A 55,846-nucleotide genomic window follows, 5' to 3' on the forward strand; every position below is an offset into this window, starting at 1 on the left:
AGAGATCCAAGACCTCCTCTTCGTCGCAGGAGGGGACGCGGCGACGGAGCTCGACTCCTCCAGGGCGGTCCCGAGGATCACCCATGCAGACACCGTGAGGTTGGAGGACCTGACAGACGGGCTCGCAAAGAAGCTCCCGAGGCTAGCCAGCTTCGTCCTTCCAGGAGGGACCCCTACGGGGGCCATGCTCCACCTCGCCCGCTCTGTCTGCAGGAGGGCCGAGAGGAGGATGGTCGCCGCCTCTGCCGTCGAGAAGATGAACCCAGAGCTGGTCCCGTTCTTCAACAGACTCTCGTCCTTCCTCTTCAACGCCTCCCGTTGGGAGAACAGGAAGTCGGGAAAGAAGGAAGAGACTTGGAAGCCTAGGCCAGGTTGACGGAGACGTTCTTGACCCTCACGTAGCTCTGGACCGAGTCCATCCCCTGCTCCGAGGAGTTCCCGCTGCTCTTGAACCCGCCGAAGGGGGTCTGCGGGAACGTGACCGGCTCTTCGTTGACAGTGACTATCCCTGACTCCAGCTTCCCCGCGACGCTGTGGGCTCTCCTCAGGTCGTCGGTCCAGACGCCGGCCCAGAGGCCGTACTTCGAGTCGTTCGCTTTCCGCACGGCGTCGTCCTCCCCCTTGAACGTGGTGACCGCCAGGACAGGGCCGAATATCTCCTCGCGGTGGACCTTCATGTCCCGTGTGACGCCGTCCAGGATGGTCGGCCTGTAGAAGTAACCTGACCTCAGCCCGTCGTCCTCCGGGGCGGCTCCGCCAGCAGCCACCTTGGCCCCCTCCTCGATCCCCGACTCGACGTACCCTGCCACCCGCTTCCTCTGGGAGTCCGCCACAAGCGGCCCCATGGCGGTCTCCGGCCTGAGCCCGTCACCAAGCTTCATCGAGTTCGCGCCTTCGACCAGCCTCTGGAGCAGCGCGTCCTTGACTTCTTCCTCGACCAGGAGCCGCGAACCAGCCCAGCACATCTGGCCGGCGTTGGTGAATATCCCGTTGAGCACAGCTGCCGCCGCCTTCCCGGCGTCCGCGTCGGCGAAGACTATGTTCGGGTTCTTCCCGCCGAGCTCAAGTATCACACGTGAGAGGTTCTCGGCCGCGAGCCCCATCACCTTCGTCCCCGTCTCGACCGACCCGGTGAGTGCCGTGAGCCTGACGTCGGGGTGACTTATCAGCGCCCCTCCGACTTCGTCCCCTCCCCCGGTGACCACGTTCACCACCCCGTCCGGGAGCCCCGCTTCCTTGCAGAGCTCGGCGAACTTCAGCAGCGTCAGTGGTGTGAACGACGCAGGCTTCCCCACGACGGTGTTCCCCGCTGCGAGCGCCGGGGCCATGCTCCTCGCGGCCATCACCAGCGGGTAGTTCCAGGGGACCACGTGGGCCGTGACCCCAAGGGGCTCCTTCACCGTGTAGTCGAGCCTCTTCCCCGGGACCGGGATGGTGCTCCCCTGGATCTTGTCTGCGAGGCCGGCGAAATATTCGAAGTGCCTCGCAGCCATGGCCACGTCCCCCTTGGCCTGGCCCAGGGGCTTGCCGTTGTTGAGCGTCTCCAGCTTTGCGAGGTCTGCCAGCCTTTCCCTCAGGGACTGCGCGACCTTGTACAGCAGCCTCCCCCTCTTGCTCGGGTCGATCTCCCTCCACGAAGGGTCCTCGAACGCACGCCTGGCGCTGTCCACGGCAGCCCTCGCGTCTTCGGGGTCCCCCTTCGGCACGTGCCCGAGGACCCTCCCGGTGGCCGGGTTGAAGACGGGATACCTCCTCCCCGAGTGAGAGGGGACCCACGCTCCGCCGACGAACATCTCGTAGTCCGGGACCGCCTCGGTTTGCATCTCTGGCTGCGCGCCGTTTGTGTGTGATAACCCTTTACTTCACGAGCTCGAAGGCGGTGGAGATCCCCTGGCCGACCCCGATGCACATCGTGGCGAGCCCATACCTCTCCCCTCTCCGCTTCATCTCGTGCAGGAGGGTGGTGGCTATCCGCGCGCCGCTGCAACCGAGCGGGTGCCCCAGCGCTATGGCCCCGCCGTTAGGGTTGACCTTGTTCAGTTCGAACCCGGGCATCTCGGCCGTGCATGCGAGGACCTGGGCCGCGAACGCCTCGTTGAGCTCCACGACCCCGAACTCTTCGAGGCTCATCCCAAGCCGGGAGAGGAGCTTGCGGGTCGAGTGGACAGGCCCGATCCCCATGAAGCTGGGGTGGACCCCCGCGGTCGCAGACCCCAGAACCCTGGCCATCGGCTTCGCTCCGAGCGAGCTGGCCTTCTCCTCGCTCATCAGCACGAGGGCCGCGGCCCCGTCGTTGATCCCGGACGAGTTCCCCGCCGTAACCGTCCCTCCCTCGCGGAAGGCGGGCTTCAGCCTCGAGAGCTTCTCCATGGAGGTGTCGGGCCTGGGTCCCTCGTCCTCGGACACCCCCTCAGGGTTCTCCTTCGTGCTCACCGGGACCAGTTCATCTTTGAATCGCCCCGACCTGGTCGCCTCGACGGCCTTCCTGTGGCTGGCCAGGGCGAACTCGTCCTGCGCCAAACGCCCGATCTTGTACTTCTCGGCGAGGTTCTCGGCCGTCTCCCCCATGGACAGCGGCGGGTAGTCTTCGGGGAACGCCGGGTTGACGAACCGCCACCCGATAGTCGAGTCCACCAGTCCCGCGCCTCCCCTCGCGTATCCGGATTCCGGCTTGAGAGTCACCAGGGGGGCCCGCGTCATGCTCTCGACCCCTCCCGCCAGGAGCACGTCTCCCTCTCCGGCCGCTATCACCCTGGCAGCAGAGTTGACCGCCTCCAACCCTGACCCGCAGAGCCTGTTCACCGTCGCCGCGGGGACCGAGTAGGGGATCCCTGCGAGGAGGGTGGCCATCCTTGCGACGTTCCTGTTGTCCTCCCCCGCCTGGTTGGAGCACCCGAAGTAGACGTCGTCGACGGACTTCCCGTCCACCCCCGACCTCTCCAGCGCCCTCCTGAGGACGAGAGCCCCGAGGTCGTCCGGCCTCACCGACTTCAGCGACCCGGCGTACTTGCCGATGGGGGTCCTGAGAGCTTCAACGACGACGACCCCTTTCATGGTCCACGCGGACCTTCTCGGGCTTATCTCCTTTGCTGACGCGGTGGTGTATTCCACGATTTGGCTTCGTAGTCTCCGCTCCAAGAGAGAAGGAACCTTCCGCGGCTGTGCCCGCTCCCCATTCGGCGGTGGCAGCCGTAGTCAGGTCCGCCACAGGGTCCCACCACTCGTGCCCGTTCACGTCGACGATCTTCATGGGGTTGTCCCTTGCGTACATGTAGCGGTTCAGGCTCATCGGGTTCTGAAGTCGAACCGACTACCGAGTCCTCCGTGATGAACCTCCCCGTCGTCGGGTCGTAGTACCTAGCCCATATGTAATACAAACCTGTCGCCGAGTCGTATGGCTTCCCAGTGTACATGAACTCTTCGTGCCCCACCATGTCGGACTTCTCCCCGACAGGGAGGAAGATAGCAGAGAAGCGCGCGAGGAAGAGGTTGCTCATGATGGGCCTCGTGCTCGCAACTTTTGGGTCAGCCACGAATACAGGTTGGTACCAAGCCTCCTGCTCTTTGCGTTCTTCTGAATCACAAGAACTGAACTGGCACCCTTAATTTTTATCAGCAGCTGCGGCCGCAGACCAAAGGTAATGCTGGGAGGGATGGTCCGAGCCAGGCTCACTTCTTCGACGTCTCCGTAGCCTAGGGATTTGTGGCCCCCGGGCATCCAGATTTCAAAAGAATCGTCTCGAAAGACCGACCTCTTTATGACGAATGCGTGATTCAACCTGTAGACTTCCACACTGAGCCAGACCGCAATGAATAGTGTTATGACTCCGGGGATGTGGTTAGGGGTAGGACTCGGAGGAAGGAACAGACCGAAGGCGAAGACGAAGAGAATGACTGCGGCGGCCAGCGTAATCAATGTATCCGCAAGCAAAGAAACCTCGAAGACCACTGAGGGTCCAAGTTGCCTTGATTTCGCGTTCATTCACCTTCTAAGACTCGGCAAGTAGACTCTCCAGCTGACTGTAGATGGCGTCGTCTAGGGCGGGGTCCTCTTGGAGACGAAGTTCAACGTAGGTGCCCACGCTGCCCGCTAAGAGAAAACCAGCCGCTGTGGACGCACCAAAGTCGAAGAAGCCAAACACAAACTGCACAGTAGCTGCTGCGAGGGTACCTGCAGCCAACGAGTCTGGGACGCGTTCATTCATCGCATTGTTTGAGACATCATACTCTATCACCAACGGCAGCAGCGCATATGCGATTGCCGTTTGAAGAGCGCCAACAGTTCCAAGTGAACCAGCAAGAATAGGCATAAGCCAGACCGGGATTTCAAGGCCTGGCGTATTGGTATAAATCAAGAAGGTCAATAAAGTGATTATGTCTTTCTCCGTGTGGTGACTGGTTTGTGAGGGCGAGGAAGCCGTTTGCGTCGTAGTGGTGGTGGTCGTGCATTGCGGGTTTGCCGGGTCCGAACCGCAATACGGCGTACCCCCACCATCCCCTGTTGAGACGGCCATCACGTGCCCAGTCGGGTCCACGTACCTCATCGGGTTGTCTTCGGCGTAGAGGTACCTGTTCTGGGAGAGAGGGTCCGTGAGGGTCCCGTTGTAGGAGTCCTCCGTGATGAACCTCCCCGTGGTCGGGTCGTAGTACCTCGCCCCTTCGTAGTAGAGCCCCGTCGACTCGTCGAGGAGCTTCCCTGTGTACTGGAACAGCTCCTCCCCCACCATCGCGTAGTCCATCCCGTAGGGGACGTAGTTCGAGCTGAAGGAAGAGACAATTGACGCGGGCATCACAAGTCTGGTGCTCCCAAGCGCGTCTTCGTGCAGGTACCTGATGCTGAAGTTCACCATCCCCGCCAGTTGGAGTCCACCTGCATAGAAGCGTTTCGTGGTGGTGGAGCCCCCGATGGAGTTCGTCTCCTAGCGGACGTTCACCCCGACAGATGCCCGGGGGGCCGGCCGCTGGGACCGAAAGGGGAAACGGGTTGGACTCGGCAAGGAGGCAAGCCAGTGATCAGGAGGCAGGGTGAATCCCAATTCCCGAGGTACACTCGGCCGTCCAAATGAAGTTGTTCAGCAAGACCTGCCGTGGAGGAAACGAGAGGCCACGCGAGTTACCTCCTGCCGACCGAACCTCTGACCTTTAAGGGACTCGCGCGGTGGAAGAGGACCCTCGAATGGGACCACACACCGCGGAATTCTGCTCAAATCAGAGCTCCGATGGGTCTCTACCGTGATATCTGCTTTGGGCCAATCTGAGCGGAACGAGCGTGGCAACAACTGTCATGAGAACCACACCGACTGACTGGATGGGCAGAACTGGGCCCAAAAGGCCTCCGGCGGCAATCGAACCTACAGTTGTAAGATTACCGATGAACAAGCCGACAGAAGCAACCCACCTCGGGACGGGTGTCATGAACGAAGGTTTCCAGATTCCATAGACACCTGGTGCGTCCAAGAAAAGTAAGAAACCCGCTTGAGAAGTCGCGAACGAAAACGCCTGAGAAGTGGGGATTTGAAAGAGGAAATAGTTGCTAGTTAACCATAGCGCTCCCCCAAAAACTGTTAACCCCAAGAGAAGAAGAGCAGACGCCTTCCGAACTATCGAAAATGCCGACTCATCGCGTTCAGGCGTCTCTGTCGGAGTCGCCTGGCTCTCCCTCGACGCGATGAGAGCCAAGAAGCCTTCTCGTTGGGGTGCCGCTATCTTGGCTTTGTGGACCTTCCCATGAATGGAGAAGCTAACAGTTTTTCCTCTGAGCCGGAACCTATCCACCTGCGAAAGAGGGATTCTGACGGCGCCATTGCGGGCAGCCAACGCCTCTAGTGGGAGCTTGGTCAGGCGTCCACGGGCTCGGGAAGAGACGAAAGCGAGCACGAGCCAACTGCCGATTCCCGCTGCAAGACCCTCGATGAACCCTCCTAGCGTTCCTGTTGCCAGATTGACTGTAACCAACATCGTTACGAAGAGCACGAAAAAGTAGACCGGCGAGACGACCTGAACGCTGATAATCGCGTTCTCTGTAAACCAATAGCTCCTGACAAAATAGTAGTGTGCCAACAAGTGGGTAGTCGAGTCACTCAAAGCAATCCAAAGATCCCGGTCATCACCGTGCCATAGCCTTCGTCCCAAGCGGTCTCCACTCCCAAAGGTGTTGCATTCGGTCCGGCGAGTTCCAGATACGCTAATGCTGACGCATCACCCGCAGCAATCGCAGCGTCAAAGGGGATCGCACCTTCCTCAGCAAAAGCGGTAACAAGAACTCCCGCGACGGCGGTTCCGTAGAGATATGAAAGATACTTCGAATCTGCTTGCTCGCAAGTGGCCGAACCCTGACACAAAGGCAACGAAGGCGTAGTCGATGAGGGCTGCACGCAGTCCCTCACTTCTCCCTGCTGGCAGGTCCGCTCGTCGCTCGTCGTCGTTGTCGTCACGGTGGTCATGGTGGCCGTCGACGTCGGCGTGGAGACTGTGCAGTACGACCTCTGAGCAGTGTCCGGCGCCGAGCCTGGAATCAGATGGTGCCCGAGGGGCCGACGTGCCTCGGGAGGTCGTCCACCTCGTAGACCGTTGTAGGTGTCCTGGGTGACGAACCTCCCGACGGAGAGCATTTGTTGGCCGCTGTTGGGTGTGACTGTTTCTTAAGGTATCGTCGTACCCATAAGACCCAGAACAAACCTCCCAGCAATGCCACGGCTATTTCGATAATGGGTGAAGCCTGTGGGAACATGTCGGAAGACTTGACTGACTCGGCAACTATCAAAAGGACAAAAACAAGTATGACCAGCCTAATCATGAGTGGCCGGATGTCAGCAGGTTTCATCGTGATAATATCGGGCCCTTTCGTTTCCGATTTGTATGGAGTCAATTTGGGATAGCTTCGTTCCAGCTTCATTCTCTCAACTTCAAGGCAAATTGCTTATGATGTCTCCAAGCCACTGTGAGAAGATATTTAGGGGTGTAGAAGCAAAAGCCCCCTCGGACGTCGCATTCGGACCTTCAGTGGCTGTGTATACGGCTGCATCCCACGTGGAGGCAGCAAGTCCACCTGTTGTTGAAGCGAAGGCAGCCGGAACAATCGCACCGACGCCAGTCAGCGCGAGAGGCGCTGTAACCACCGAAGCGAGAGCTGACGCAACAGTCAACACTCCAAGTAGAGCGACAGCGAGGCCAGCTTGGACTTCGCCCGGGCTCGGAAGAGATACTTCTGGCGAGCCATCGAAACCCGTCCCAAGGCAATGGACGTCTCCTTCAGGGCACTGAACTTCTGTCGTCACGGTGGTCGTGGTGGCCGTCGATGTCGACGAGCGGACCTGCCGGCAGGGAGAGGTGAGGGACTGCGTGCAGCCCTCATCGACTACGCCTTCGCTGGATAGCTTGTGTCAGGATTCACTCACATGCCAGCAGGCAATCCTCATGTATGAGGGGCCACTAGGCTCCACAGGCGGCGTTGGGGTGGCTACTGTCGAGCTAGGACCCCTAGCATGGCTCAACGATGGAGCTATGGTGGTGGGGGATGCCATGGCTCTGTACTACATTCAGAGTTACGGCCCACAAGCGACACCAACCGGTGTACTACAACGGTTTGAGAGCGGATACTCGAATTTCCTCGAACCGTTCCGAGAAGACATCATGTGAGTACGATGGCCAACCCGCTACAGGCGCACTATTCTTTCACAACGAGCTACTGGTTCACAGAAGACGAAATACTCTGGATTCGAGTCGTCCCTGTAGCCTATTTCTTTGTGATTGCCGGGGTCATCGCGGTCTTCTTCTTCGTTTTCACCGGCTCCTTTGGTGGGCTGGAGGCAGGCGCTGTCAGCTGGGCAATCCTCACGCTAGTGTCGAAGCGATCCCGCAGGGGGCTTGCCGGAGCCTCGGTGGATGCCTTAGCTGACGAGCGGGGGCTGCACAGAATCCTTCTCTCAGATGTCGGTCAGATGACGCTCAAAGGAAGGGAGGTGCGATTCTTGTTCGGCGGGAAGCGCTACAGAGCCAGCATGAGCGAAGCTGACCGGAGTCAATTCGAGGCTCTCCTCTCCATGCACGCTAAACAGTTAGCCCTGACCACTGTAGTAGCCCCGAAGCCCGAGGCCGTCGCACGACGCTCCAAGAACCTCACTTGGATTATAGCCGTGGCCCTCTATGGTATCTTAATGGGTTGGCTTGGGTTGGTCGCGTTTTCGTTTGGAGCGTTCACCGGGCCTGCAGGGCTTTGGTTCGGGGGCTCCGACCTGGCTGTTGCCTCGTTCTTCAACGCGGTCATCTTCATCGGCGCAGTTAAGCCAGTCTTGATGTCCCCGCTACCACGCTGGTTTGCGTTTGTGGCGCTTGCGTTCCTCAACCTGTCAACCGTGTTTGATCTGGTGGGGGGGTCATACTTCTTTGCCTTTGATTTGGCACTCAAGACGTTAGGAATCCTGCTTCCGGCTGCCATCCTTGGCCGGGTGGCGTATCATCGCCTAGCGGACGACCTTGGCGTGGAATAAGCAAGGCCAATCTATCGCCTGGCGGCGATGTTCCTAACTATATTCTCAGCCGTGTGGGACACGGACGCCTAAAGGGGCAGTTCTCCTTGCCTTCTCTGCACTAGTGAGCCGTCACTTGCACCAATATCGGCAGGGACTCGTACCCGGAAGTCGATAAACCCGGGGGCCACACCACCTCAGGTGTAGGCCTATCACGCGCTCCTCTATTGCTTCCCCTGACCTGACCTTCTTACGGCCGGCCTGGCCTCCTCAGTTTCAGTAGGCGCTGACCGGGCTGCTTGGCATCGACTGCCCTAGCCATCTAGGGCGCGTTCACCCAATATTCGCCGGTGGTCTCGAAGGGCGGCGTCGAAGGGTCAGAGGAATCGGAAGGCCGGGGGGCGGCGAAGGTCCTGAGGCTGACCGAGGTTCCGCTGATCAAGGAGCCCCTCAAGGAGAAGGAGGCTGAAAGGCTGTCCCTCATCTCCTCGCCGACGGTGAGAAGCCTCGGAGTAGCTTTTACGCCGGGGAAGACTGATTTCCTCATCTCATCGCACTCGATGCCCGACCTGAACAGGTACCTGGCCCTCCTGAAGTCGGTGTACGGCGAGTTGAGCGTGGTCGGCGACCAGTCGAAGCCAGCCTTCCTGAGGGAGATTCCGAGGATCGTAGGGTTACCCACTGCGATTCGCAACGACGCGCCATCTCCATCGTTAGGCTGACAATATCTCAGGAATTCCGTGTCTGGAACGTTCTGTTCGCGCGCGATTGAGGATAGTCAGCGCTTGGCCGCGCGAATTCTCGCCATCTTGGCGAGGCCGGTGTAGACCTGGCCAGCGGCTTTCAGGTACTCCCTCCGTTCTACGGGTTCCATCTCCTTCATCTCCTTGGAAAGCTCGGAGCGTACTTTCTCCAGGTCGCGCCGGGTCACGTCGTTTCGCTTAGCCAAGCCCCAGATACCTCTCGACTTCGGTCGGGTCCCAGACTATTAAGCTTGCAAGGCCAGCAGAGGAATTCACCTTGTTGATCTTCATTGCGACCTTTCCATTGAAGTGCCCTCTGTCCCACGAGGCAAGGCAGTCGCACCTCAGCAGCGTCGCAGAGGCATAGTGCATCAGGTCGATGAACCTTCCAACTCCCAGAATCCTGTGAGAAAGGTACTGGTCCACAAGATTCCAAAGCCAGTCATCCAGATTCTCTACCGCTTCGATCTCGTGCTCTTCGACGGTCCTTGCGAGCCGCGAAGCCGCCTCGCTGCCGCGCATCTCCGCTGCCTTCGCCGCTTCGAGGAAGAAGGGAGGGCCGATGGCCGTCGGGATGCTCCGGTTCCTGAGATGACGCAGGAACCGGACAGACTCGGAGTGGAACTCGTCCTGATCATCCGCCGTCGCGATTACCACCGAGGTGTCGACGTACACCTTCGTCAAACGTATCGACCAGAGGTCATCTCACAGCTTATCTCGGCAGCCGCACTTGAGCGCTCATGTCGTAGTAGAGAATCGGGGAGAGAGCAGGTCGTACCGATGCGGCGCCAAATCAGCGCTCAGCCCTGTTAAATCCCGACCTGCCTTCTCCGACTGATTCCGATTGGGCCAGACCCTCGACAGCGACGACACGAAGTTCCACATGCTCGTCACCGGCGGGACCGGGAGCGGCAAGACCAACGCCGTCCTGCACATGCTCAAGCTCCTCTTCAGCAAGAAGGAGGAAGGGAAGCCGCATTTCTTAGAATCTGGGGTCCGAGCAAGACGAGGAGACTTGTTGAAATTGGCGATGCTGTAGATTTGATGCAAAGCAATCATCAACTATTACCCGAATTCGCAAGCAAGCTGTATCTGGGCGGAGAAAACGCCATGGGCGGAACTTATTTTTGCCAAGCATGCGGGATGGCAACATGTTCTATTACAGCCTAGGAGGCATCTTGGATTTCATCACCTACCCTCCAGGCTACAGAAAAGAAGATGTTGTCGGGTGTGCGAAAAGGCATTCCTTCGGAGATACGCTCAAAAGTATCGGGTAAGATTCTGGGTCATCCTCCATATACGTGGTGCCCCTACGAGGAGAGTAGTGATATTCTTACCAAGCTAGAAGCCGAATCACCAAAGCTGCAAGTCGTTCTTGACTGCCCTCCAGTTGTTGCTTGGCGGATCAACGAGCTTCCAATGGTCAATTCCTCATCGAAAGGAATGCTGCGCTCACGACGTCCCCTACGGGATGGACTACGCGATGGTGGGGGAGGAGCTGTTCCAGTACACAGGGAAGCTCCTCGACGAGTCGACGGGGCTCTACTACGAAGGGGCGAGGTACTACGACCCGACGACGGGGAGGTTCATCACGGAGGACTCCTACAACGGGACCCTCACGGACCCTCTCTCCCAGAACAGGTACCTCTACGCCGAAGACAACCCGATGAGGTACGTGGACCCGACTGGGCACGTGATCGTGGCAGTCGGGAGCGGCGGCGGAGCAACCACTCAGCCAGAGGATTTCATGACCTGGTTGGCGAACAGTGGATTCTTCAATGACCCTGTGCACCAGACTCAGTTGGCGTTTGTGGTCGTTGACGCGGCGGCGCTCACTCTTCAGGCGTCCGATATTGAGTTATTCAGGGATGGTATCGCTAATGCGGCGATAAGAGTCCTGTTTTCGGGAGGTAAGCTTTCATACTCCGCCCAACAGCTAGTGGGTGATATCTACAACAACAACCTTCCTGGTGTTCTCGCCGCTGGATATGGGGTCGCAGGGAATGCCATCCACATTTTTGTTAACGGTCTCACCATCTGGGATAGGCTCGCTTTTGTCGCTGCCGTCGGATTGAACTGGGGCGGGGACGTAATTACTGAAGGAGATCTGGACTTCGCGGGCAACGCGCTCACGGGATCCGCTCTAGCCCTAGACGCGGGTATTTTGGCGTACGAGATGGCATCCGCTTATGATCAGTATCTCTCATCGTACAGCTCCTGAGTGATGTGGCTTGGACGGCTCCTTCACCGCGCTCGGGTATGAGGACATCTCTCCCACCAACCCCCTATATTTCGTCCCAGCCGCAGGGATCCTGCAACTCCTCATACTGCTCGTGATAAGTACTGAAGGCGGGCCCGATTTCCTGTTTACGAACATCCCGCTCATCGGCGACCCGTTTCCAATCTCCTTCTTGGCGTTCCTAATCTCCACTGTTTTTGAGGCAGTGGTAGTCAGGCATCGCAGGAAACCTCCATCCACGCTGAATATCTCTTATTACGACCGAAGGCGGACGGGAGGCCAACTTGCTCTCTCATATTCGATACCCGGTGGTAAGACCCGAACTTCCATCGCCGTACGGAAGGTGAAATGGTATCCGACCAAGCCACTAACTCGGGTGGCTCATACCGTCGAGGGAAGAGTAAATGGCACAACGTCATCCATGATGGTGCTTTTCAAGAAACCAAGAATCTTCCTCTTGTTGGGCTTCTCAAGCGCCGAAGAGATGAACGAGGTCTACGAGTTGCTCAGATGAGCTCCTTCGGACCTCTGACTTCGAAGGTGGTCAAATCCAAGGCACATTATCTCCGTCAGGACACTCCGGAGAGCAAGAAGCTCGTCGCGAGCGCCTCGCCCGTCACTCCTTTCAGCTTCGGATACCTCCCCTTCCGAGTGAAGTATCAGACGGCAGGGCACGAGGAGTCCAGGTACAAGGGGAAGCCGCGCGACAAGACGACAGGTTTGTGTTGCATGGGGCGAGGGACTACGACCCGACCACGGGGAGGTTCATCACTGAAGACTCGGTAGTCGGCTCCACAAGCGACCCGATGAGCCTGAACCGCTATATGTACGCCTGGGACAACCCCATGAAGATCGTCGATATGAACGGGCATGAGTGGTGGGACCCTGTGGCGGACCTGACGACCGCCGCATCCGATGTGGTTGGTGCAGCAACCGACGTGGCGAAGGCGGCGTCGAACGCGTGGAACAGCCTTCCGCCCGCTACATCGAATGCTGTTAGCTCGGTAATCAACACAGCTTCCACGGTTGGAAACACGGTTTCTATGGTCGTCCGGTCGACAGGGAGTTGCGTTCAGTCGACTATCTCCCAAGCGTCTCAGAGCATCTCTTCGAGCCTTGGCAGTCTGTCCGAAGCCGTTGCGGGGACACTGACCACTGTGCGGTCATCGCGCATCATCGGACAGATAGGGAAGGCCGTGTTATCGTGCTTAGCGGGCGCCTGCGGGGCCACCGCGGTCGCGGCAGCAGCAGGAATAGTTGCTGCTTCTACAGGTGCCCTAGTCGGGGGGCGGTCGCCGCTGGAACGGGGGCGGCCGCATTTACTGTAGGAGCTTTTGTCGCCGTTGGCTTGCTTTCAATTGGAGCAGGATTCGCACTCGGCTACACAATCAAGAATGGCGTCAGCTCAACTCCACAAGGTGCCTGGAAAGCATTTGGAGCTGGAGTTACAATTATCCAACACCCAGAGGATCCGATCGAGACGCCTTCATACTGGCCATCGTCTCTTCCACCGCTCCCGGGGCCACTTTCCTTCTGGTAATTTCAATGGACCAAGACAGACATGGTAGGCACGGCGGAGACTCGCTTTTCAAATATTCGCTCATTCCATTGCTAGTTGTCTGCCTCTTCTTACTGGCAGTCTTCTTTCCAATCTTGATAGGGACCGTCTTCTTCACCCCCAATCTTGTTGCGGGTTTGTTCTATTTTGTGTTGGACTTCTTGCTTGCCGGGTCGGCTTTGCGATTTTATTCCTATGACGTCCATCAAGCAAGTTTCTTCGACGACTACTTCATTGTTCGAGGCAGAGGCCCGAGGAGGAAGTTTCGGTACGAACAAGTTGCAAAGGTCGAGAAAGTTACCGTGGCTCCCATCTTGACAAACCGCACCCAAGTTCGCATCAATCTGCTAGACGAAGCTCCAATCTTGATTCCGGGGAATCTCCGTAACAGAAAATTGAAAGCTGATTTGTATTCTTGGCTGTCTGGCCGAGTCCAGAGACGCGCTCCATAGACGGCTAGCCCTACCAGGCTTGGACCCGGGTGGGCAATATGCACGCGAAGAGTACGACCATTTTTGCGAAATACTTCTATGCAGGAGGCATCCAGGTGGCGCAGATGGTGAACTACACCACATACTACCTCCACCAGGATGCTTTAGGAAGCACCAGACTTGTGATGCCCGCGTCAATTGTCTCTTCCTTCAGCTCGAACTACGTCCCCTACGGGATGGACTACGCGATGGTGGGGGAGGAGCTGTTCCAGTACACAGGGAAGCTCCTCGACGAGTCGACGGGGCTCTACTACGAAGGGGCGAGGTACTACGACCCGACCACGGGGAGGTTCATCACGGAGGACTCCTACAACGGGACCCTCACGGACCCTCTCTCCCAGAACAGGTACCTCTACGCCGAAGACAACCCGATGAGGTACGTGGACCCGACTGGGCACGTGATCGCGATACTCGGAGGAGGAGGGTCCGACCTGCTGTCGCCGTCCCAGATTTTGGACCTGCTCTCTTCCGCCGCGTCCAAGGCCATCCAAGCGATACAGCAGGTGATAGGTTCCCTGGCGAGCCCGTTCGGGTTCTCGTCGACGTCGATGGCCACCACGACCACCGTGACGACAGAAGTTCAGTGCCCTGAAGGAGACGTCCATTGCCTTGGGATTAATGGCTACCCTTCTACACCTCTTCCGAGCCTGGGCCAGGTTAATTGGAATTGGAACGCTGCGCTTTCCTTGTTGGTGCTTGTCGGAGGAGCTATGGTGACGACAGGGGCCATTTTGACGGGTAATGCGCCGGCGGCACTTGGTACTGCTGATGGCGATTACTAGGTACTAGATTACCTAACCGGGACCCCGAATCCAAACCCTGGGGTTGCTATGGAGAAATGGGAGTATGGTGCTCTAGGAGGACTTGTTGGAGGATACCTTCTTACGTTCATGTAGCGGTAGTCCACATGAGATTCGATGGCACAATCGTGATTAAGAACGAGGGCTCTTCGGGCGGGTTAATCGTTGGATCAATTCTCTGCCGGGTCATAGTGATTACCATCTTGGTTGACGTCATTGCACTTGTCGTGGTTTTCTTCGCGGCGGGCATGGCGCCGGAGCTGGCAAATGCGGCGGAAGGAGCTGCTATTGGAGCCACAATCTATACCATTACAGCTCGGAGAAGAGCTACAATCAAAGGAGTGGTAGGCTGTGCGGTCTTGAGTTCGGTAATATTGGGAAGCTATCCACTGTTGTTCTCGTCCAAGATTCCATAGGAAAGCGGGCGTGGTAGAAATGAAAGGGTCTTGTATTGCCAAGATGAAACCTTTCCAATTCCGGCCAATCACGGTAAGGTTGATTATGCTTGTTCTTGCCCTTTCGCTAGCCGCCGAATCAAGCATGATGACATATTCAAGCATGTTCAGCCATTGTCGAAATATCTGCAGCCTAGTTGGGAGGTTTTCTCTGGGTCCTATGGTAACGACAACATTAACTGTAGAGTATCACGATTGTTGTCCGCTTTTGTTAGCAGCATCCTTGTCCGCTAACGTCGCCTCCCTTTGTTGAAGAGTCTCTTGTCGTCGTAGACCTCTGCGGGCGTCCTCCACCCTAGGGCCTGGCTCTTCCTCCACTGGTTGTATCTCCTGTCGAACTTCCTCAGTTCTCTCTTGAAGTGGGTCAGGGAGGAGAACCTGACCTGCGATATCAGCTCGCCCCACAGGACCTTGTGGTGGCTCTCGATCTTGCCTCTGCCTCTCGAATAGTACGGCTTGCCGAAGATCGGTCTGATGTGGTGCCTGGCCAGCTCCGCCTTGAACACCTTCGCGACGAACTGCTTCCCATTGTCAAGGTACATCTCCCTCGGTGTCCTTCCCCTGCGGAGCGCGCGGTTCAGGGCGTCTATCGACTCATTGGCGCTCTTGTGGAGGTACGCTCCCGGCCCCACCCTATAGCGCGACCTGGCGTCCGTGAACCCTGTCACGTAGACCTTCCCCACGCCCGCTATGCGGAACTAGAAGGTGTCGCCCTGCCACATCGGGCCCACGTGGTACCTCTGGAAGCGCTTCAAGGGCTGGGGCTTCGGCTTGACCCTGACGAGCATCCCGTGGCGCTTGATGACCCTATGGACCGTCATCCAGTGGCAGGGCAGGTCGTGCTGGAACTTGATGCGCCGGGCTCCCCATGGGGGGCGCTTCTGCTTGAGCTTCAGGATTCTGTCTTCCAGGCTCTTGGAAAGGGAGTTGCCCGGGTGTCGTGGACCGGGCCTCCCTGGCATGAGCTTCTCCATTCCACCACTCTCGTAGGCTCTGATCCACCTCCTCAGGGTCCTCTCCGTTATCCCGTAGACCGAGCAGATGTCCTCCTGCTGTCTGACATCCTCTTTGTACAAGAGGACCGCTCTCATTCGTACCTCTATGGCGGAGTCTCTCCCCATGCACGGGGTCGAGGCATCGCTTGGTGTAAGCGGACAACAATCCTGTTACGCTAACCGGACAACATTGCTGTTACTCTACAATTAACAAACGGTTACACTCTGCCGCGGCCAGCAAATGACATCCGTCAGGAGGTTCATCACTGAAGACTCCTACAACAGGACCCACACGGACCCTCTCTCCCAGAACAGGTACGTCTACGCCGAAGACAACCCGATGAGGTACGTCGACCCGATGGGGCACGTGATCGTGGCAGTCGGGAGCGGGGGCGGGACCACGAGTACACAGACGACTCCTACCCCCATGGATGAAGCCGATTGGATTCCCAAGGTCTATATCCCAAGTCACTTGGTGCAGCTAGCAACAACAGTGGTTGGCGGAATCACACTGGTTTGGGACCCCGCCCTGGGGAGCTATATGGGATATACCTCACTGAGGCTGCGGTCGATGTGTTGGCCCAAGGCATGTTGGCGGTAGCCGATGTTGGCTTCTCAGGTGACATAGCCACCGACAACATCTCCGGAGCTGCCACAATCCTCGTCGGATACTCGTCGGACATTTTAGGAACCTTCTGGAACGGCCTCAACTTCCTGCAAAAGGCCGAAATCGTCGCCGAAGGTGCTGGCTATTATGGCTTGGATGCCCTGACGGGGGGGAACTCTGTCGGAAGCCGCGTTAGCCGCCGGCGCTACCGCGCTTGGCTGGGGTCTCGGAACTTATTTCGCCGAGGCAAACAATGCTTATCAGATGTACGCGGTGAGTTGCGAGTGGGGGGGTACCTGCTAGGTTTTGGGCATGAAGACAGGGAGGTTCGACGCAGTCGGTTACGAAACGCCACCTGCCAGTATCACTCTCTTTCTGACGCTAGTCGGCACCCTACAGATTTTTCCGGTGCTGGCCCTCTCGGAATTTAGTGGAACATATCTCTGGCTATACACCAAGCTGGTTTTTCCTTCATGTCTGATATTGATTCTTTCACTTCTGATTGCTGCCTACATCAACAGGAGACTGACGAGGGAGAACTCGATCGGAGCCTATTCAGTCGATTTCGCTGACAACGGAAGAGGGGAGCTCGAGTTGTCCTACGCCAACACTCGCGGGGTGAGGAGGGAACACTTGGTGCCCAAATCTGTGACGATTAACCGGGTGCTTTGGCGAACGAATTGGAAGGGCGGACAGCCTGTGGATGGCGTAGTCGCTGCACTTGGAATCAAGTTCAAACATCGCAGAGGCAGACTGCACTTGGGCTTTCCTACCGAGCAGGTGATGCGCGATGTGTACGAGATTCTACGACAGAGTTGAAGTCTGTTACCTGCATGGAGGATTGCGGCGCAGGTCCTGAGATCCTTATGCTGGCAGGTACATCGAAGCGGGGTAGGACGGCCGGAAGCCCATCCACGACCACGACCGGTCATGGATTCTTGCGACGCAGCATGGCGTGCTAGGCTATTCTCCGGTGAAGTGGGGGTCCCGCTTGTCGAAGAACGCCCTGACCCCCTCTACATGGTCCCGGGTCCTCCCCGCGATGTCCTGGAGGTACATCTCGTACTCCAGGGCCGAGTCCATGTCCACCACCACAGCCCTGTTCATCGCCCTCTTCGTCAGCCCCATAGCCTTCGTGGGTCCCTTCGCCAGCCGCTCGGCTATCTTCGCCGTCTCGCGTCTGAACGCGTCTTCGGGGAAGACCCAGTTTACCAGCCCGAGGCTCATCGCCTTCGCCGCGTCTATCGGCTCTCCCAGGAGCCCCACTTCCATGGCCTTCCCGATCCCCAGGATGCGGGGGAGCCAGAAGCTCGTCCCGGAGTCCGGGGCCAGCCCGACCTTGATGAACGCCTCGTGGAAGGTCGCCTTCTCCGAGGCCGCCCTGAGGTCGCAGGCCAGGGCGAGCCCCAGTCCGGCGCCCGCCGTGGTGCCGTTGACCGCCGCCAGCACGGGCTTCTCCATCCTCCGAATCCTCCCGACGATGGGGTTGTACTTCAGCTTCAGCACCTCGCCGAGGAGCGCCGGCTTGCCGCTGTCGTAGGCCGCCCTGTTGGTGTTCAGATCCTCGCCGACCGAGAACGCCTTCCCTTCCCCCGTCAGCACGAGGCACCGGATTTCAGGGGACTTCTCCCCCTCCTTCAGCGCCTCCAGAAGGTCGGCCCCCATCTGCTCGTTGAACGCGTTGAGCTTCTCAGGGCGGTTCAGGGTCACCCAGAGGACCCCGGACGCCGCCTCGACCTTCACCGTCTCGTAGCCCATCTACTTCCCCCTGAACTCCGGCTTCCGCTTGTCCATGAAGGCGTGCATCCCCTCCTTGGCGTCCTCTGACGCGAACAGCATGTAGAACAGCTCCCTCTCGAAGTCGAGCCCGTCGGAGAGCCCCATCTCGAAGGCTTTGTTGACCGCCATCTTGGCCAGCTTGACAGCTACCGGAGACTTCGTCGCTATCTCCGCCGCCACCTTCTTGGCCTCCGCTACGCACGCCTCTTTGGGCACCACCCGGCTGACCAGCCCCAGCGTCTTCGCCTCCTCTGCCCCGATCCTCCTGTCCGAGAGGATCATCTCCATGGCCTTCGACTTCCCCACGGCCCTCGTCAGCCTCTGGGTCCCGCCCCCTCCGGGGATGACCCCGATGTTGATCTCTGGCTGCCCCAGCTGGGCCGTGTCGGCCGCGACGAGTATGTCGAGGCTCATGGCAAGCTCCAGCCCCCCTCCCAGGGCGAACCCCGTGATGGCCCCCACGAGCGGCTTGGGGTAGTGCCCCACCTTGTCCCAGAGCGGGAAGAAGTGCTCCCCCATGACCATCTGCACCGCGGTCATGTCTGCCATCTCCTTGATGTCGGCGCCCGCCGAGAACGCCCTGTCGTTCCCCGCGATGACCACGCTCCTTACGCCGTCGTCCTTCTCGAACGCCCCCAGGGCGGAGATGAGCTCTGACACCATCTTCGTGCTGAGCGCGTTCAGGGCCTGGGGCCTGTTGAGCGTGATTGTCGCCACCTGGCCTTCCTTCGAAACGGCGATCGTCTCGTAGTCCATGTCGCTTCAGCGCCCGGGGCGGCGCTAAAAACCCTCCCCGACGCACCCCCTCCAGTCGGGCGGCGGCGGACTCCTGGGGAGATTAAAAGCGGAATCCCTCCCCAGGGGGGCGTTGGCACGATGGCACGAGCAGAGGCTCCGGGTCCGCTACGAAGAGACGGACACCATGGGGGTCGTTTACTACGCGAAGTACATGGTCTGGATGGAGGTCGGGAGGGTCGGCCTCCTCAGAGACCTCGGCTTCGGATACCGGGAATGGGTCAGGCGCGGCCTGGAGTTCCCCGTGGTGCAGGCTCACGCGGACTACAAGTCCCCCGCACGCTTTGACGACGAGATACTCGTCAAGACCCGCATCGCGTCCATAGGGTCGAGCAGCATCCGCTTCGAGAACGAGATCTACAAGCTCCCGGAAGAGGCTCTCCTCGCCACCGGTCACACCGTCCACGTGCTGACCGACAAGATAGGGGAGAAGGTCCCCTTCTCGCCGGAACTCAGGGCCCTGCTCACTTCGTCTTAGTGGATCCCGGGGAGCCCCACTCGTAGAACCCCTTCCCGCTCTTCCTCCCAAGCAGCCCCGCCCTGACCATCTGTTTCAGGAGCGGGCTTGGCCTGTACTTGGAGTCTTCGAACTCGCCGGTGAAGACCTGGGCGATGTTTAGCGTGGTGTCCAGCCCGACATAGTCGAGCAGTTGCAGGGGCCCCATCGGCCAGTTCAGCCCGAGCCTGACCGCTTTGTCTATGTCCTCGGGGTCCGCCACCCCTTCCTGGACCAGGAAGACCGCTTCGTTGAGGGCGGGGACCAGTATCCTGTTCACTATGAACCCCGGCGAGTCGACCTTGCACAGGACCGTCTCCTTTCCAAGCTTCGACGACGTCTCTCTCACCTTCTTCACGGTCTCGTCCGAGGTCTTCTTCCCCCTGATGATCTCTACCAGCGGCATGAGCTGGGGCGGGTTGAAGAAGTGCATCCCGCAGACCTTCTCGGGCCTCTTGGTCGCCGAGCCGAGGAGGGTGATGCTGATGGACGAAGTGTTCGACGCTAGGATGGTGTCGGGCCCTGCGACCTCTGCCAGCCTCCGGTAGAGCTCCAGCTTGAGCTTCGGGTCCTCGGTCGCCGCTTCTATCACCAGCTGGCTCCCCTTCACCGCCTCGGAAAGGTCGAGGGTCGGCGAGATCCGCTTCAGGGTCTCTTCGCCCTGCTCCTTCGTCAGCTTCCCCTTCTCGACGAACTTTCCGACCGAGTCGGAGATCATCTTCATCCCGCGGTCGAGGAACCCCTTATCCACGTCCAGAATGGACACGTCATATCCTCCCGTCTGCGACGCCACCTGGGCGATACCGTGCCCCATCAGCCCGGCTCCCAGAACCGTCACCTTTCCTGCGCCAGATACCATGGCCTGGATTCCTTCGTCGGCCGTCTTAATCTTTGGGTTTGCGGCCGCGGGCCCACCCTGTCCATCAGACACGGCCCCGCCTCCGTCTGCGGAGACAGGACCCAGGGTCGGTCGACCGCGGCAAGAGGAGCGCTAGCCCTTTGCGGAGCGCTCGAACAGGATGTGGGAGAGGATTCTGCCGAACCCAGACTCTCTAAGGGCATGTATGATGGGTGACCCCTGCGGGACAAGGGCCCTGCGCTCGGCTGTTCCAGCCCCGCCAAGCAAGGTCCTGGCCAGGCGGGCGGCGTCGTCAGGGGTCCCGCCCAGGAAGCCGACCTCCCGCCACGACCCCTCGCCTTCGCCGCCGGACCGCATCACCGCCACCGCTCCACCATGCCACCAGACGGCGCCTTCGTCGACCAGCGACTTGACCACGTCTGGTTTGAGCGACGCCGCGCCCCAGTTGTGCCAGAACACGCCCCGACCCATCACGAACTCAGGCGACCCCTGGAGCATGCCAAGGGCTCTCACTGCCTCATGAGGCGGGACCCGCTCTCCCCATGTCCCCTTCCTCATCCCGTTCCGGGGCTCGTAGACGCTGAACCTCGCGACCTCGTCGAACTTTATCCTGGCGATCTGCCTGTGAGCGGTCTTGTTGCGCGAGCCGCTGGTCAGCCTGAAGACCTCGGCTCCTCTTTCCCTCGCAACTCGCATTGAGTTCTCACCGAGCATCGAGGCCAGCCCTCTCCCTCGGTAGTCGGGGTGGACCCTCACCCCTTCAAGCCAGGCGGACCCGTCCTCCTGGAACCTCAGCCTGTTCATCCCCACGGGGACTCCGTCTACCTCCACCACGAACATCCTGTTCCTCGGGTCCTTGAGCCAGTCGTCCCACACGCTCGGGATGTAGTCGTGCCCTCCCCAGACGTTCCTGATGAAGCTCATCAGCGGTTCCCTGTCAGAGGCCCGTGCGGGACGGACGACCGCGTCCATGGCGCTGCATCGCCGGGCTTCGGCTTATGAACCCGCACCTTTGCTAAAGGATAAGAAGCAAGCCAAGGGCATGCCCTTCCGGGCCGGGTTGGCAGAGTGGTTATTGCGCGGGCCTTGAGACCGTCGCAAGCGAGCCCGTGACCGTCATCGGTCGCGTAGGTCCGAATCCTACACCCGGCGCCTGCTGTCTCTACTTCTCTTCAGCTCAGCTTGACCAGCTGCTGCGCCTCTGCGACCGGGACCACGACCACTGCGGTCCCGAAAGCGATGATCTCGTCCATGGTCGTGCCGATCTCCGTCGAGTCGAACATCACGCTCACCACGGCGTTGGCGCCGAGCGCCTTCGCGTGGTCCGCCAGCCTGTCGAGGGCCTGTTGCCTGGCCTGGTGGGCCATCTCGGTGTACTCGTTGATCTCCCCTCCTCTGATGGTCCTGAGCCCGGCCATCAGGTTCCCCCCGATCCCTCGCGACCTGACGGTTATCCCGTAAGTGAGGCCAAGGACCTTGTCTACCTTGTACCCGGGCATGTAGTTGGTCGTCAGGAGCGGTATGGAAGTGGTTGACATGAAGAGCGACATGCCGAGGCTTCGTTATAAACGGTGTTGGGCCTTCACCTGGCTCAGCTCTCGCGCCACTTCATCTTGAAGGAGACAAGGAGGAGCATCACGAGGGTGGCCGCGACCAGGACCGCGAACCCCTGGACGGGCGCGATTGTGTAACCGAGCCCTATGGCTCCCTGGAAAAGGGACGACGCCTCGGTAGTGGGTATCACCTCCGCCAGGGGCCTCAGATACACAGGGAGCGCGTCCACAGAGTAGTAGACGGGCGGGAGGACGGAGAGGAAGGTGGTGATGAACCCGTTGATGACGAAAGCGTTCTGGGTGTTGGGGGCGTAAGCCGAGAAGAAGAAGCCGAGGCTGGTGGTCGTCACCCAGAGGAGCATCACCACCCCGAAGGCTGACCCAAGCGCAGCCGCCGTCGCGCCCTGTTCTGCGATGAGCCCGAAAAGTATGACGAGTGCTGGGGCGCCGAATATCAGCTCGGAGAGCGCCACCCCGAACATGTAGACGAGCGGGGAGACGGGCGAGGCGACGACCATGTCCTGGAGCCTGTTCTGGATCTTGTAGGAGGCCAGGTCGGTGCCGACGAAGAGCCCCAGCTCCGTGACCACCATCGTCAGGGCGCCGGCGAGCCCGTAGGGGAGGGCGGTCCCGTTGCTGGCGACGAGGAGGATGAAGAGGAGCGTGAACGGCTGAGAGAAGACGAAGGCCACGAAGAGCGGGTTCCTGATCATCGGGGTGAACCCGAGGTAGTACATTATGGCCCAGAGCGAGCGGAGGGTCTGCCTACCCTTCATGCTCTCCCTTCTCCGACTCCCCCACTATGTCGACGAACACGTCGTCCAGGGTCACGGGGGCTATGGCGATGCTTGCCCCCCTCTCCACCGCGGTGTCCCCAAGCTTGCGGGCGCCGTCGGCGTCAGTCAGCACCCTGTGCCTTCCGGCTATAGGCACCACGTGACCGTAAGCCCCGAGTTCGTTCTGGGTGAACTTGTCGAAGACGTCCACCCTTGTCGACCTGCTCGTCACGGCCGCCTTCACGCTCCGGGGGGTCCCGGCCGCCATGACCTTCCCCTTGTCGATGATGACCAGGTTGTCAGACAGCGCCTCCGCTTCGTCCATGTAGTGGGTCGTGAGGATTATCGTCTTCCCTGCCTTCTTGAGGAGCGTGAGCTGGTCCCAGACCTTCCTCCTCGACAGGGGGTCGAGCCCGATGGAGGGCTCGTCCAGGTAGATGAGCTCCGCGTCGGTCCTGAGCGCCATGGCGACTATCACCCTCTGCTTGAGCCCTCCAGAGAGCCAGTCGGAGTTGGTGTCCGCCACGTCGCTCAGCTCCAGGTCGTCGAGGGCCCGCTGGGCGCGCTCCTCCGCCTCCGCCTTCTCCATCCCCCGCATCCGAAGGCTCAGGAGGATGTGGTCTCTGGGGGTGAGCGGGTACACGGTCTCCGCTTCCTGGGGGGTCATGGCGATTTTCTCACGGAGCTCCTTGGCCTGCTTCACAGCGTCCAGCCCCAGGACGGTGATGCTCCCCGACGAAGGCAGGAGCTGGGTGCTCGCTATCCTGAGGAAGGTGGTCTTCCCCGCACCGTTCCGGCCGAGCATTGTGAATATCTGCCCCGACGCGATGTCGAGGTCCACCCCGTCTAGGGCGGGCCGCTTGGCTTTCCTGTAGGTCTTCGAGAGGGCGCGTGCCTGAAGGGCGAGCATGGCAGGGACCTCCAGGCTGTTGCTCGGTCTGTATTATCTTGTCCCCGGCGTTGCGTCGACCGGCCTAGGCGAACCCGTTGGCTTCCGCTATCTGGACGAGCGCCGCCACCATCTCGGGCGAGTCATTTGGAGACCTGCACCTCACCAGTTCCGCCCCCCTCTCCTTCGCCCATCCTCTGCACTCTACGTCCAAGTCATAGAGCACCTCGAGGTGGTCTGACACGAATCCGATCGGCGCCGAGATGAACTTCCTCTTCCCGGCGTCGAAAAGGGTCTGGAGATGGTCGAGGATGTCAGGGCCGAGCCACGGCTCTCCCGTCTTGCTCTGGCTCTGGAACGCGAAGGTCCAATCTTTCCACCCCGCGGCCTTGGCGACCAGGTCCGAGGTCTCGAGGAGCTCGGCTTTGTAGGGGTCCCCCTCGCGGATGATCCGCTCAGGTAGGCTGTGCGCGGAGAAGACGACGGACGCATCCGGGCCCAGCGACTTCGCCGCCTCTCTGATCCGGCCCGCCCACATGGAGACCAGCCCGGGGTTGTCATGCCAAGACTTCACGAAGGTGACCTTGAAGTGCCCGCCAAGCTTCGAGTTAGCCTCGTCCACCGCCCTGGCGTATCCCCCGACGCCTATCCCCGAGTAGTGGGGCGCGAGCGCGACGCAGAGCAGCTCGGTGACCCCCTCAGCCTTCGCCTTCGCCATGACGTCCGCGACGAACGGGGGAGAGTGCTTCATCCCGGCGAAGACCTTGGCCCCTCCCCTCGATTTCAGCGCCAGTTCCAGCGCCGCAGCCTGATTTTCGGTGATCGCAAGGAGAGGGGTACCTCCGCCTATCGCCACGTACCTGGCGACCAGGTCGTCGAGCTGTTCCTTGGTCGGCTTCGTCCCGCGACGTATGTGGGTGTAGTACGCCTCCACCTGGTCGAGAGACGCAGGACCCCCGTAGGCCATCAGGAGCACCCCTCTCATATCGTCATGACCTCCTGCCGTGGACCAGTTCGACCACCCTCCTGAGGTTCTCGGGAGGGGTGTCTCTGAGCACTCCGTGTCCCAGGTTGAACACGTGCCCCCTCCTCCCCGAGGCTTCTTCAAGTATGCGGGACACTTCGCTCTCCATCCGGGTGCCCCCGGCTGCAGCCACGGAGGGGTCGAGGTTCCCCTGCACCCCCTTCGTCCCGCCCGTCCTCTCCCATACCGACCCTATCGGCACCCTCCAGTCGACGCTGACGACGTCGCACCCGGTGCTGGCGAACGCCTCGACCAGCGCTGAAGACTGGGCGCAGAAGTGGATGGCGGGGACCTTCCCTCCGATCGCGCCGAAGATCTCCGACGTCCATCCTTCCGCATACGCCCGGTAGTCAGAAGGGCCGAGGCACCCGACCCAGCTGTCGAAGAGCTGCACGGCGTCCACGCCTGCCCTGACCTGCGCCTCGAGGTAGCTCGCCGCCACCTTCGCGAGCTTCGACATCAGAAGGCTCCAGGTGTCGGGTTCTGCATACATCAGGCGCTTGGTCTTCTGGAAGTCCCGCGTGGGGCTCCCTTCTATGAGATAGCTAGCCAGGGTGAACGGCGCCCCTGAAAATCCCACGAGCGGGACTCCGCCCAGCTTGGTCTTCGCGAGCCTTATCGTCTCGAGGACGTTGGGTACGTGCCTTTCGGGGTCGAAGTCCCCCAGAGCTTCGACGTCCTGCCTGCTTTCTATCCGGTCCTCTATCACGGGCCCGACGTTCTCCTCGATCCTGAACTTCACCCCGATCCCTTCCAGCGGGAGCATGATGTCAGCGAACATCACCGCGGCGTCCACCCCCAACTCTTTGACCGGGTCGACTGTAACGTCTGACGCGAGCTTCGGGTCGTTGGCGATCTCCAGCATCCCCTTCGTGGACCTGAGCTTCCTGTAGCTGGGGAGGTACCTCCCTGCCTGCCGCATGAACCACACCGGGGTGTGGTCGACCTGCTTCCTCCTGCAGGCGTCTAGGAAGGCGCCCTCCGTCCTCTGCTCACTCCCTGAGCGCGGCTCTTACCGCGCTGACGGCCTTCCTGACCTCGGCGTCTCCATGGGCCAGCGAAACGAAGAGGGTCTCAAAGGCCGACGGGGGGAGATAGACCCCCGACTCGAGCATCTTCCAGAAGAACCGGCCATACGCACCGGCGTCGGTCTTCTTCGCGCTGGCGAAGTCGGTCACTTCCCCGTCGCAGAAGAAGAGCCCTAGCATCGACCCGAACCTGTTCAGCGTCATCTCCCTTCCTTCCCTGTCCGCTGCATCGCGGATCCCTTCCTCCAGCGCTTTCGCATTCCTTTCGAGGCGGGCGTACCCCTTCGCGTCGAGCAGCTCTAAGGTTTTCAGCCCTGCGGCCATAGCCACCGGGTTCCCAGAAAGGGTCCCCGCCTGGTACACCGGCCCTTCGGGAGAGACTGACGCCATGACGTCCTTCTTCCCTCCGTAGGCGCCCACGGGGAACCCTCCGCCGATCACCTTGCCGAGGGTGGTCAGGTCAGGCTTCACGCCGAACGCTCCTTGTGCCCCCCCAGGGCCGACCCTGAACCCGGTGATCACCTCGTCGAACACGAGGACGGAGCCGCTGTCCGTGCAGGCCTCCCTAAGGGAGCGGAGGAACCCCTTCCTGGGGAGTACGACCCCCATGTTCCCCGCGATCGGCTCGACGATGGCGGCCGCTATCTCTTCTCCTTCTCTCCTGAACTCAGCCTCCACCGCCTCCGCGTCGTTGAACGGCAGCGTGACGGTGTCCCCGATGGCCCCCTGGGGCACTCCGGCGGACGCCGGTATGTCGAACGTCGCCAACCCTGAGCCCGCCTTGGCGAGGAAGAGGTCGGCGTGCCCGTGGTAGCACCCTTCGAACTTCACCACCTTGCTCCTTCCGGTGTATCCTCTGGCCGCCCTGACCGCCGACATGGTCGCCTCCGTCCCGGAGTTGACGAACCTGACCTTCTCGATGGACGGGACCGACGCGCATATCCTCTCAGCCAGGAGGACTTCGTCCCTGGTCGGAGCGCCGAAGCTCGTCCCCGACAGCGTCTTCTTGCTGACATATGAGATCACCCGGGGGTCAGCGTGGCCGAGGATCATCGCCCCCCACGAGCAGACGAAGTCTACGTACCTGTTGCCGTCCTCGTCCCACACGTAGGGGCCCTTCCCTCTGGAGATGAAGCGCGGGGTCCCTCCGACGGCCTTGAACGCGCGCACGGGGCTCGACACGCCGCCCACCATAACCTTCGACGCCCTGCCGTAGAGGGAGTCTGACTTTCTGCTCTTCAAGGAATCTTCACCCCAGGAGCCTGACCAGCTCGTCGCGGTCGACGGCGGCGCAGGTGAAAATGGGGGTCTCCCTTTCAGTGTATTTGCTGGCCTCCGACGTCCTGAGCTCCTCTACCAGGTCCAGGAACTCCCCCGGGTCGTCTCCCTCGAATGCGAGGACGAACTCCTGGTCGTCCAGCCCGAATGAGTATCCGGTGTTGATCTTGATGGACGGGTACTTGTGCCCGACCCTGAAGTGCTCTGCCATGATCCTCTGCCGCTCGGCGAAAGGCAGGCTGTACCACTCCCGCTTCTTGACGAGAGGGTAGACGAAGGCGTACTTCGCCCCGCGCGCTGGCGCGTCCTCCGACCCTTCCTGTCCAGGGTGCTTGTGTGCCCCGACGTACTTCGACCTCCTTGTCATGGCCAGGAACGAATAGGGGGTCTCCAGGTGCCTCCCCAGCCCGGAGGCGAGGAGGTCGGACACGAACCCCTGCACCCGCGCCAGGTCGTCAGACACGATCCAGATCATGAAGTCCACGTCTCCCCGCGTGCCGACCAGGCTGTAGTACCTGAGGTCCATCGACCCCGAGTACCTTTCGAGCACTCCGAGGAACTCCTCCGCCCCCTTGCGCTTCGAGCCTGCGTCGAGAGAGCGCCACTCTCTCGCCGCTTTGAAGAAGGCATAACGCATGAATCTCCTCTTCCCCGCCCCCTCCTCCATCACCATCCCTCCTTCAGCCACAGAGCGGCCTGCTCGGCGAAGTATGTGATTATGATGTCCGCTCCGGCCCGCCTTATCCCGGTCAGGACCTCGAACACCGCCGACTTCTCGTCGAGCCAGCCGTTGAGGACGGCTGCCTTCACCATCGAGTACTCCCCGCTCACGTTGTAGGCGGCCAGGGGGGCCCCGAACTTCCTTCTCGCTTCAGATATGACGTCCAGATACGCCAGCGCAGGCTTCACCATCACCACGTCCGCCCCCTCGCTTATGTCCTGCTGGATCTCTTTCATGGCTTCCCTCCTGTTCCCCGGCTGCATCTGATAGCTCCGCCTGTCTCCGAAGGCAGGCGCCGACCCAGCGGCGCTCCTGAACGGCTTGTAGAACGCCGACGCATGCTTCGCGGAGTACCCCATCAGGACGGTGTCGTCCAGCCCCGCTTCCTGCAGCCCCGACCTTATGGCCCGGACCTGGCCGTCCATCATCGCGCTGGGGGCCACTACGTCCGCCCCGGCCCTCGCATACTCGACCGCCGCCCTGGCGAGGAGAGGAAGGGTCCTGTCGTTGTCGACCACGTCTCCTTCGAGGACCCCGCAGTGGCCGTGGGACGTGTATTCGCAGAGGCACACGTCGGCCATCATCACGAGCTCTGGGAACGAGGGGCGCACGGACCGCAGGGTCCGCGGGATGATGCCGTCCCCGTCGTAGGCCCCTGTCCCTCTTTCGTCCTTCGCGCCCGGGACGCCGAACAGGAGGATGCCCCTCACCCCGGCCGCGACCAGCTTCTCGAGCTGTTTAGGGAGCCTGTCCACGGAGAACCGGTACACCCCCGGCATCCCGTCGATCTCTTCCACCCTGTCCTTACCGTCCGCAACGAAGACCGGAGAGACGAGCATGTCGGCGTTGAGCCTCGTCTCCATGAACATCCTTCTGATCGGCTCGCTCTTCCGGAGCCGCCTGGCTCTGCTGTCGAGGCGGAGCCCGTGGGCTTCAGTCATGGAACGCCAACTCCTTCACCATCTGTACCAACCCGTCCACCGTATGTCTTCGAGGATATGACACTTCCGTGAACCCTGCGGCCTTCGCAGCCTTCCCTGTGACCGGTCCTATGCAGGCCGCTGTCGCCAGATTGGCGATGCGCCCGAACTCCTCCTCGCCGAGCCTCTCCCGCAGTCCCATGACCTCCGACGGACTCGCGAACACCACGACTTGGGTCCCCGCGACGGCGCGGGGGTCTAAGGCCCCTCGGGGGACGGTTGTCTGATAGGCGGCGACGTCGGTTACTTCGAACCCCCGCTCCGCGAGGCGGACGGCCAGAGCCTTGTCCCCTATGTCCGCCCTGAAGAGGAGGACCCGCTTCCCGCGGTCGTCTGGGAGCCCTTCTCCCAGGGCCTCGGTGCGGTACTCATCCGGGACGTACTCGACCCGTCGGCCGGCCCGCTCCAGGGCGCTCGCTGTGCTCGAGCCTACCGCCGCCAGCTTCGGCATCCTCTTCGGGGGGGCAATCCCGACCTGCTTCAGCCTGGTTTCGAACACCGCCGCCGCCCTCGGCGAAGTGAAGACAGCCCAGTCGTACGACTCCACGTCTCGGAGCGCTTTGTCCGCCGACCTCCAGTCGGCAGGCTCCTCGAAACGGATCGTCTCCACCGTCAAGCACGAAATGCCGGTCCCCGCCAGCTTCGACTGGACTTCTTCGTTCCCTTCCCTGGACCGGGCAACAAGGACGCTCCGCGCGACCCCCCGTCGTTTCATGCGCGCATCCCTTCCAGTATCTGCCGCCCGCCAGAGTCTCTCAGCGTGGCCGCCAGCTTCCTCCCCACCGACCTGGGGTCGTCGACCGCCCCCCTGGCGCTCTTCCGGACCAACCTCCTCCCCTCAGGGTCTGCTACGACCCCCACGACCGTCAGGGTGCCGTCTCTGGCTTCAGCATAGGCCCCGAGAGGGACGTTGCAGTCTCCCCCGAGTTCCTCCGACAGAGCCCTCTCGCACTCGCTGGCGGCCCGCGTCCGGGGGTCGTCTACCCTGCGGACGAGCTCTGTCAGCTCCCGGTCGTCCTTCCTTGTCTCGACGGCTATGATCCCCTGGCAGACTGCAGGGACCATCTCCTGCGGCTGGAAGAGCTGGCTTATCCTGCCGCCGAGGTCTAGCCTCTCGAGGCCGGCCGCCGCCAGGACCACCCCGTCAAGCCCCCCGCTCCCCAGCTTGCCCAACCTCGTCTCGACGTTTCCGTGCACCTCGACCACTTCGAGGTCCGCCCTGGCGGCAAGGAGTTGGGACCTCCTCCTCACGCTCGAAGTCCCCACGCGGGCCCCCTTCTTCAGCTCCGCGAAGCGCGCCCCGCTCGCCGAAACGAGGGCGTCCCTGGCGTCCCCGCGGACGGGGGTAGCAGCGACGACGATGGCCTGGTCTATCTCGGCAGGGATGTCCTTCATGCTGTGCACCGAGATGTCGACCCGGCCGTCGACCAGCGCCCTGTCTATCTCTCCCGTGAATGCCGTCTTCCCGTCCAAGTCCCCGCGCCGCTCCTGCGGGAGGGTGTCCCCAGATGTCTTGATCGCGACGGGGACGACCTCCACTCCTCTGACGGCGTTCTGGAGCAGGTCTATCACAATCTTGGTCTGCGCTAGGGCGAGCCTGCTCCCTCGCGTCCCTACCAGGAGCCTACTCCGCGTCGGTACCACCGGCCCCGAAGACTGAGCCGAGGAGGTCCAGCTTCTCTTCTTCCGTAAGGCTGGCGTGCGTGTTCCGCGCGAACCTGGTCGGTCTCGCCAGGATCTTGCTGACGATCCGGCGACCCATGGCGTCGACGACGTGCTTGTCCCTCCATGAAAGGTTCCCGAGCCTGCTCACCGCTCTCTTCAGCTCCTCTTCCCTCACTGCTTCGGCCCAGGAATACAGGTTCGCCAGGGTAGCGGACATCCTGGTCTGGACGAGCCACTGGTAGAACTCATGCGCTTCCTTGGCCACGGCCCCGTCGGCTACCTTCAGGTGAGGGTTGACCTTCCACGGGCTGGCCATCTTCGCCAGGTCGTCCAGGTTGAAGAGCTTCACGTTGGGAAGCTCCTTGACCGAGTCAGATACGTTCCTGGGCATCCCCAGGTCCACCACCACCCTGGCCTTCCTGCCTGAGAGGTCGGAAGCGGAGAGGACTGGCCTGCGGGCGGTAGTGGCTGAGATTATGACGTCGCACCTCTTTGCGACCTTCTTCAGGTCGGGGTACTTGACGAGAGTGCACCATTCGAGCCCGGCGGGCGGGACCTTCCTCCTGGACACGACGTAGAGCCTCTTCGCCTTCCCCTTCAGCCTGCGGGCTGCGAGCCGTATCATCTTCCCAGTGCCTATGAGCATCACCGACTTCTTCTCGGCCCCGGCTCGGTCGACGGCGTCCAGTGCAAGGTCGCTCAGAGAAGCTTCGCCAGGGGCGAAGCCGTAGGCTTCCCGGACCCTCGACCCGACGCGGTATGCGCGGTCGAAGAGAGGAGACAGCATCCCCTTGGAGTTCCCCTTCTTCCTCGAGCTCACACCTGCCCCCCTGACCTGAGAGAGGATCTGAGGTTCGCCGACGACGACCGACTCGAGCCCTGACGCTACCCTGAACAGGTGTTCGACCGCCTTCTCGCCTTCCAGCCTGTAGAGCTCGCTGTCGCCCCCGGCGATGCCCGTCGCGTCCTGGAGGTGCCTCAGAAGGGAGACGTAGGACTTTTTGGGTTCACTGGAGACGAAGTACAGCTCGAACCTGTTGCACGTCGAAAGGAGAGCGGACTCGTCTGCCGCGAGCGCATCTTCGACGTGGTCTTCGGTCGCGTTCCTCGCCAGCGCTTCCCGGAACTGGATCCCAGAGGACTTGTACGAGGTGCCTATCAGGGCCAGCTGAGGAACGGCGGGGGGGACCGGAGAGCCCCTGGAGACAGAGGAATCTTGCACGCGCTGCTGTGTCCTCAACGGCTGTCTTCTTCGCGGCCCCCTGCGATTTTATTTAACGTTTGTTACACACGCTCATGGTCAGCCTTGCCCCTCGACCCCAAAAGGGCCCGCCGTGTTTGAGGGCGGTCCCCTCCCCCGCTCACGTCCGCATGAATCAACTCGAGGATGCAGAAGCGCGCCACCGCCCCCCTCGTGAACCGCCTACTTGGCGCCCGGGGCCAGGAACGAGGAGGAACAGCAAGCCCGGGTCGGAGGGCCGCGAAGGGGACCATGGCGTCGTCGGGGGGGCGGCGGAAAGACCACGGCCTGCTCCGGAGCGGTGACGATGGGAAGACGCTCGTTCCAGCCGCTACGCGGCCAGTTCCTTTCCGCTGCGGCCGTCCACCAGCACCTGCCTACGCCTCCTCCTGACCACGAGCCCGACCTTGAACACCGGGTATAGGAACGGCTCGAAGCTCTCTACGTCGGCTCCCTCCCACAGTCCCTTTACCACGTCTCTGACGTCCGACTCCTTGATCTTCGGAGGGACGACCTTCGCCCTCCGCGTGTCCACGGCGCCGAGCTCGAGGGGGGCGGACTCGGATGGGAGGGGCGGGAGGTCCGTCAGCCGCCTGTACAGCTTCCTATTCCTCACCTCCACGGTCCTCACGAGCCGCCTGTCGTTCAATGCGCCCAGGACCCTGGACACCCCTCCCTTGGACTCGCCCAGGGCGCTGGCTATGTCGAGCGCGCTCCTGTCCATGTCCGGCCTGGTCTCCCTCAGCACCTCGACCTGCAGCGTGGTCAGCCCCAGGAGCTTCTCGAAGCCTCTCCTCACCTCCAGCCCCCGGCCCACCGTCACCTGCCGCCCGGACGAGCCGTCAAGGTAGGCGTACACCGTCTCGAACCTCCGCTTCAACAGGCCGCGCCTCACCCTGACCCCGAGCTGTATCAGGGTCATCAGCTGCAGGCTCACGTCGGTCACCGTCTCCCGTGGGCCGAAGATCCCATGGCTCCTCTCCCGCCGCACCATCACAGGTATGTCGTCCGTCTTCAGAGAGGGCTCGAGGCCGGGGCTTGTCTTCGTCTCCTCGATGCCGCGCCTCTCCACGGGTTCCTCCTCGCTTCGCGTCCCCTCGGCCACCATTCCGGGTCCGACGTACTTCTTCACCAGGCGCTTCCTCAGCGAGGGGGTCACTCCGCCGGGCTTCGTCACCCTCTCCTTTATGGTGAGCAGCGCCGGGGTTGGGGAGAACCCTCCCATGGCGAAGAACTGGCCTGCCCTCAGCGAGGTGAGCTCCTTCGGGAGCCCCTTCCCGGGAAAGAACTGGGCCACCGACTGCAGGTCGTTCTGGATGATGAGCTTCCCTATCAGCTGGTTGCCGCACTGGCTCAGGACGTTCTTGTCCACAAGGGAAGGGCGCTGAGAGCAGATCATCAACCCCAACCCTCTCTTCCTCCCGCGGCGGGCTACCTCGGCGAAAATCGGGACCCTCTGCCCTGCCTGCGGGACGAACTTATCGGCTTCTTCCACCACCACTAGATACGGGGTCCTCCTTTCGGTGAGGGCGGCGTACAGCTCTTCCATGAACGTCGCGACCTTGCCATTGGGGTCGGTGAGGTCCGAGACGTCAAGGATGAGCGGCGATATGTCGGGGGCCTGCTTGGCCAGGTCTTTCAAGTCCGCCCCTTCCCATGAGTAGTCGCACCCCTGCTCCTCTCCCACCCAGATGGCATCGAACTTCTCCTTGAGGCCGGTGTGCTCCCCCTCTGTGTCTATGATGGCGAAGGGTATCCCGTTCCGGCAGAGCTCCTCGCAGATGACCCCCACGGCGTAGCTCTTGCCGCTCCCGCTGCTCCCCAGGACGCAGGTCCTCCCGGTGGCCACCAGGTTGGCATCGACCGCGAACGGGGCCCCTCCCACGGCCCCGATGCCGAGGACAGGCTCCCCCTGAGGGTCGGACAATCTCTCCATCACCCTCCGGGACTCCGGTAAATCCGTTGTGGATTGGTCGACCCTCCGCGTCCCGCGAACCTTTTTTATCGCAAATCGTCGCGGGGGTCCCGTGACCTCCAGCCGGGGACCGGTGGGGCGGCGATGAGCTCCAACCCGCAGAGCCTCCAGGACAGGTACGCGCCGAACAGCGTCTGCTTCGGCTGCGGCCCGAAGAACGGGAAGGGGCTGAGGGTCAAGAGCGTCCCCATGGGGGACGCGGTCATTGCAGACTGGACGCCGGGGGAGGAGCATGTCGCCTTCGGGACGTACGGGAGCGGCGGCATAATCTCTGTCCTCTTGGACTGCAACGGGAACTGGGCGGGGGCCTACGCTTTGATGAAGGCGAAGGGGTTAGACGCTCCGCCCGGGACCGTCACCGCCGAGTACACGGTGAGGTTCCTGCGGCCCAGCCCCATCGACAGGCGGTGGAGGCTGACCGCCTGGGCGACGAAGATGGACGGGGACAGGGTGAACGTATCCGAGGAGCTGAGCGTCGGGGGGACGGTGACCGCTACGATGACCGGTCTTTTCGTAGCTGTAAAGGAAGGGCACCCGGCCTTCGACCGCTGGCGGTAGGGAGGGCCCCGACCGTGGGAAAGGAGGAATTCCCGAGGACCGCCCGCGCCCTGGGTGAAGCCTACAGGACCGGGGGAGCGACCCCGGAGGAGGCGCTCAGGTGGTTCCTCGAGAGGATCGCCGCCCTGAACCCGCGGATCAACGCCTTCATCACCGTCCTGAAGGACGAGGCCGAGAGGGCTGCGGCTCGGTCGTCGCGGAGGTTCAAGGACGGGCGACCCCTCGGACCCCTCGACGGCGTCCCGGTGGCGGTGAAGGACATCTTCTACATCGACGGCGTGGAGTGCACCGCCGGGTCGAAGATCCTGGCTGGCAACGTCGCCCCCTACGACTCGCCCGTCGTGCGGAGGCTGAAGGAAGCAGGCGCGATAATCCTGGGGACCACCAACCTCCACGAGTTCGCCGCGGGGACCACCAGCGTCAACCCCCACTTCGGCGCGGTGAGGAACCCCTGGAGCGAAGGTCACATCGCCGGCGGGTCCAGCGGAGGGTCGGCCGCCGCGGTCGCTTCTGGGATGGCGCCGGCGGCCCTCGGGACGGACACCGCGGGCTCCGTGAGGATCCCTGCCGCCCTTTGCGGGGTCGTGGGCCTGAAGCCCACCTACGGCCGGGTCAGCAGGCTGGGGGTGGTCCCGCTGGCGGCTTCTCTCGACACGGTGGGGGTCCTGACGTCTTCGTGCTGGGACGCGGCGGTGCTCCTGGGCGCCATCGCCGGAGGAGAGAAGGGGGACGTCACCACGGTCGAGCGCGAAGTCCCGGACTACGCCTCGCTTTCGGCTCGCGTCACGGGCGCGAGGGTCGGCATCGTGAAGGAGTATTCTCAGGACGCCCTTGACCCGGCTGTCGAGGAGAACTTTCGGGGCTTCGTCGCGGGTCTCGGGAAGGCCGGGTTCTCGGTCTCCGAAGCTCGGCTCGACGGGATCTCCGAGGTCTACGAGCGCTGGGTCCCCGTACGCAGGGCGGAGGCGACCGCCTTCCACCTCAGGTGGCTTCAGAGCACCCCAGAGCTCTATGGTGACGACGTCCGCCGTCTCCTGGAGCAGGGGAAGGGCGTCATGGCGGTCGACTACGTGAACGCGGTGAACGCACGCCCTTCGTATATGGAGAGGTTCGCCGCCTCCATGAAGGGCTTCGACGTCCTCGCCGTCCCATGCACGGCGATCCCGGCCCCGAAGATCGGGCAGGAGACAGTCAACCTCGGAGGGAAGGAGGTCCCGGTCTATTCGGCGCTGAACAGGCTGACGCTGCCCTTCAACTACGTCGGATTCCCCGTGATTTCCATCCCATCAGGGGCGACCGGAGGGCTCCCGCTGGGGGTCCAGCTCGTGGGGAAGCTCTTCGACGAGGAGACGGTCCTGGCCGTCGCCGGAGCCTATGAGGCGAGGGTCGGCCCCTTCCCTCACCCGTGACCCGACTTGTTAATATCTGACCGGAGACTCCCCATCGCTCGCATGAAGCTAAGCTGGGGGGTCGGGTTCGTGGTCGCCGTCCTCCTTTCGACGGCGGCTGGGCTCCTCGGGGTGGTGGGGGCTAAGGGAGCCCTTTCACTCGCGCTCCTCTTGGTCGGCGCGTGGACTTTGCTTTCAGCCTTCGTCATAGTGGATAGGGAAGACAGGACTTTCTACACCGGTTGGGGGATCGTCCTCGCCGGTCTCTCGCTCTCTTACGTCATCCCCTTCCGCTACGCCTTGGGGCTCGTCCTCATCGCCGTGGTCGTCCTGATAGTGGCGACGGTGACCTTCGGGAGAGCCCCGAGGATGAGCGCCGCAGCGGCCCCTCCTCCTTCCACCACCGGAGAGACCCCCGCCGCGACCGCTATCTAGCCAGCTCTCCGTCGTCCAGCACGGGCTCTCCGCCGACTATTGTGTACCTGGCCCGCCCGGGGAACTCCCTCCCTTCGTAGGGGGACCATCCGCATCTGCTCTGGACGTCGTCCCGCCTGACTACCTCCGGCGAGCGGAGGTCGAGGACGGTGAAGTCCGCCCTCTTGCCGGGGGATATCTCGCCCCTGTCGCGGAGGCCGAGGTATGCGGCCGGGTTGGACGACGCGACCCTGGCTATGACGGTCGGGTCCACGCCCTGGTCTCTTATCAGCCAGGATACCACATGGGAGTAGTCGTCGAGCCCCGGGACGCCTGCAAGCCCCTGGTCCTCCTTCTCCTCTTCGAGGTGGGGGGCATGGTCGGTGACAAGGAAAGAGACTGACGAGTCCCCCACCCCTTCCAGGAGCGCCCCCCTGTCCTCCTCTCCCCTGAGGGGAGGGTTAGTCCTCAGCAGCCTGTTGTCCAGGAGCGCCCTCCTGCTGAAGTAGAGGTGGTGGAGCGAAGCCTCGCAGCTCAGCCGCAGCCCCTCTTCGACCCCCGACCTGACCAGCCTCAGGGTGTCGGCGACTGACGCATGGCAGATGTTAACCCTGAGCCCTTTCGTCTCTCTCAGGGCGGCCACGACCCTCCTCACCGCCTCCGTCTCTGCGCGGGGCGGCCTGGCGTCGGGGTACGTCTCGGCCCCTGACGCCTCCCCCATCTTCGCCTCAGATTCGTCCAAGACCTCCTGGTCCTCACAATGGACGCTCAAGGGCCTCCCGGTCGCGGCGACCGCTCCGAAGACCCGGCCGAGGGCGCCCGTCGGGAGAGCCCTCGCTCCCGTCGTCTCAGACATGTACAGCTTGTACCCGACCACCCTGCCGGAGATGCTCGCGACGTCCTCCATCTTCTCTCCGACCCCCCCGTTGAGCATCACGCCGACCACCGCCTTCTCCCTCGCGAGGCGGGCTTTGATGTCGAGCGCTTCCCTGGTCGTGGCGGGGGTCGGGTTGTTCGGCATGTCGACCACGGCGGTGACCCCTCCGTGGGCGGCCGCTCTCGTCCCGGTCCTGAAGTCCTCCTTCCGCTCCCATCCGGGTTCCCTCAGGTGCACGTGCAGGTCGATGAACCCGGGGAATATCAGGCACCTCCCGGCGTCGATCCTCCTCGAGCCTTTCAGGGCTCGCCCGATCTCCCTGACGAGTCCGTCGCTCACTCCAACCTCCAGGTCTTCGACCCCCCCGGGGGTCACGACCCTGCCCCCGAGGACGAGGTCGTGCTCCATGGGCGCTAAGTCCTCACGTGGTCAGGGACCTTCTCGAACCCGAGGAGGGTGTCGCAGTACTGGCACTGCAGGAGCCTCTCCTCTTTCAGGGTGACGAACCTTGAGACCACGGGCTCCCTCTCGGTGTTGGATATACAGTTCAGCTCCGGGCACTTTACCCTCTCCTCTATCGCGTCAGGCACCTTGGGAGAGTACTTCGAGACCTTCCCCTCGTCGATGTAGTTGACGGTGATGTTGGGGAAGACCAGACAAAGGATGTCGGAGTCGCGCTCGTCCACGTGCCAGCTGTCTATCTTGATGATGTCCTTCCTGCCGAGGTGCTTCGAGGTGACGTTCTGTAAGATGACCACCGACACGTCTGCCTGCATCCTGGCCAGCTTGTCCAGCCTGAGGACGCGCGAGACCATGTCTGCCCTCCAGTCGGGGATGTGGTCTATGACCGTCCCTTCCTCTATCCTGCTCACGAGCATCCTCTCTCTTTCAGGCGCGGCCACTATCTTCCACCTCCGAGTATGAGGTTCAACAGCACCATCCTCAACGGGAGACCTCCGGCGGCCTGGACGAAGTACTGGGCGTAGTTGGTCTCGTCGATGTCCGTGGAGAGCTCGTCCACCCTAGGCAGGGGGTGGAGGACCTTGAGGGAAGGTTTCGCGTCCTTAAGCGACTCCAGGTTGACTTCGTACATCCCCTTCACCCTCTCGTATTCTGTGGGGTCTGGGATCCGCTCCTTCTGTATCCGGGTGACATAGAGGACGTCGAGCCCCGCCGCGACGTCCTTCAGCGTACGCTCCGTCCTCGGGGTGACTCCCCGATGCTTCAGGAACTGCGACACCTCCGTGCGCATCTGCAGCGCCTCGGGGGCGATGAACGTGATCTCGACGTCGAAGTTGGAGAGGGCGTAAGCCAGAGAGGAGGACGTCCTGCCATACCGGAGGTCTCCCAGCATCCCCACCTTGAGCCCGTCGATCCGCCCGAACGCCTTGTGGATGGCGTAGAGGTCCACCATCGCCTGGGTGGGGTGCTCCCTGCTCCCGTCCCCGGCGCTTATGACAGGGACGTCGGTGTTCTCAGCGGCGAACCTCGCGGCGCCCATCTTGGAGTGCCTGATGATGAAGACGTCCGCCCCGTACCCCTCGAACATCCTGACCGTGTCGTGGAGCGTTTCCCCCTTCGTTATCGACGATCCTGTTGGCCCTGCGAACCCGGACACCCGCATCCCCAGCTTCTCTGCCGCTATCTGGAAGCTCGAATAGGTCCGCGTGGACGGCTCGAAGAACAGGAGAGCCGCCAGCTTACCTCTGAGGGCCCCGTCCAGGCTCCCCCGATTGCTCTCAAGGTCGTGTACGGCATTCAGCACCTTCTCGAACTGGTCGCGCTTGAAGTCCCGGGCGCTCACCACATCCCTCCCCAGGAAGTCGACGTTCGGCGCCATCAAGCGAAGCCCCCGGGTGGATGGTTAATGACAGTTCCTGACCAAGTGCCGTCTCCCCAGAATCGCCCTATGGGAATTTTTGAACCCGCTCTTTAACTGACTCTGGTGGCGATTTAAGCCTTGGGCCGTGTCGCGTCTGTTCTGACGCCGCTCTGACTTCGGCCGCGGACCCTGGTTTCGCGAACGCAAGCCAGATCCAGTCCGGACTTTTTCAAGCGCCAAATCCTTAAAAGTTGAATTCATGAGCTGCCTCTTCTTAGAGTGCTCTCGCCGAGAAAAGAAGCGCTGCTTCTCCTCGAGGACGGTTCTACCTTCTTTGGACAGGGACTCGGGGCGGAAGTCGACGTCGTAGGCGAGGTCGTCTTCAGCACCGGGATGGTCGGGTACCTGGAGTCGATGTCCGACCCTTCTTATGCGGGGCAGATACTCGCGTTCACCTATCCGCTCATAGGCAACTACGGGGTCCCTCCATACTCGCATAAGGACGCCTACGGGCTCCCAAGGTTCTTCGAGTCAGATTCGATAAAGGTGAAGGGGATCGCCGTCCAGGAGGCTTGCGAGGCCCCCAGCCACTGGGCGTCGAAGAGGACCGTGGCGAAGTGGATGGAGTCCGAAGGCATCCCTGGAATCCAGGGGGTCGACACGAGGGCCCTCGTCACCCGGTTGAGGGAGTCCGGGGTCATGATGGGGATCATCGCCAACTCCGCTGGCGCCAAGGACAGGGAGGCTGCTGCCGAGCTTCTTTCCAAGGCGGGGCGCTATTCCTCCCAGAACCTCGTCAGAGGCGTGTCGGTGGCGAAACCCGTGGTGCACGGCGCCGCCGGGCCGCGGGTCGCCCTGCTCGACTGCGGGACGAAGTACGGGATAGTGAGGAACCTCCTCAGGAGGGGGTTCCAGGTGGTCCGCCTCCCCTATGACTCGAGCTACTCCACCGTGATGAAGAGCGACCCCGTGGGGGTCGTGGTCTGCAACGGGCCGGGAGACCCTGTCATGCTCACTGAGACGGCGAAGAGCGTCGGGGTCCTCGTGGACTCCGAGGTCCCGGTCTTGGGCGTCTGCCTCGGGGAGCAGGTGGTCGGCATGTCTCAGGGGGTGGAGACCTTCAAGCTGAAGTACGGCCACAGGGGGCAGAACAAGCCCTGCGTCGACCTGACGACCGGGCGCGGATACGTCACCAGCCAGAACCACGGCTACGCCCTCTCGGAAAAGTCGCTGGAGGGGACAGAGCTCAAACGGTGGTTCGTAAACGCGGACGACGGGACCGTGGAGGGGGTCTACCACCAGGCCAGGCCGTGCATAGCCGTCCAGTTCCATCCAGAGGCGACCCCCGGACCGTACGACACGGAGTTCGTCTTCGACAGGTTCGCCGACATGACCCGGGGGGTCAGTCCCAGGGGTGGGGAGCTACGAAGCGTGAAAGTGTAGAGAAGGTCCTCGTCATAGGGAGCGGGGCCATCAAGGTCGGCGAGGCGGGGGAGTTCGACTACTCAGGGAGCCAGTGCCTGAAGGCGCTGAAGGAGGAGGGGGTGGTCTCGGTCCTGGTCAACCCCAACATAGCGACCATCCAGACCAGCTCCCAGTTCTCTGACCGCATCTACTTCGTCCCCGTGTCTGTCCCCTCGGTCTCCAAGGTGATTGAGAAGGAGCGGCCGGACGGAATCCTTCTCGGCTTCGGGGGGCAGACGGCCCTCAACTGCGGCATCGGGCTTTCGGAAGCAGGAGTCCTCGAAAAGTGGGGGGTGAAGGTCCTGGGGACCCCGGTCCGAGGGATCCAGCTCACCGAGGACAGGGACCTCTTCAAGCAGACGATGCTCGGGTGCGATGTCCCCGTCCCGAAGAGCCTCGCCGTCTATTCCTTCGACGAAGCGAAGAAGGCGACCGACGAGCTCGGCTTCCCGGTCATCATCCGGGTCGCCTACACCTTGGGCGGGAAGGGGGGCGGCGTCGCACGGAACCTCGAGGAGCTCGCCATCGTCGTCGAGCGAGGACTGAACAGCTCCATCGCCCACCAGGTGCTCGTGGAGGAATATCTCGGGGGATGGAAGCAGATCGAGTATGAGATCATGAGAGACAGAGAGGGCAACAGCGTCACCGTCTGCAACATGGAGAACATGCTCGGGATGAGGGTCCACACCGGCGACAACATCGTCATAGCTCCGTCGCAGACCCTGACGAACGCCGAGTACCACCTCTTGCGGACCGCATCTCTGAGGGCGGCGAAGACATGCGGCATAGTGGGGGAGTGCAACATCCAGTTCGCCCTCCACCCTGGGTCGGAGAGGTATGCCGCAATCGAGATCAACGCCCGCCTGTCGAGGTCGTCCGCGCTGGCTTCCAAGGCCACGGGTTACCCCCTCGCCTACATCGCGGCCAAGCTGGCGCTCGGCTACCATCTGACGGAGCTGAAGAACAAGGTGTCGGGCACCACCTCCGCCCTGTTCGAGCCGTCCCTGGACTACCTGGTCGTGAAGATGCCGCGGTGGGACACGGTCAAGTTCGACGGCGCGACCAGGAACATCGGGACGTCAATGAAGTCCATCGGGGAGGTCATGGCCGTCGGGAGAGGGTTCGAGGAGGCCATACAAAAGGCGGCCCGGATGGCCAACCCCCAGCACGACGGGGTGGTGCGGGCAGGGAAGGCCCCCGACCGCTCCGGCGCCCTGAGCCGCATCGAGCGCCCCACGGACACGATCGCGTTCGACCTGGCCGAGGCCCTCCGCACGGGGCTCGACGAGAAGGACGTTTCCGAGAGGAGCGAAGTCGACCCTTGGTTCGTCAGCAAGTTCAAGAACGTCACCGACTTCCACGCCTACCTGGAAGGCCAGCCTCCGGGATCGGTCCCGAGCAGGGAGACGCTGGCGAAGGCGAAGAAGCTGGGCTTCTCAGACAGGCAGATCGGGCGCCTCCTCGGGATCGGGGAGGACAGGGTGAGGGAGGCACGTGTCCGGATGGGCGTCACCCCCCTAACCAAGGTGATCGACACGCTCGCGGCCGAGTGGCCTTCGAAGACCAACTACCTCTATCAGACGTTCGACGCGTCCGTCGACGAGGCGCCTCCCTCGGGGAGGAAGAAGGTCATGGTCCTCGGCGCGGGCCCCTACAGGATCGGGAGCTCCGTAGAGTTCGACTGGGGGACCATGAACATGGCCTGGGCCCTGAAAGGGCTGGGGTACGAGGTGGTCGTGGTCAACTGCAATCCGGAGACGGTGTCGACGGACTTCGACATGAGCGACAGGCTCTACTTCGAGGAGCTGACGGTGGAGCGGCTGCTCGCCATCTATGACAGAGAGAAGCCTGAGGGGATGGTCCTCTGCGTCGGGGGGCAGACCCCCAACGACGTCGCGGAGTCCCTGGAGAAGAGAGGGGTCACCATCCTAGGGACGTCGTCTCAGTCCATCGAGACCGCCGAAGACAGGACGAAGTTCAGCGCCCTCCTCGACCGCCTCGGCATCCCCCAGCCTGCCTGGGGGTCGTTCCGCTCCCCCGCCGAAGCCGCCACGTTCTGCTCCAGGGTGGGGTACCCCGTCGTGGTGAGGCCGTCCCACGTGCTGAGCGGGTCGGCCATGAGGGTCATCTGGGACCCTTCCGAGCTGGAGACCTACATCACCAGGGCCGCCATGGTCAACCCTGACTTCCCTGTCGTGGTGAGCGGGTTCGTTGAGGGGGCCCGCGAGGTGGAGGTGGACGCGGTCTCCGACGGCAAGGACACGGTCATAGGAGCGATCATAGAGCATGTGCAGGACGCGGGGATACACTCCGGGGACGCGATAATGTCCATCCCGACCGTCTCCATCACGAAGGCGGCCAAGGAGAAGATCAGGGTCTATACGAAGGGGATAGCGAGGGAGCTGAAGGCGAAGGGGCCGCTCAACATTCAGTTCCTCGTGAGAGGGGCGTCGGTCTATGTCATCGAGTGCAACCTGAGGGCGTCGAGGTCCCTCCCATACGTCTGCAAGGCGACCGGGGTGAACCTCATCGACGTGGTGGCTCCCGTCATGGAGGGGGGGTCGCTCAAGAGGAAGACCGACGTTGAGGAACCCAAGCGGTTCGCGGTCAAGGCCCCAATGTTCTCCTTCCTCCAGATGGACGGCGCGGACCCCAAGCTTGGGGTCGAGATGCGCTCGACCGGGGAGGTCGCATGCTTCGGGGACACCTTCCCGGAGGCGCTGGCTCAGGCCTTCCTCGCCACTGGACACAAGATGCTGAAGAAGGGAGACGTGGGGCTCCTGCTCCTCGAGCGGTGGCAGGACGGGGCCGGCCCCGCCCCCTTGGTCGAGCGCTTCAAAGAGCAGGGAATCGAGATAATGCAGCTGGACGAAGCGTCCCTCGGCCCCAGGCTCGCTGAGGTACAGGGGCTCATCTCCGCAGGGAAGGTCTCCTTCGTCCTCTCCTTCAACGCGAACTCCAACGTCGACTCCGACCTGTTCCACTCGGTGAGGCGCAAGGCTGTGGACCTGCAGGTCCAGGTCATATCGACCAGGGAGGAGGCGGAAGCCCTGCTCCTCTGCGTCGGCAGGTAGGCAGCCTTGGGTGGCTCAGAGCCGGTCGACCGCGTCGACGAAAACGATTCGATAGTCGGCTCCTCAACTGTCGGCGAGTGCGTGGAGAGGGGGCTCATCCACAGGGCTGTCGCCGTGGTGGTCGAGAGGCCCGGAGGAAAGATCCTCTTGCAGAGGAGAAGCACCAGGGACAACTGGCAGCCGGGCATGTGGACCCTTTCGTGCACGGGACACGTAAGGAAGGGAGAGACCTACGAAGCGGCTGCGAACCGCGAGCTCATGGAAGAGCTGGGGATCACCGCCGAGCTGGCTTTCCTGAAGAAGTATCTCCTCCCTCCCATAGTGGAAGGGTCCCGGACTGAGCACGAGTGGGTGGCCCTGTTCGCCGGGGCTTCGGGAGCAGAGGTACGCATCGACCCAGTGGAGCTCGACTCGGTGAAGGAGTTCACCCCGCGCGAGCTGCAGTCGGAGATGGACGGGGCGCTCATCACCCCCGACGCTGTCATGCTGCTCCGCGAGTACCGCAAGTTCGCCAGGCCCACCGGCTGACCCTCGACATCTTATTACAAGGCCCCATGCGGCCCCGCAACGGATGGACCCGCTGGAAGAGATCGGCTCCCACATCGCCGGCGCCTCGAGGGCGGTCGTGATCTCTGCAAGGGACGTGGACCTGAGGCCCTCCTCGGGGGACAACAGGCTGTTCATACTGAAGATCGGCGAGGGCTCCCTCGCCGCCGGCGGGAGGGGCGGAGGCTTCGGAGAGCGCAGAGTGACCGCGGTCTTCTGCTACGGCCTTTCCGGCGGGGCCTGGTCCAAGCTGTTCGAAGCTGGGGAAGGCGAGGCGGACGGCTTCGAGGTCCCCTACTATGTCTCGAGGCTCCCTATGACGCTGGCAGACGGAACGGAGGAGATGGGGTACGGGGTGGTGGACCCGGACCTCGTAAGGACCCTGTCTGCGAAAGCGAGAGTCACCGACTCCCAATGAGGAGCGCTCCGGCGCCAAACATCGGAGCCCCGCTTAAATAGAATCGGGGGACGGCTGGGCCTTGAATGAAGGTCCTGATAACCGGCGCTTCCGGGATGGTGGGGCGGAACCTCGCGGGGTACTTCGCTGAGAAAGGGGTGGGCACGGTCCTTACAGATCTCGCGGGGTGGGAGCTCTCCGGCGACCTGCTCGACAGGGACTTCGTCTTCGGGACCCTCAACTCCCAGGAGTTCGACGCCATAATCCACCTCGCTGCGATAACGGAGATCAAGAAGACCATAGAAGACCCGAGGCTCTGCTTCGAGGTCAACTGCTTCGGGACCCTCAACGTCCTCGAGCTCGCGAAGAAGAAGGGGGTGGGGCGGGTCATCGTCGCGTCGTCGGCCAACGTCTTCGGGGCGCCGAAGTCCAACCCTGTCTCCGAAGAGTCTCCTTTCGACCCCCGCGTCCCCTACGACTACTCCAAGGTGGTGAGCGAGAACATGGCCATGGCGTTCCACAAGTCCGTGAATCTCCCCGTCTCCATCACGAGGAGCTGGCTGTTGTTCGGAGAGCACGACCAGCCCACCAGGGCGACCATCCGGTTCATCAGGGCGTGCCTCAGGGACGAGCCCCTCACACTCTACAACGGCGGGAGGGACACCACATCGCCGTCCCACGCGGTCAACTACGCGAAGCTCGCTCTCTCCATACTGACCAACGACAAGGCGGTGGGGCAGGCGTTCAACTTCGGGGGGACTGGTCCGGTCACGATCAGGGAGCTGGCCGAGACCGTGAAGCGCCTCACAGGCTCGAAATCAGAGCTCAAGCTCCTGCCGCCCAGGAGCGAGCTCGAGAAGGACCCCCAGGTCAGCTACCCGACCATAATGAAGGCGCAGAGCCTCCTCGGGTACACTCCGGAGCTCACCTTGGAGCAGGGGCTGATGCGGACGATCGACTGGGTGAAATCCCAGAGCTAGGACGTCAGGATAAGCTCGACCTTCACGTCTTCCGGTATCCTGAGCTTCGTGATCTGTCTCATTGTCCTGTCGTCAGGCTGGACGTCGAGTATCCTCCTGTGGACCCTCAGCTGCCAGTGGTCGAATGTGTGACTCCCCTCTCCGGTGGGCGCCTTGCGGGTGGTGATCTTGAGCTTCTTCGTAGGGAGCGGCTGCGGGCCCCTCACCTTCACCCCGGTCTTATCGGCTATCTCCCTGATGTCGCTGGCCACCTTCTCCAGCTCCGGAAGGTTGGTGCTGGTGAGCTTGATCCTGGCGAACTGGGGCATTTTCTTTCACCCGCGACCGGGAAGTCTATGTAAAGGTTACCGAGGGGCGGGTATTCCCTTCTTCCTGCTTCGAGCTCCAAGGCCCACCGTGGCCCGCAGAGAACCGGCAGCCGCGAGCACCTTCGCGTCCGAGTACCTGTGAGGGTTCAGCTCAAGGCAGACCAGGACGTCCTTGTCTGAGAGCATCTCTAGGAGGGGGGTCAGGGGCGCCGTCCCTTCTCCTGGGATGAGATGGTCGTCCGCCCTCCCGTCGTTGTCGCTGAGGTGCACCTCAGACAGCTTCCGTCCGACCCTTTCGGCCATCTTCAGCGGGCTCAGGCCGCTCACATAGGCGTGGCCGACGTCGAGGGTGCATCTCGTCCCGGGGGTCTCGGCAAGGAGGAGCTCCAGAGACTCCCGGGTGCTCGCCAGCGGGAACTCGTACGGCGGGGACCCCCGCGCCTGGTTCTCGATGCTGACCGTAAGCCTCCCCCTGGCTGCCCTGACCATCTTACGCAGCGCGGACGCGGAGCTCGCCGCCGAATCGGGAACGAGTTTCTCGTTGTGGACGCTCCCGGGGTGGACGGTGACCACGGAGGCGCCGAGGTACGCGCTGAACTCGACGTAATTCTCCAGCGCCCTCTCCACCGCCCCCTTTACCGGTTGGAACGGCGACGCCAGGTTCAGGTCGGTGAAGGGCGCATGCGCGGTAACCATCATGTCGTATGTGGAGAGGGCGTCCTTCAGCCGCCTCTTGTCCGCCCACCCGGGGAAGGCGTGCGGCACCTCCCCCCAAAGCTCTACGAACTCGAACCCCGCGTCTCCTATCGCCTTGACCGCGGAGCAGACGTCCAGCCTCAGGAGGCTCCAAGTGCTGAGCCCGATCTTCAGTACGCATCCCACCGGAGACAGATGCAGGTCAGGACGCAGGGGAGCTCTGGGCCGCCCTCAGCCGCTTGACGAGCTCCTTCAGCATGGGAATCGCGACCTCCGGGTGCGCTTTGATCAGCCCCGCGAAGCTCCAGCTGGGGAGGATCCAGCACCTCGTCTGGGAGACGGCCACCACGTCGGCCGACCTCGGCTGGCCGTCTATGACGGACATCTCTCCGAAGAACTGCCCTTTGTTCAGGGTCGCCAAGACCTTCCCCGACTTCCGCACCTCCACCCTCCCGTCCAGGACCAGGTAGAAGCCCACCCCTATCCCCTTCTCCCCGAGGATGACGTCCCCGGAGGCGTACGACGTCTCCTTTCCTTCCCGGACTACCGCTCTGCGCGTCTTCTCGTCGAGGTCCTGAAAGAAGGGCACGCCGGCTATAAGAGAGACCGCTTCGGAATCCCCGGCCATCCGGATTTCAGGCCCTCCGAGCTGATTTAAACCCACCGACTTTAGTACCCGCAGTCGGGCTCGAGTTCTTCCCCAAGATCTCCTTCCGTCCTAGATAATCGCGCCAAACGAAGAAGTTGACCCCCACACCCACGGCTAGGATCACCATCAGGACGACGAAGAGGTTGGCGGGGCTCGGCGGAGTCAGGTCGAGTTCCGCTTTCGCAGTTTCCCCTGCGCTGACCTCTATCGTAGTGGATGCCGCTCTCCCCTCGTACACCGCGGTGACGTTGTACTCGCCTGGAGGGAGCGTGAGGGTGATGCCCCCTTGGGTCTCCCGTAACTGCGAAACCCCCGCTCCGCCTGTAGGGGCGACCAATATTGTCGCGTTAGCTGCGGGCCCTCCGCCTGACGTCGCCTGCACATCCAAGAATCCGACCGGGACCGAGAGAACCTGAGTGGTGAACGGGCCGTCGACTTCTACGTTGTACCGCTTCTGGGTTACCCCGCCAAAGCTCAGATCCAAAGATGCGGTGAAGGGATAACTCGTCCCTATGATGTATACCTCACTGTTGTAGAAGTCCCAGGAACCCACCCCCTTCCCTGTCACGGACACCGTGATGCCGGGCACTTTGGCAACCTGTGAGGAGCTCCTGACGTCGATCCTTGCCTCGCTTGCCGTTACGTTCGAGACGGTGTATCCGTCCACACCGCCACTCGCATACATCAGGTAGATCTGCCTGGGCCAGGTGGCGTTGGCGTTGTCCAGGTTTGTCTTCATGGTGAAAGCTAGGGAGGTGATGCCAGAAAGCTGGGAACACCCGGCAAGGGAGACCCACCCGCCCCCACTCAGCCTGAGAAAGGGGGTTTCGAAGACCGTCAGTCCCTGTGGGCCGTTGATGTAAGTCCGCAGGTCATAGCGACCCCCCCTGAGGAAGAGATCTCCCGAAAGATTGGCCCCGATCCGCTGGGGGGCGGAGGCGGAATCTACGCTGAACGTCCCGGACTGGGCTGCGAGGTCCTCCTGGGAGACCACGACCCCGCCTTCGAGATAGCTCCTCGGGGTATACAGCTCGAACCAGCCGCTGAACGCGCTCTGAACCTGAGGCAGAAAGACCGAGGTTGAGGTCCCGTTCAGCGCGACCCTCATCTGCCCCCCGATTCCACTCGGGAGCTGGACCGTCGCCACCGACCCTCCGATGTATCCCATCGTGCACCCCTGCATCGAGTAGGAGTCTGTCGGGGGAATGGCGTAGCTCAGCTGGAGCAGGTTCTGTGTCAAGTTCGACCCGACGAACTGGGGTACCAGGGCCGGAGGATGCGGCGCGAGCGCTACCTGCACGGTGGTGGAGACAAAGCCAGGGCCCGTTACAAGGAGGGTCCAATTCCCGGACGGGTCTGCCGTGCGGAATACGTATAGCAAGTCGAGCGAACCCGGCCCGAGGTACCTTGGTGGGGTCGTGACCCCGCTGGGTGCTTCCAGGCTGACGTAGATGCCAACGGAAGTGAGATAGGATTGGACCCACAGGCTGTCCCCCGCCGTGTAGATTGGAGTCCCGACGCTTACAGGGACGACGCTAAGCGGCCCGAACCCGAGCCCGATGTCAGGGACCTGGGACGCATTGGAGCCCTGAGCGAAGGCGATGGTGGGGAAGACTAGCAGGGCCAGGGCGCCGCATAGCACAAGTCCCCTTCTAATGCCCACGGGTCAACCACCAAGTAGCAGCAGCCATGACCAAAGTGGGAGGCATGAACAGCAGCGCCGGGGGGAGCGAGAGGCCGGACGTGCCGAAGGCCAACGCGAGCGCGCCCCCTGTGGCCAAAAGTCCGGCCAACAGGCCCCTGTTCCTTCCTATGGCTGATCGGGTGTCGAGGCCAAGTACGGCATAGGTCAGGAGCGAGATGTATACCACGGCCATCCCCACGAGTGCCGCGGGGCCCGTCGGCGGTTCAGTGCCGCTCCCCTTGAGGAAAGAGTCGACCAACCCAGAAAGGCCGGTCCCGGACGCCGCAGCGGAGAGGCTTGCGTTAGTCATCAGAATGCTGATCTCCGACGCAATGATTCCTGACGGGATCACTGCCGTGAGGGTATCTGACCGGAGCATCCCCCTTCCGATCCTGTAAGCGGCGTAGGGGAGCCCGGAGAACGCCACCCCGGCCGTCCATCCGCGGAACACCTGGTCCATCGCGGCGAAGGCGAAGGGAAGTCCTGTCAGCGGGGAGGCGGCCAGAAGGAGAGGGAGGAGGAACAGGTCCGCCCCGTAGATGTCTACCAGAAGGGCCGGACCCGCCCCCCGGAGAGGCTTCGCTGCGAGGAACGCCACCGTCTTGACAAGTTGTACACCGAAGAGAACGATTTCAAACGGGGTCGCGGAATAAATCGGCCCGCCGAAAGCAAAAGCCACCATGAAGTTTGCGTCGATGAGCAGGAGTCCTCCCGCCGCGGAGAATGATAATGCAGACCTCAATGTGGTCATTTGCTCAGGACCATCCCTACTAGGCTCGAAAGGTCTTCATGACCTGAGAAGAAAACGACGCTCGACCCTTTCATCCCCCTCCCCTCGCCCCACACTAGGAGGACGGAGGGCCTGTTCATGACCAGCCCCATCACTTCAGGAGAGTGGGCCGCCTCCTCTGATGTGATGACCATGTCGGCCTGGGAGGGTGACTCGGCGGCCACCCCGGCTGCGGCCTCGTCCTCCCAAAGTTTGGCGACAAGGTCGGCGAGACCTTCCCGGTCTTTGGCTTCGGTCAACGTCGCTCTGCCTCTGTGTATGTGGCGCACCCTGAGCTTGGTGCCGGTGGAGACTACCGGAAGCCCCACTCTCGCAATGGCCTCGGAAGCTAGGTCCATGCGCGCGGGGGTCCGCTTCTTCTCTTCGCCTTCCTCCTCCTCGTAGAACCAGAGGTTCATCCTCTCAGGGATGTTGGCCTCCCCTGTCCTGACAAGTAGTAACTCGTCGGGCGTCCTAGCGTGGCGCTTCCACATTATGTCTTTGGCGCTCCTGGAAGTTGTGTATACCTCAGCTGCATAGAACTCTTGTCCGGAACCTCCTCGACCGGCAGGGAGGTCTCCCAGCCTCGTGGCCGAGACCCTGATCGGTTCCCCTGTCCCCAGGAGCGATGTCGGGAGGAACTCGCACACTATCCCGACTTCCTTGACTTCGCTTCGAGCGAGGATCTCCAGAGGGTCGGCTATCTCCACCCTTGCCTTGAGCCCGGTGTAGACCCCCGCATATCTCGACCTGGCGACGAGCGATCTCTCCTTCCCCTCGCCCTTTATCTCGGCTTCCAGCCCGTCGGGAACTGTGACGAGATCCATCCTGGCAGAAACTGATCCCGTCTTCACCCTGAGCGGAACCATGATCTCCTCCCCTTTGAAGGCCCTGACCCTGGCAGACTCCACAGAGAGGTCGAGCCCCTCCTTCGGGTAGGCAGCGAGCGAAAGCAGAGAAGCAAAGGCCAGAAGGGCGAACGCGAATCCCAGGGCGAGCCCCCATCCGAATCCAGCTAACGCACTAGCGAGCGGAACAATGACCGCCGCCTTGAGCAGGTCCCTCCCATGTTTGGTGAGGGTTATCGTGGCGGCTTCACTTTTGTGAGGATGTCCCGGACCACCTCAGCTGGGTCATCGACCTTTCCGACCAGCACCGCTGACTGGTCGAGCTTTACCCTGTGTCCTAGGACGTACAGGGCGACCTCCTTGATGTCTTCAGGTGTCACGTAGCCTCTGCCTGCCAGGAATGCGACCGCTCTCGAACAGTGGGCGAGCTGGACCAGGGCCCTGGGGCTGGCGCCGAGGCTCAGCCTGCTCTCATTCCTGCTCTCCAGACCCAACACAGAGATGTATTCCGCTATCTCGTCTGAGACTGTGACGTCGGCGACATCCCGGAATGTTTTCGCGAGCTCGTCGGCCCGGAGGATTTGCTCGACCGCCTGCGTCCCCATGTCACTGAGGTTCCTCTTGATGATGGCCGACTCGGTGGTGAGGTTAGGGTATCCCATCTCAATCCTCATCATGAATCGGTCGAGCTGATTCTCCGGAAGCGGGTACACGCCCTGGAACTCCTGCGGGTTCTGCGTGGCAATAACCATGAACGGGTCAGGCAGGGGCTCCGTGTGCCCTTCCACCGTAACCTGGGCCTCCTGCATCGACTCGAGGAGAGCACTCTGGACCTTGGGGGGCGCCCTGTTGATTTCGTCGGCGAGGAGGAGGTTGGTAAACACGGGACCCTTCCTAAACTCGAAATCCCTCTGCTTCATGTCGAATATGAAGCCCCCCAACATGTCCATGGGGAGCATATCCGGGGTGAACTGGATTCGTTTGAACTCGACCCCCAGGCACTTGGCGAAGGCTTTCGCGAGTATGGTCTTCGACACGCCTGGAACTCCTTCCAGGAGTACGTGCCCTCTCGCCAGGAACGACACCAGGAGGAGTTCGGTCTCCCTTTCCCTCCCGATGACCACCTTCCTAACCTGCTCGAGTATCTTCTCCTTTAGCTCTCCTGTCAATTGGGTTTCTCCTCAGCTTCATCGCCAGGCCCGCCACATCGGTCCCGTCGCGGGGGAGGGCGGCGTTGCTCCCGTATCTGAATGCCTCATATTCAGAGAGTTTCTCGTCCATCTTTCTCCAGTCGCTTTTCACTCCTTTCTCCCTGAGGTGTTCGAATGCCTCCGTCCACGTGTATCCCTGGGGGAGTTCCGGGGCGTACCTTTTGATGGACCGGTCCAACAGCTCAAAGGCAGCCCGCGCGTCAGGAACCACCCCGGGTCCTAGACTTCTCAAGAGGAGGTACCCTGTTCCGGCCAGCGCAAAGAGGGCAACATCGATTCCCAGCAGCGATCCTTCTAGGAGACTAATCGGCAAGATAGCTCACCGTCGAGTTCGCCTGATAGCTGGTGAACACCACTCCTAGCGCGGGAATCGGCTGGTAAGGCGCCGAAGGTTGCATCGCGACCCAGGTCCCGCCTGCGCCTTCATACTCCCCTATCACGGTACAGAGCACCTCTACCCTCTGCGTGGACCGCAGGTACAACAGGCCGGCTCCCGTCTCCCCAGATACTGTCGACGTCCATCCTGACAGCTGGATGGTGGAGTTGACAGGGAATGTGAAGTTCTCAGCGAACTTTGCGTATATGACCGAGCTCGGCTCTAGGGTCGAAACAGTGTCCTGGTTGATGACTACCACAGGGCTGGCTCCGCTCTCGACCGGAGTTATATCCAGCCTGAGGACGGTGGTGACGTCCGCCTGGAACTCCACGGTCTTCGTGAAATTGAATCCGGTTCCTAAAGCGGTCACAGTGAAGTTCCCTTCGGACACGGACGCGAACACTTCGCCCGACGAGTTGGTGACCACCCGAAAGCTCGTAGGCCTGCCCCGGTTGAACTTGTTGCCAACACCGACCTCGGTCAGGCTCAGCCCAAGCCCCGCGAGAGGGACGGTCGTGAACTGGCTGCTGCTTCCCGCGGTCGGGGTGGCGTTCCCCGAGGAGAATTCTGTACTCTCCGCGATGGCCAAGAGGTAAGGAGAGGTGACGGTGGGAGGATTCGGCGCAGCGGACGAAACCTGCCCCCCGGTCCCTCCAGGCGTACTGCCGAGCCCTGCCCCGCCAAAAACAAGGCCAAGCAGAAGACTCATGATCAGAAGAAGCGGAATGAGCATACCCGTGGCGAGGCGGGAATACACTTCGTCAGGATCGAGCCATGGAATCCGCTAAAAGGATTGTTAACAGAAATCGGGCCCACGCGTGGGGGCCAACCCCGGTGGGCACGCGGCGCGACTGGGCGGACGAGGGCTCCCGTCACCTGCAGCCGGCAGCCTGGCGGGTGTAACTGACGGACGGGGAGTCGCCCTGCTTATTGTCGGCTCGTAACTGTCTCAGCCTTGCGACGCTTTCGCAGGATGTCGTCGGCGTTCATGTCCGACGGCGCCATGCATCTCAGTCACAGGCCACTAGTTGATTGGGAACGCCCACTTCTTCCCTTTCGAGTATTCCAGGACCTGGATGCTCTTCGTCTCGTAGTAATGGTCCAGGCCCTCGAATCCGAGCTCCCTCCCGAACCCGCTCTGTTTGAACCCTCCGAAGGGGACTTCAGCCCTCGCTATGGGTGGGGAGTTGACCCAGGTGGTGCCGGCCTGGATCCGTTCGGCGGCGTAGTATGCCCTCTCTACGTCCTTCGTCCAGACCGACGACCCGAGGCCGTAGAGGGTGTCGTTAGCCCTCTCCAGCGCCTCGTCGAGGTCCTTCACCACGAAGATGGGGAGCGCGGGCCCGAAGCACTCCTCCCTTGCGATCTGGGAGTCGTAGTCTACTCCTGTAAGCACCACTGGAGAGAGGAAGTTCCCGCGGGAAAGCTCCTTGCCTGCGGGCCTCCCACCTTGCACCAGTTCCTTGGCGCCGCGGTTCTCGGCATCCTCGACCATCGACTCCACTCTCCCCCTCTGTTCTGCGGTGTGGACCGGGCCCATGTGGGTGGACTTCTCCATCCCGTTCCCGATCCTTATCGTCCTGACCTTTTCCGCGAACTTTTCCACGAACCGCTCCGCTATGGACTCGAACAGGAAGAGCCTCTTGACCGAGGTGCACGACTGACCGCAGTTCCTGAATCTCCCCCAGGCCGCTCCCTCAACGGCGAGTTCGATGTCCGCGTCGTCACAGACGATCATAGGGTCGGAGCCTCCCAGTTCGAGGGTGAGCCGCTTGATCGACTTCGCCGACCCCTCCATAATCCTCTTCCCGGTCCCGGTCTCCCCCGTGAACGCGATCTTGGCTACCTTGGGGTTGTCGAGGAGCTCCTCCCCGACCACCGCGCCGGGCCCGGTGACCACATTGACCGCCCCCGGGGTCAACCCCGCCTTCACCATCAGGCTGCCGACCTTGACGTCGGTGATAGGAGTGGTGCTGGCCGGCTTGACCACGAACGTGTTCCCCGCGGCGAGCCCGGGGGCCACTTTCCACCCCATCAGCGATACGGGGAAGTTCCAGGGGAGGATCGCCCCCACGACGCCCAACGGCCTCTTCGTGACTATGAAGAACCCCTCTCCGGTTGAGAACGGGTTGTGCGCCCCCCGTTCGCGCCCTATCAGCCCTGCGTAGTATTCACAGGTGTTCGCGAATGAGCCTATCTCGCCCTTGGCCTCTCCCAGCGGCTTCCCCTGCTCCATTGTGAGGGTGGCTCCCAGGTCGTCGACGCTGGCCCTCACCAGCTCGGCCGTCTTCAGAAGGACCCTGGAGCGCTCTATGTTCGGTTTCTCGGACCAGACCTTGAATGCGTCGGCGGCGGCGTCAATCGCCCTCCGGGCGTCCTCCCTGGTCCCCTTGGGGACCGTGTCCACCGCCTCCCCGGTCGCAGGGTTCGCGACCCGTATGACGTCGGCGCCTTGGGCGTCCTCCAGCTGGCCTTGGATGAGCATCTTCATGGATTCTCTGCCCTCCGACAGACCGCCGGCCCGTATAAGACTTGTCTGTTCAGGACCTGAGGTCTCCTTCCCACATCCTCCTGTAGAGCCCGGCCATGCTCTTGGCGTCGAAGACCAGCGGGCTGTTCGGCCTCGGGTACATCGTCACGCACTCCTCGGCGAGGGAAGCCAGGTCCCCCTCCGCGACCCCGACCTCTTTCAGGGTGGTCGGGACCTTGATGTGGGCCGCGATCCCTTTCGCCCTCTCTCCGACGGCCAGCCCGACCACGGCGGGGTCACCCGTGGGGTCGACCCCGAATGCCTCTGCCAGGCGGCCCACCTTCGGGCCGCAGGCGACCGCGTAGTTGGAGATCATGTACGGGAGGGGGACGCCGCACGACACCCCGTGAGGCAACCTGAACCGCGTAGCGATGGTGTACCCTATCGAGTGGCCGTAGACCATCCTGGCCTGGAGGGCGATCCCTCCCATCAGCGCGCCCGCGCTCATCGCCTCCCTCGCCTTCCTGTCTCCTCCCGCGTCGAAGGCCGTCTCCAGGTTCGCCACGATCAGCCTGATCCCCTCCAGGGCCGCGGAGTCCGTTATGGGGCTGGCGGCGGAGGAGAGGTAGGCTTCCACGTTGTGGCAGAGGGCGTCCATCCCGGTCGCCGCAGTCACCCCGGGAGGCATGGACATCGTCAGCTCCGGGTCTACCACCGCAGCGGAAGGGAGGAGGAGCGGGCTGTTGATCCACTGCTTGTGCCCGTCTACGGTCACCATGGAAGTCACCGTCAGCTCGGCGCCCGTCCCTGCGGTGGTCGGGACCATGATGGAAGGGAGGGGCCTCTTCGCGAACAGGTTGCTCCCTACGAATGACTTCGCTGGCCCTGGGTTGGTGGCGAGCCCCGAAGCGACCTTCGCCATGTCCATCGAGCTCCCCCCTCCGACCCCAATCACGATGTCGTATCCGGCCGCCCGGACCCTGTCCGCGACCGCCTGGGCCACCTCTATCCTCGGCTCGGCTTCCACTTCGTCGAACAGATCGCAACTGACCCCTTTGAGGCCGTCCTCAACCTTGCCCGCTATCCCTGTCTTGACCATCACCTTGTCGGTCACCAACAGCGCCCTCGTCCCGCCGAGTCCTTTCGCCTCGGCACCGATCTCGTCCAGGGCTCCGAACCCGAACGACAGCTTTGTGGGGAGGAAGTAGTGGAACTTCAACAGTCGAAGAAGGTAGGACGCCTTTTTAACTGATACCGGGCCGCGACGGAGAGTTGCACCTCGATTCGGACCAGGAGAGGCTTCTCCGGGGAGAGGGGGGCGAAGCGAAGCAGTTCGCCATGGAGATCGTCACCAAGGTGGGGGACGCCGTCGGGGCGAGCTCCCTGGTCCCGATAAAGTCGGCCCACGTCCTCGCGCACTACAGCAGCCTGCATGACGCCGGGGTGGACGTCCTCGAAAGGTTCGCAGAGTCGGGAGGGAGGTTCGCGGTCCCCACCTCGGTAGACCCGGCGAGCATCGACCTTCAGAACTGGAAGAGCTTCGGGATTCCGGAAGAGTACGCCCGGAAGCAGTTCCGCCTCTGCGACGCATACGGCAGGCTGGGAGGGATGCGGTGCTGGAGCTGCGTCCCATATCAGGTCTGCAACTTCCCCAAGCAAGGGGAAGCCGTCGCCTGGGCCGAGTCCAGCGCCGTCGTTTTCGCCAACTCGGTCATGGGGTGCAGGTCCAACAAGATCACGGCCGGGATGGACGTCGCCTGCGCCGTGCTGGGGGTGACCCCCAGCTTCGGCATGCTGGAGGAGGAGGGGCGCAGGGCGAAGGTGACGTTCAGGGTCGGGTTTGACTGGCTCTCGGAGCTAGACTACCGGTCCCTGGGGTACTTCGTGGGCAAGAGCTCCGG

63 protein-coding genes, 1 tRNA gene and 1 pseudogene (2 of these 65 only partly in view) are annotated in these 55,846 nt (G+C 62.1%); 23 read left to right on the forward strand and 42 right to left on the reverse strand.

What is annotated here, in order from left to right:
* A protein-coding gene (locus JRN21_02460) for a cob(I)yrinic acid a,c-diamide adenosyltransferase (GenBank protein MDG6988168.1) crosses the window boundary here: on the forward strand, positions 1–376 show its 3' portion. 167 nt of this gene lie to the left of the window's left edge; 376 of the gene's 543 nt are visible here — the last part of the coding sequence; its start codon lies beyond the left edge, outside the window; the stop codon is at positions 374–376.
* Here JRN21_02460 and JRN21_02465 read toward each other — a convergent pair.
* The 8 genes from JRN21_02465 to JRN21_02500 form a co-directional block, all read right to left on the reverse strand.
* On the reverse strand, positions 363–1,823 hold the full coding sequence (locus JRN21_02465; protein MDG6988169.1) for an aldehyde dehydrogenase: 1,461 nt from the start codon (positions 1,821–1,823) through the stop codon (positions 363–365). The genes JRN21_02460 and JRN21_02465 overlap by 14 nt on opposite strands.
* A 34-nt stretch (positions 1,824–1,857) precedes the next feature.
* The gene (locus JRN21_02470; GenBank protein ID MDG6988170.1) at positions 1,858–3,054 is read right to left on the reverse strand and encodes a thiolase family protein; all 1,197 of its coding nucleotides are present in this window, start codon (positions 3,052–3,054) and stop codon (positions 1,858–1,860) included.
* 23 nt (positions 3,055–3,077) lie between these two features.
* Complete coding sequence (locus JRN21_02475) at positions 3,078–3,497, reverse strand: hypothetical protein (protein MDG6988171.1); 420 nt, start codon at positions 3,495–3,497, stop codon at positions 3,078–3,080.
* The gene (locus JRN21_02480; protein MDG6988172.1) at positions 3,494–3,982 is read right to left on the reverse strand and encodes a hypothetical protein; all 489 of its coding nucleotides are present in this window, start codon (positions 3,980–3,982) and stop codon (positions 3,494–3,496) included. Before JRN21_02480 ends, JRN21_02475 begins: the two co-directional genes overlap by 4 nt.
* A gap of 7 nt (positions 3,983–3,989) precedes the next feature.
* Entirely contained in the window at positions 3,990–4,850 is an 861-nt protein-coding gene (locus tag JRN21_02485; protein MDG6988173.1) for an RHS repeat-associated core domain-containing protein, read from the reverse strand.
* 358 nt (positions 4,851–5,208) lie between these two features.
* A complete protein-coding gene (locus JRN21_02490; protein ID MDG6988174.1) occupies positions 5,209–6,060 on the reverse strand; it encodes a hypothetical protein in 852 nt (283 codons plus the stop codon).
* Positions 6,061–6,080: 20 nt separating this feature from the next.
* On the reverse strand, positions 6,081–6,443 hold the full coding sequence (locus tag JRN21_02495) for a hypothetical protein (protein MDG6988175.1): 363 nt from the start codon (positions 6,441–6,443) through the stop codon (positions 6,081–6,083).
* Positions 6,444–6,514: 71 nt separating this feature from the next.
* The gene (locus tag JRN21_02500) at positions 6,515–6,895 is read right to left on the reverse strand and encodes a hypothetical protein (protein ID MDG6988176.1); all 381 of its coding nucleotides are present in this window, start codon (positions 6,893–6,895) and stop codon (positions 6,515–6,517) included.
* Positions 6,896–7,287: 392 nt separating this feature from the next.
* On the opposite strand from JRN21_02500, the gene JRN21_02505 reads away from it, so the two are divergent.
* The 3 genes from JRN21_02505 (at position 7,288) to JRN21_02515 (ending at position 9,190) form a co-directional block, all read left to right on the forward strand.
* A complete protein-coding gene (locus tag JRN21_02505) occupies positions 7,288–7,638 on the forward strand; it encodes a hypothetical protein (GenBank protein MDG6988177.1) in 351 nt (116 codons plus the stop codon).
* A 5-nt stretch (positions 7,639–7,643) separates the two neighbouring features.
* Entirely contained in the window at positions 7,644–8,489 is an 846-nt protein-coding gene (locus JRN21_02510; GenBank protein MDG6988178.1) for a hypothetical protein, read from the forward strand.
* A gap of 329 nt (positions 8,490–8,818) precedes the next feature.
* Positions 8,819–9,190, forward strand: coding sequence for a hypothetical protein (locus JRN21_02515; protein ID MDG6988179.1), 372 nt, complete (start codon positions 8,819–8,821; stop codon positions 9,188–9,190).
* Between the two features lie 56 nt (positions 9,191–9,246).
* Here the strand turns inward: JRN21_02515 and JRN21_02520 are convergent, their stop codons facing one another.
* Positions 9,247–9,417: a hypothetical protein gene (locus JRN21_02520; protein ID MDG6988180.1), complete on the reverse strand. Its 171-nt coding sequence runs from the start codon at positions 9,415–9,417 to the stop codon at positions 9,247–9,249.
* Positions 9,410–9,895, reverse strand: a complete 486-nt coding sequence (locus JRN21_02525) for a PIN domain-containing protein (GenBank protein ID MDG6988181.1) — start codon at positions 9,893–9,895, stop codon at positions 9,410–9,412. Before JRN21_02525 ends, JRN21_02520 begins: the two co-directional genes overlap by 8 nt.
* 160 nt (positions 9,896–10,055) lie before the next feature.
* Between JRN21_02525 and JRN21_02530 the strand changes: the two genes are divergently transcribed.
* The 7 genes from JRN21_02530 (at position 10,056) to JRN21_02560 (ending at position 14,715) form a co-directional block, all read left to right on the forward strand.
* Complete coding sequence (locus JRN21_02530) at positions 10,056–10,250, forward strand: type IV secretion system DNA-binding domain-containing protein (GenBank protein ID MDG6988182.1); 195 nt, start codon at positions 10,056–10,058, stop codon at positions 10,248–10,250.
* A 432-nt stretch (positions 10,251–10,682) separates the two neighbouring features.
* Positions 10,683–11,432 carry an RHS repeat-associated core domain-containing protein gene (locus JRN21_02535; protein MDG6988183.1) on the forward strand — a complete coding sequence of 250 codons (750 nt, stop codon included), beginning with the start codon at positions 10,683–10,685 and terminating at the stop codon, positions 11,430–11,432.
* A gap of 10 nt (positions 11,433–11,442) precedes the next feature.
* Positions 11,443–11,964, forward strand: coding sequence for a hypothetical protein (locus tag JRN21_02540; protein ID MDG6988184.1), 522 nt, complete (start codon positions 11,443–11,445; stop codon positions 11,962–11,964).
* On the forward strand, positions 11,961–12,236 hold the full coding sequence (locus tag JRN21_02545; protein MDG6988185.1) for a hypothetical protein: 276 nt from the start codon (positions 11,961–11,963) through the stop codon (positions 12,234–12,236). Before JRN21_02540 ends, JRN21_02545 begins: the two co-directional genes overlap by 4 nt.
* Positions 12,173–12,778, forward strand: a complete 606-nt coding sequence (locus JRN21_02550) for a hypothetical protein (GenBank protein MDG6988186.1) — start codon at positions 12,173–12,175, stop codon at positions 12,776–12,778. The genes JRN21_02545 and JRN21_02550 overlap by 64 nt, the downstream gene beginning before the upstream one ends.
* A 777-nt stretch (positions 12,779–13,555) precedes the next feature.
* Positions 13,556–14,281, forward strand: coding sequence for an RHS repeat-associated core domain-containing protein (locus JRN21_02555; protein ID MDG6988187.1), 726 nt, complete (start codon positions 13,556–13,558; stop codon positions 14,279–14,281).
* A 146-nt stretch (positions 14,282–14,427) separates the two neighbouring features.
* Positions 14,428–14,715, forward strand: coding sequence for a hypothetical protein (locus JRN21_02560; GenBank protein MDG6988188.1), 288 nt, complete (start codon positions 14,428–14,430; stop codon positions 14,713–14,715).
* Between the two features lie 269 nt (positions 14,716–14,984).
* On the opposite strand, the gene JRN21_02565 is transcribed toward JRN21_02560, so the two are convergent.
* Both JRN21_02565 and JRN21_02570 read right to left on the reverse strand, forming a co-directional pair.
* Complete coding sequence (locus JRN21_02565) at positions 14,985–15,437, reverse strand: transposase (protein ID MDG6988189.1); 453 nt, start codon at positions 15,435–15,437, stop codon at positions 14,985–14,987.
* Positions 15,438–15,452: 15 nt separating this feature from the next.
* Positions 15,453–15,875, reverse strand: a complete 423-nt coding sequence (locus tag JRN21_02570) for a helix-turn-helix domain-containing protein (protein MDG6988190.1) — start codon at positions 15,873–15,875, stop codon at positions 15,453–15,455.
* A 115-nt stretch (positions 15,876–15,990) separates the two neighbouring features.
* Between JRN21_02570 and JRN21_02575 the strand changes: the two genes are divergently transcribed.
* Both JRN21_02575 and JRN21_02580 read left to right on the forward strand, forming a co-directional pair.
* Positions 15,991–16,350, forward strand: coding sequence for a hypothetical protein (locus JRN21_02575; GenBank protein MDG6988191.1), 360 nt, complete (start codon positions 15,991–15,993; stop codon positions 16,348–16,350).
* Positions 16,351–16,839: 489 nt separating this feature from the next.
* Entirely contained in the window at positions 16,840–17,175 is a 336-nt protein-coding gene (locus JRN21_02580) for a hypothetical protein (protein MDG6988192.1), read from the forward strand.
* A gap of 144 nt (positions 17,176–17,319) precedes the next feature.
* Here the strand turns inward: JRN21_02580 and JRN21_02585 are convergent, their stop codons facing one another.
* Complete coding sequence (locus JRN21_02585; protein ID MDG6988193.1) at positions 17,320–18,114, reverse strand: enoyl-CoA hydratase/isomerase family protein; 795 nt, start codon at positions 18,112–18,114, stop codon at positions 17,320–17,322.
* Complete coding sequence (locus JRN21_02590; GenBank protein MDG6988194.1) at positions 18,115–18,891, reverse strand: enoyl-CoA hydratase/isomerase family protein; 777 nt, start codon at positions 18,889–18,891, stop codon at positions 18,115–18,117.
* Between the two features lie 112 nt (positions 18,892–19,003).
* Between JRN21_02590 and JRN21_02595 the strand changes: the two genes are divergently transcribed.
* On the forward strand, positions 19,004–19,408 hold the full coding sequence (locus JRN21_02595; protein ID MDG6988195.1) for an acyl-CoA thioesterase: 405 nt from the start codon (positions 19,004–19,006) through the stop codon (positions 19,406–19,408).
* Here the strand turns inward: JRN21_02595 and JRN21_02600 are convergent.
* Both JRN21_02600 and JRN21_02605 read right to left on the reverse strand, forming a co-directional pair.
* Entirely contained in the window at positions 19,395–20,285 is an 891-nt protein-coding gene (locus tag JRN21_02600) for a 3-hydroxyacyl-CoA dehydrogenase family protein (GenBank protein MDG6988196.1), read from the reverse strand. The genes JRN21_02595 and JRN21_02600 overlap by 14 nt on opposite strands.
* Before the next feature lie 132 nt (positions 20,286–20,417).
* Positions 20,418–21,257, reverse strand: a complete 840-nt coding sequence (locus JRN21_02605) for a GNAT family N-acetyltransferase (GenBank protein ID MDG6988197.1) — start codon at positions 21,255–21,257, stop codon at positions 20,418–20,420.
* 82 nt (positions 21,258–21,339) lie between these two features.
* Between JRN21_02605 and JRN21_02610 the strand changes: the two genes are divergently transcribed.
* A tRNA-Ser gene (locus tag JRN21_02610) sits at positions 21,340–21,437 on the forward strand.
* Between the two features lie 20 nt (positions 21,438–21,457).
* Here the strand turns inward: JRN21_02610 and JRN21_02615 are convergent.
* From JRN21_02615 to JRN21_02670, 12 genes and pseudogenes are all read right to left on the reverse strand, one after another.
* Positions 21,458–21,823 (reverse strand): heavy metal-binding domain-containing protein, encoded by a 366-nt coding sequence (locus JRN21_02615; GenBank protein ID MDG6988198.1) that lies wholly within the window; start codon positions 21,821–21,823, stop codon positions 21,458–21,460.
* Between the two features lie 53 nt (positions 21,824–21,876).
* Positions 21,877–22,614 carry an ABC transporter permease gene (locus JRN21_02620; GenBank protein MDG6988199.1) on the reverse strand — a complete coding sequence of 246 codons (738 nt, stop codon included), beginning with the start codon at positions 22,612–22,614 and terminating at the stop codon, positions 21,877–21,879.
* Positions 22,604–23,524, reverse strand: coding sequence for an ABC transporter ATP-binding protein (locus tag JRN21_02625; GenBank protein MDG6988200.1), 921 nt, complete (start codon positions 23,522–23,524; stop codon positions 22,604–22,606). Before JRN21_02625 ends, JRN21_02620 begins: the two co-directional genes overlap by 11 nt.
* 64 nt (positions 23,525–23,588) lie before the next feature.
* Positions 23,589–24,488 carry a ferrochelatase gene (hemH, locus tag JRN21_02630; protein MDG6988201.1) on the reverse strand — a complete coding sequence of 300 codons (900 nt, stop codon included), beginning with the start codon at positions 24,486–24,488 and terminating at the stop codon, positions 23,589–23,591.
* Positions 24,489–24,492: 4 nt separating this feature from the next.
* Positions 24,493–25,500, reverse strand: a pseudogene (gene hemE, locus JRN21_02635) (uroporphyrinogen decarboxylase).
* 19 nt (positions 25,501–25,519) lie between these two features.
* A complete protein-coding gene (hemL, locus tag JRN21_02640) occupies positions 25,520–26,797 on the reverse strand; it encodes a glutamate-1-semialdehyde 2,1-aminomutase (protein MDG6988202.1) in 1,278 nt (425 codons plus the stop codon).
* A gap of 7 nt (positions 26,798–26,804) precedes the next feature.
* The gene (locus tag JRN21_02645) at positions 26,805–27,506 is read right to left on the reverse strand and encodes a chlorite dismutase family protein (GenBank protein MDG6988203.1); all 702 of its coding nucleotides are present in this window, start codon (positions 27,504–27,506) and stop codon (positions 26,805–26,807) included.
* On the reverse strand, positions 27,500–28,495 hold the full coding sequence (hemB, locus tag JRN21_02650; GenBank protein ID MDG6988204.1) for a porphobilinogen synthase: 996 nt from the start codon (positions 28,493–28,495) through the stop codon (positions 27,500–27,502). The genes JRN21_02645 and hemB overlap by 7 nt, the downstream gene beginning before the upstream one ends.
* Positions 28,488–29,249: a uroporphyrinogen-III synthase gene (locus JRN21_02655; protein MDG6988205.1), complete on the reverse strand. Its 762-nt coding sequence runs from the start codon at positions 29,247–29,249 to the stop codon at positions 28,488–28,490. Before JRN21_02655 ends, hemB begins: the two co-directional genes overlap by 8 nt.
* Complete coding sequence (gene hemC / locus JRN21_02660; protein ID MDG6988206.1) at positions 29,246–30,178, reverse strand: hydroxymethylbilane synthase; 933 nt, start codon at positions 30,176–30,178, stop codon at positions 29,246–29,248. Before hemC ends, JRN21_02655 begins: the two co-directional genes overlap by 4 nt.
* On the reverse strand, positions 30,159–31,439 hold the full coding sequence (gene hemA / locus JRN21_02665; GenBank protein ID MDG6988207.1) for a glutamyl-tRNA reductase: 1,281 nt from the start codon (positions 31,437–31,439) through the stop codon (positions 30,159–30,161). The genes hemC and hemA overlap by 20 nt, the downstream gene beginning before the upstream one ends.
* A 331-nt stretch (positions 31,440–31,770) precedes the next feature.
* Positions 31,771–33,366: a DUF87 domain-containing protein gene (locus JRN21_02670; protein ID MDG6988208.1), complete on the reverse strand. Its 1,596-nt coding sequence runs from the start codon at positions 33,364–33,366 to the stop codon at positions 31,771–31,773.
* A gap of 132 nt (positions 33,367–33,498) precedes the next feature.
* Here JRN21_02670 and JRN21_02675 point away from each other — a divergent pair, with 132 nt between their 5' ends.
* Genes JRN21_02675 through JRN21_02685 form a run of 3 tightly spaced genes read left to right on the forward strand, consistent with a single transcriptional unit; the run spans position 33,499 to position 35,795 of the window.
* Positions 33,499–33,972, forward strand: coding sequence for a PaaI family thioesterase (locus JRN21_02675; protein ID MDG6988209.1), 474 nt, complete (start codon positions 33,499–33,501; stop codon positions 33,970–33,972).
* A 14-nt stretch (positions 33,973–33,986) separates the two neighbouring features.
* Positions 33,987–35,381 (forward strand): amidase, encoded by a 1,395-nt coding sequence (locus tag JRN21_02680; GenBank protein MDG6988210.1) that lies wholly within the window; start codon positions 33,987–33,989, stop codon positions 35,379–35,381.
* A gap of 42 nt (positions 35,382–35,423) precedes the next feature.
* The gene (locus tag JRN21_02685; GenBank protein ID MDG6988211.1) at positions 35,424–35,795 is read left to right on the forward strand and encodes a hypothetical protein; all 372 of its coding nucleotides are present in this window, start codon (positions 35,424–35,426) and stop codon (positions 35,793–35,795) included.
* Here the strand turns inward: JRN21_02685 and JRN21_02690 are convergent.
* The 3 genes from JRN21_02690 to pyrB are packed head-to-tail and all read right to left on the reverse strand — an operon-like array spanning position 35,788 to position 38,491.
* Positions 35,788–37,059 (reverse strand): dihydroorotase family protein, encoded by a 1,272-nt coding sequence (locus tag JRN21_02690; protein MDG6988212.1) that lies wholly within the window; start codon positions 37,057–37,059, stop codon positions 35,788–35,790. The genes JRN21_02685 and JRN21_02690 overlap by 8 nt on opposite strands.
* A gap of 5 nt (positions 37,060–37,064) precedes the next feature.
* Positions 37,065–37,553, reverse strand: a complete 489-nt coding sequence (locus JRN21_02695) for an aspartate carbamoyltransferase regulatory subunit (GenBank protein ID MDG6988213.1) — start codon at positions 37,551–37,553, stop codon at positions 37,065–37,067.
* Positions 37,553–38,491, reverse strand: a complete 939-nt coding sequence (gene pyrB / locus JRN21_02700; GenBank protein ID MDG6988214.1) for an aspartate carbamoyltransferase — start codon at positions 38,489–38,491, stop codon at positions 37,553–37,555. Before pyrB ends, JRN21_02695 begins: the two co-directional genes overlap by 1 nt.
* Before the next feature lie 246 nt (positions 38,492–38,737).
* Between pyrB and carA the strand changes: the two genes are divergently transcribed.
* From carA to JRN21_02720, 4 genes are all read left to right on the forward strand, one after another.
* Positions 38,738–39,916, forward strand: coding sequence for a glutamine-hydrolyzing carbamoyl-phosphate synthase small subunit (carA, locus tag JRN21_02705; protein ID MDG6988215.1), 1,179 nt, complete (start codon positions 38,738–38,740; stop codon positions 39,914–39,916).
* A gap of 3,101 nt (positions 39,917–43,017) precedes the next feature.
* Positions 43,018–43,539 (forward strand): NUDIX domain-containing protein, encoded by a 522-nt coding sequence (locus JRN21_02710; GenBank protein MDG6988216.1) that lies wholly within the window; start codon positions 43,018–43,020, stop codon positions 43,537–43,539.
* 43 nt (positions 43,540–43,582) lie between these two features.
* Positions 43,583–43,975 carry a hypothetical protein gene (locus JRN21_02715; GenBank protein ID MDG6988217.1) on the forward strand — a complete coding sequence of 131 codons (393 nt, stop codon included), beginning with the start codon at positions 43,583–43,585 and terminating at the stop codon, positions 43,973–43,975.
* 65 nt (positions 43,976–44,040) lie between these two features.
* Positions 44,041–44,934 carry a GDP-mannose 4,6-dehydratase gene (locus JRN21_02720; protein ID MDG6988218.1) on the forward strand — a complete coding sequence of 298 codons (894 nt, stop codon included), beginning with the start codon at positions 44,041–44,043 and terminating at the stop codon, positions 44,932–44,934.
* On the opposite strand, the gene JRN21_02725 is transcribed toward JRN21_02720, so the two are convergent.
* The 11 genes from JRN21_02725 to JRN21_02775 form a co-directional block, all read right to left on the reverse strand.
* Positions 44,931–45,242 carry a 30S ribosomal protein S10 gene (locus tag JRN21_02725; protein MDG6988219.1) on the reverse strand — a complete coding sequence of 104 codons (312 nt, stop codon included), beginning with the start codon at positions 45,240–45,242 and terminating at the stop codon, positions 44,931–44,933. The two genes, JRN21_02720 and JRN21_02725, sit on opposite strands and share 4 nt — an antisense overlap.
* A gap of 36 nt (positions 45,243–45,278) precedes the next feature.
* A complete protein-coding gene (locus tag JRN21_02730) occupies positions 45,279–46,124 on the reverse strand; it encodes a sugar phosphate isomerase/epimerase (GenBank protein ID MDG6988220.1) in 846 nt (281 codons plus the stop codon).
* Positions 46,125–46,140: 16 nt separating this feature from the next.
* The gene (locus tag JRN21_02735; protein MDG6988221.1) at positions 46,141–46,566 is read right to left on the reverse strand and encodes a cyclic nucleotide-binding domain-containing protein; all 426 of its coding nucleotides are present in this window, start codon (positions 46,564–46,566) and stop codon (positions 46,141–46,143) included.
* Positions 46,567–46,573: 7 nt separating this feature from the next.
* A complete protein-coding gene (locus tag JRN21_02740) occupies positions 46,574–48,250 on the reverse strand; it encodes a hypothetical protein (protein ID MDG6988222.1) in 1,677 nt (558 codons plus the stop codon).
* Entirely contained in the window at positions 48,240–49,022 is a 783-nt protein-coding gene (locus tag JRN21_02745) for a hypothetical protein (GenBank protein ID MDG6988223.1), read from the reverse strand. Before JRN21_02745 ends, JRN21_02740 begins: the two co-directional genes overlap by 11 nt.
* Entirely contained in the window at positions 49,019–49,951 is a 933-nt protein-coding gene (locus JRN21_02750; protein ID MDG6988224.1) for a hypothetical protein, read from the reverse strand. Before JRN21_02750 ends, JRN21_02745 begins: the two co-directional genes overlap by 4 nt.
* Before the next feature lie 170 nt (positions 49,952–50,121).
* Positions 50,122–51,057 carry a MoxR family ATPase gene (locus tag JRN21_02755; GenBank protein ID MDG6988225.1) on the reverse strand — a complete coding sequence of 312 codons (936 nt, stop codon included), beginning with the start codon at positions 51,055–51,057 and terminating at the stop codon, positions 50,122–50,124.
* On the reverse strand, positions 51,017–51,412 hold the full coding sequence (locus JRN21_02760; GenBank protein ID MDG6988226.1) for a hypothetical protein: 396 nt from the start codon (positions 51,410–51,412) through the stop codon (positions 51,017–51,019). The genes JRN21_02755 and JRN21_02760 overlap by 41 nt, the downstream gene beginning before the upstream one ends.
* Entirely contained in the window at positions 51,402–52,232 is an 831-nt protein-coding gene (locus JRN21_02765) for a hypothetical protein (GenBank protein ID MDG6988227.1), read from the reverse strand. Before JRN21_02765 ends, JRN21_02760 begins: the two co-directional genes overlap by 11 nt.
* 267 nt (positions 52,233–52,499) lie before the next feature.
* Positions 52,500–53,960 carry an aldehyde dehydrogenase gene (locus JRN21_02770; protein ID MDG6988228.1) on the reverse strand — a complete coding sequence of 487 codons (1,461 nt, stop codon included), beginning with the start codon at positions 53,958–53,960 and terminating at the stop codon, positions 52,500–52,502.
* A 55-nt stretch (positions 53,961–54,015) separates the two neighbouring features.
* Positions 54,016–55,164 carry an iron-containing alcohol dehydrogenase gene (locus JRN21_02775; GenBank protein MDG6988229.1) on the reverse strand — a complete coding sequence of 383 codons (1,149 nt, stop codon included), beginning with the start codon at positions 55,162–55,164 and terminating at the stop codon, positions 54,016–54,018.
* 53 nt (positions 55,165–55,217) lie between these two features.
* Between JRN21_02775 and JRN21_02780 the strand changes: the two genes are divergently transcribed.
* On the forward strand, positions 55,218–55,846 hold the 5' portion of the coding sequence (locus JRN21_02780) for an aconitase X catalytic domain-containing protein (protein MDG6988230.1). Its footprint extends 580 nt past the window's final position; only the first 629 of its 1,209 coding nucleotides appear in the window; its start codon is at positions 55,218–55,220; its stop codon lies beyond the right edge, outside the window.

This window comes from Nitrososphaerota archaeon (assembly GCA_029785825.1).
Classification (GTDB): domain Archaea; phylum Thermoproteota; class Nitrososphaeria; order Nitrososphaerales; family Gagatemarchaeaceae; genus UBA183.

Bases quoted from the DNA above. Each gene is read 5' to 3' on its own strand.
- JRN21_02465 (MDG6988169.1), bottom strand. From the start codon at position 1,823: ATGCAAACCGAGGCGGTCCCGGACTACGAGATGTTCGTCGGCGGAGCG.
- JRN21_02470 (MDG6988170.1), bottom strand. From the start codon at position 3,054: ATGAAAGGGGTCGTCGTCGTTGAAGCTCTCAGGACCCCCATCGGCAAG.
- JRN21_02475 (MDG6988171.1), bottom strand. From the start codon at position 3,497: ATGAGCAACCTCTTCCTCGCGCGCTTCTCTGCTATCTTCCTCCCTGTC.
- JRN21_02480 (MDG6988172.1), bottom strand. From the start codon at position 3,982: ATGAACGCGAAATCAAGGCAACTTGGACCCTCAGTGGTCTTCGAGGTT.
- JRN21_02485 (MDG6988173.1), bottom strand. From the start codon at position 4,850: ATGGTGAACTTCAGCATCAGGTACCTGCACGAAGACGCGCTTGGGAGC.
- JRN21_02495 (MDG6988175.1), bottom strand. From the start codon at position 6,443: ATGACCACCGTGACGACAACGACGACGAGCGACGAGCGGACCTGCCAG.
- JRN21_02500 (MDG6988176.1), bottom strand. From the start codon at position 6,895: ATGAAGCTGGAACGAAGCTATCCCAAATTGACTCCATACAAATCGGAA.
- JRN21_02510 (MDG6988178.1), top strand. From the start codon at position 7,644: ATGGCCAACCCGCTACAGGCGCACTATTCTTTCACAACGAGCTACTGG.
- JRN21_02535 (MDG6988183.1), top strand. From the start codon at position 10,683: ATGGACTACGCGATGGTGGGGGAGGAGCTGTTCCAGTACACAGGGAAG.
- JRN21_02545 (MDG6988185.1), top strand. From the start codon at position 11,961: ATGAGCTCCTTCGGACCTCTGACTTCGAAGGTGGTCAAATCCAAGGCA.
- JRN21_02570 (MDG6988190.1), bottom strand. From the start codon at position 15,875: ATGGGGAGAGACTCCGCCATAGAGGTACGAATGAGAGCGGTCCTCTTG.
- JRN21_02575 (MDG6988191.1), top strand. From the start codon at position 15,991: ATGACATCCGTCAGGAGGTTCATCACTGAAGACTCCTACAACAGGACC.
- JRN21_02585 (MDG6988193.1), bottom strand. From the start codon at position 18,114: ATGGGCTACGAGACGGTGAAGGTCGAGGCGGCGTCCGGGGTCCTCTGG.
- JRN21_02590 (MDG6988194.1), bottom strand. From the start codon at position 18,891: ATGGACTACGAGACGATCGCCGTTTCGAAGGAAGGCCAGGTGGCGACA.
- JRN21_02600 (MDG6988196.1), bottom strand. From the start codon at position 20,285: ATGGTATCTGGCGCAGGAAAGGTGACGGTTCTGGGAGCCGGGCTGATG.
- JRN21_02605 (MDG6988197.1), bottom strand. From the start codon at position 21,257: ATGGACGCGGTCGTCCGTCCCGCACGGGCCTCTGACAGGGAACCGCTG.
- JRN21_02615 (MDG6988198.1), bottom strand. From the start codon at position 21,823: ATGTCAACCACTTCCATACCGCTCCTGACGACCAACTACATGCCCGGG.
- JRN21_02620 (MDG6988199.1), bottom strand. From the start codon at position 22,614: ATGAAGGGTAGGCAGACCCTCCGCTCGCTCTGGGCCATAATGTACTAC.
- JRN21_02625 (MDG6988200.1), bottom strand. From the start codon at position 23,524: ATGCTCGCCCTTCAGGCACGCGCCCTCTCGAAGACCTACAGGAAAGCC.
- hemH (MDG6988201.1), bottom strand. From the start codon at position 24,488: ATGAGAGGGGTGCTCCTGATGGCCTACGGGGGTCCTGCGTCTCTCGAC.
- JRN21_02645 (MDG6988203.1), bottom strand. From the start codon at position 27,506: ATGGTGATGGAGGAGGGGGCGGGGAAGAGGAGATTCATGCGTTATGCC.
- hemB (MDG6988204.1), bottom strand. From the start codon at position 28,495: ATGACTGAAGCCCACGGGCTCCGCCTCGACAGCAGAGCCAGGCGGCTC.
- JRN21_02655 (MDG6988205.1), bottom strand. From the start codon at position 29,249: ATGAAACGACGGGGGGTCGCGCGGAGCGTCCTTGTTGCCCGGTCCAGG.
- JRN21_02675 (MDG6988209.1), top strand. From the start codon at position 33,499: ATGAGCTCCAACCCGCAGAGCCTCCAGGACAGGTACGCGCCGAACAGC.
- JRN21_02685 (MDG6988211.1), top strand. From the start codon at position 35,424: ATGAAGCTAAGCTGGGGGGTCGGGTTCGTGGTCGCCGTCCTCCTTTCG.
- JRN21_02690 (MDG6988212.1), bottom strand. From the start codon at position 37,059: ATGGAGCACGACCTCGTCCTCGGGGGCAGGGTCGTGACCCCCGGGGGG.
- pyrB (MDG6988214.1), bottom strand. From the start codon at position 38,491: ATGGCGCCGAACGTCGACTTCCTGGGGAGGGATGTGGTGAGCGCCCGG.
- JRN21_02715 (MDG6988217.1), top strand. From the start codon at position 43,583: ATGGACCCGCTGGAAGAGATCGGCTCCCACATCGCCGGCGCCTCGAGG.
- JRN21_02720 (MDG6988218.1), top strand. From the start codon at position 44,041: ATGAAGGTCCTGATAACCGGCGCTTCCGGGATGGTGGGGCGGAACCTC.
- JRN21_02725 (MDG6988219.1), bottom strand. From the start codon at position 45,242: ATGCCCCAGTTCGCCAGGATCAAGCTCACCAGCACCAACCTTCCGGAG.
- JRN21_02735 (MDG6988221.1), bottom strand. From the start codon at position 46,566: ATGGCCGGGGATTCCGAAGCGGTCTCTCTTATAGCCGGCGTGCCCTTC.
- JRN21_02745 (MDG6988223.1), bottom strand. From the start codon at position 49,022: ATGACCACATTGAGGTCTGCATTATCATTCTCCGCGGCGGGAGGACTC.
- JRN21_02770 (MDG6988228.1), bottom strand. From the start codon at position 53,960: ATGCTCATCCAAGGCCAGCTGGAGGACGCCCAAGGCGCCGACGTCATA.